The following is a 57,671-nucleotide window of genomic DNA, read 5'->3' on the forward strand; positions in this document are numbered from 1 at the left end:
GGCTTATCAGTTTATTCACGCGGCTAAGCCATTTGATCTCGTGGTTAAGGATTTGTCGGCGTTGAATGAAGATCAACAACAGAGGCGTCTCGCGGCTTACCAGCAGTCTGTGTTTGAAGAAGAGTTTGACCTAAGTTCTGATCTTATGCTTCGCGCTCGTCTTGTGAGACTGTCAGAGAGCCGCTCAGTGTTATTGGTCGTCATGCATCATATCGCCAGTGATGGATGGTCCGCCGGCGTGTTCATCAATCAAATTTCTGAGATCTACAATCTGGGCCGGGAAGGTAAGTGTTTCCCTGAGGGTACGATGGCCGTCCAGTATGGTGATTTTGCGCTTTGGCAGCGTAAAAAACTCAATGATGGTGTGTTGTCACAACAGGCAGACTATTGGTGTCGCCAATTGGCCGATGCGCCGACCGTGCACAGTTTACCTTTGGATAAGCCGCGCCCTGCCAAGCAAGTCCACCATGGCGATGTCGTTCATCATTCAATCAACGATACATTGACCGATGACTTTATGCACCTGTGTCAGCAACAAAATGCCACCTTGTTTATGGGGCTTAATGCTGCGTTATCCTTATTGATTAGCCGTTACAGCGGGGACAATGACGTCGTGATTGGTTCACCGGTTGCCAACCGAGAGCAGCCGGAGTTGGCTGAGTTGATTGGCTTCTTTGTGAACAACTTGGTGATGCGGACAACCATCGAACCGCAACATGGTTTTACGACGTTGCTAGCACAAACCCGAACCCACGCATTAGAGGCATACGCGAATCAAAGCCTCTCCTTCGAGCAATTGGTTGAGGAACTGAAACCCACTCGAGATTTGAGCCATCATCCAATATTTCAGATCATGTTGGTGTTACAGAATACGCCTCAAGGTGAGATCAATTTCAATGGGCTTCGCAGTCACAATATGACTATTGACACCCAAACTACGTCATTTGATCTGACACTGAATGTTGAACAGACCAAGAGTGGTATGACTTTGAGCTGGGAATTTAATACCAGCTTGTTTAAGCGCCACACCATTGTGAACATGGCGAAGCATTTTGAACATTTGCTGATGGCGATTTTGCAACAGCCAACCAGACCGGTTCAAACGCTGAACTTTATCGATGAGCAAGAACAGGCATTGATTATTGAGCAAGGCCAAGGCTTGTTAACGGACGCACATACACAGGTGGCTGGGTTGTGTGTGCATCAGATGATTGAAGCACGAGCGGCACAAACACCCGATGCGACAGCGCTGTATTTTGAAGGGACGACTCTGAGTTACCACGCACTGAACTGCCGTGCTAACCAAGTGGCTCACTATCTGATTGAAAGGGGGTTAACGGCAGATGGCCTCGTGGGGATCTGCTGTGATCGTTCCCTCGATTTAGTGGTGGTGATGTTAGGTGTGTTGAAAGCCGGCGGTGCGTATCTTCCACTTGATCCAAGTTATCCACAAGAGCGGTTGGATTATATGGTTGAGGACAGCCAGTTGAGTCTGATTCTGGTTCAGTCACAGTGGCAAGATAAATTCCCTTCTCATTCTGGTGCGATTGATGTGACGTCACTGATGCAGCAATCTGTGGGCTATCAGTCAGACAATATTCCACTCGACCAGATTGGTCTGACGTCTGAGCATCTGGCTTATGTCATTTATACCTCTGGTTCTACGGGGAAACCTAAAGGGGTCATGTTAGCGCATAATGGCCTAGTGGATCTTGCGATATCACAACAGCAGCTTTATCGCCTTGATGCCAGCAGTCGCGTGCTGCAGTTCGCGTCGTTTAGCTTTGACGGTGCGGTATTCGAATGGTCTGGCGCTTTGTGTGCAGGTGCAACATTGGTGTTGATCCCGCAAGATGTTGTCCATTCAGCGGAACGTTTGACGGAGACGGTCAACCAGCGAGCCATCACTCATGTTACGTTGCCACCAGCGATTTTACCGGCTCTGGATGCAAAGGCGTGGCATGGAGTACAACATTTGGTGCTCGCTGGTGATGACTGCCCATTACCGCTGGCCAAACAGTGGGCCGCTGGACGATGCTTATACAATGGCTATGGTCCATCGGAATCAACTGTGTGTGCGACGCTTGGGCGCATAGAACCCGATTGCCAGCAACTTCATATGGGTAATGCGATACCGGGCAAAACCGTTTACGTACTTGATGCGCAGCAGCAACTGGTTCCCACAGGGGTCACTGGAGAGCTGTATATCGGGGGGACGGGAACAGCAAGAGGCTACCTATTTAGGGAAGCGCTCACGGCTGAACGATTTATTGCCAGCCCATTTAAGGCGGATGAAATTTTGTACCGCTCTGGTGACAAGGTGAAATGGAATACCGATGGCCATTTAGAGTTTCAAGGTCGTGTAGACCATCAGGTTAAGCTCAGAGGTTTTAGAGTTGAACTAGGTGAAGTGACGTCGGTGATCCTTAGCCAGTCGTTCGTCCAAGATGCTTTTGTCATGGTTAGAGAAGATCAGTCCAACGAGAAGCGGCTGGTTGCCTACTGGTGTGCTGCTCACGATCAGTCACGGGCAGACTCGATCGATTCTGACGATTTGAGAGAAGCGATCAAACACCAGTTACCCGGTTATATGTTGCCGTCGGCTCTGGTTAAATTGGACAAGATGCCCCTCAGCGCCAATGGAAAAATTGAACGTCAACGTCTTCCTGAGCCCAGTTATTCCCTGACAGGGACGGTTTTCCAAGCGGCAGATAATGAGGTAGAAATGGCCTTATGCTCTGTGTGGAGAGCTGTATTGGGACTGGAAGAGGTCGGGGTCACTGACAACTTCTTTAGTTTGGGTGGAGATTCTATCTTATCGATGCAGGTGGTCTCACAACTCAGAGCCGCAGGGTATCAGTTGACGACCCGTCAGTTGTTTGAGTATCAAACCATTAAACAACTCGCCCCACAGGTCAGTGAGGTTGAGAACCCGATAGAGCAAGCTGCTGTGTCAGGCTCGCAGGCGTTTTTACCTATTCAGCACTACTTCTTCTGTGGTGACGATACTCAGCAACATCATTTTAATCAGGCTCAGTGGTTTACTTTGTCTGAAGGGTTAGGTGCGGCATTCTTGGCGGAATTATTTGCGCAGCTTTACCAACGTCATGATGTGATGAGAATGAGTTTTGGCCAAAATCAATCGGGTACGTGGTCTGCACAGTATTTGCCTGTGCAAACTCAGAACGCTGACATGGCATTCGATAAGTCACTTTGGGTAGAAGACTGCCGTGCTATCGGAGCGCATGATCTCAGCGCGCATATCGCTCAAGTAGCCAATCAGGCACAAGCCAGCTTGTCACTCGATCAAACTGGGTCGGGCAGTCTTTGTCGCTGGGTTTGGTGCCAGTTGCCAGAGGGCCAGCCAGATCAGTTGTTGTGGGTCATGCACCACTTGATTGTTGATGGTGTATCGTGGCGAATCCTTGTGCAAGACTGGCAAACAGCGGTTGAGCAACACGCCAATGGAAGCGCGATATCTTTGCCAAATAAAACGCATAGTTATCAGCAATGGGGACAATGGCTGGAAGCCTATGGCCAGTCAGAGGTATTGCTAGGCGAGAAAGCCTATTGGTTATCTGTCGTCAATGATCAAGTTGATTCTTGGGCTGCGGCGGTGGGAACGGGGGCAAGAGAAACGCTCACGCTTCGCTTTGATGCCTTGCGCACTCAGCAATTACTGTCTGACTCTAGCCAGTGTTATCACACCCAGATTAACGAGTTGCTGTTGTGTGCGTTGCTGGACAGCTATTGTCAGGTGTCAGGCCAAGATAAGCTCCGTGTTGATCTTGAAGGTCATGGTCGTGAAGTGGATGTGGTGTCTGTGGTGAAAGGTTTGCCGAAGGCTATCGACTTAAGCCAAACCGTCGGTTGGTTCACTAACTTATATCCGGTGGTGTTGCACAGTGACACACTTTCGGATATCGGAGACTTGATCAAAAGCGTCAAAGAGCAGTACCGATCGATTCCGAATAAAGGGATGGGCTTTGGCGTGTTGCGTTACCTGATAGAAGACAAGGATATCGCGGCCACGCAGCATTCCTCTGATTTGCTGTTTAATTATCTTGGTCAATTCAGTGGTGATGACGAACAGACGGCCTTTAGTCAGCTTGGTGATGAAGTCAGCCCGTTACGACAGCGTACCCATGGCATCGAAGTCACTGGGTTGGTGGTCGATGGTGTGCTTGAATTTACCTTTAACTATGACACGCAGCGATTCCCTCAGACGCCGGATCTTTTGGCAACCTATCAAGCCTGCCTTGAAAAGGTGATTGAGCATTGCGTGACACAGGATGGTGGACATACGCCATCTGACTTCCCATTGGCCAGTCTGTCGTTGGACGAGGTGACGGAGCTTGATACTCGTTACCCGACATTGGTTGACGTTTATCCAAGTACGCCAATGCAACAAGGCATGTTACTTCATAGTGAAATGGCGGATGGCAAAGGCGTGTACATGTGCCAAATGCAAATGGTGTTTGAAAAACTCGACAGTGCACGTTTTAAGGCCGCTTGGGAGCAAGTTGTCGCACGCCACGATATTTTTCGAACTGGGTTTACACAAAGTGCGTCGGGTGAGCTGTTGCAGGTTGTGGTTGAAGAGGCTGATTTGCTATGGCAGGAACTCGACTGGAGGCAAAAGGGTCAAGACGAGCGTTCTGATGCATTGGCGCCACTCCTCATAGAACAGCGTCTGGCGCCATTGGCGATAGAGGCTGCGCCTTTAATGCGTTGTGTGGTGATTCTTGAGTCCGACCAACGCAGTCGTTTTGTGTGGACAAATCATCACGCATTACTTGATGGTTGGTGTCTACCGCTTGTGTTTGATGAAGTCATGAACCTGTACTTGGGTCACGCCTCACTGCCAGCTGTTAAGCCCTATCGCGATTATGTTGGTTGGTTGCAAAACCAGTCACAGCAGCAAGCTAAGGTGTACTGGCAAACGTATTTACGTGATGTGAATGCAGCAACGTCGCTCAGTTTCTGCCAAACAGTGAGTGAGAATGCATCACACGACAGTGAGCACTCGTTGCATCGTCCTCTGGATGAGGCAATGAGTGAGAAACTCACTCAATTTTCGCAGAATAACCGAGTGACGTTGAATACCGTTATTCAAGGCGCATGGGCGTTGTTGTTAGGTCAATACAGCGGTGACGAGCATGTGGTCTTTGGGTCAACGCGTTCAGGACGAAACATACCGCTTGAGGGCGTGGAGCAAATGATTGGGCTCTTCATCAATACTCTGCCTGTGTGTGTTGAGGTGGCGAAAGGCGAGGTGGCCCTCTCTACTTGGTTACAAGGATTGCATGCTTCTCAGCAGGATCACGACAGCTATGCGCACAGTTCATTAACAGACATTCAAGCATGGAGTGACATTCCTCAGGGAGAAGCGTTGTTTAATACGTTGGTTGTGGTTGAAAACTACCCTGTGGATCAGAACGTAAGCCAAGACAGTCAAGTTGCAATGCCGCGGTTGATTGAGTCCCATGGTGAGGAACAAACCAACTTCCCGCTGACTTTAGTGGTTATTCCTGACCAAACCATCGAGATCAAGTGGCTATTCCAGTCTAAGTTTGTCGATCAGGATACGATGGAACGTATCGCCAATGATTTCGAGCGTTTACTGACCAGAATGTTGGAGGATTCTAAGCAGGCTATTCGTCATCTTACTCACCTGACTGAGCAAGAATCACAGACCACATTGGTCCAATGGAATCAAACCAGAACGGAGTATCCACGTGAACTTGGACTTGCTCAGTGGTTTGAAGAGAATGTGGCTCAGACGCCGGCGGCATTGGCATTGGTCCATGGTCAGGAACAAATGAGTTATGAGGACCTAAACCAGAGGGCCAACCGTCTGGCGCATTATTTGCGCTTGCAGGGTTTGTGTGAGGGGCAATGTGTTGGGGTTTGTTTAGATTCCGGGATGGAGATGATCGTCGCATTGCTGGCGATCATCAAAGCGTCTGGCGTATACGTTCCGCTTGATCCGCATTCACCGCAGTCTAGGCTTCGCCATGTGTTGGAGGATACGGCGACGGCTATGGTTCTCACCACCCACAAGTTGGCGTCACAGTTACCGGATAGTGGCCATCAAACGGTGGTTATTGACAGTGCGATACTGCAGCAAGCCTTGTCTCAACAGCGCAGCGATAATCTGCCTGTTCCCTCTATCGACCCAGACCAATCGCTGGCGTATGTGATGTACACATCGGGTTCCACTGGGCAGCCGAAGGGGGTCAAGGTCACACAGCGCGGCGTGATTCGACTGGTGAAAAACAACACAGCACTGCCTCTGTCTCAACATACGGTGATGTTGCAGTGCGCTGCGGTGACGTTTGATGCCGCCACGCTAGAAATATGGGGGCCTTTACTCAACGGCGGGCAAGTGGTGCTCTACCCAGACGCTTTGGTGGATGCTCAGACCTTAGGTAAGGTGATTGATCGCTATTCAGTCAACAGTATGTGGTTGACTTCGGGCCTATTTGACCAGTTTGTGGCGGTTAATGAGCAGGCTCTGCCTAGCTTGGCTCATGTAATGACAGGCGGGGATATCGTTAATCCTCAGTCAGTACATACCTTCTATCAGCAGCAGCCCAAGGTCACGGTCATTAATGGTTACGGCCCCACGGAAAATACGACGTTTACCACGTGTTTTAGTGTGCCGAGAAACTGGCCCGCCGATAAACCGTTGCCGATAGGGCAGCCAATATCGAATACGTCGGTGTATGTTCTGGACCGTCATATGAGCCCAGTGCCCATTGGCCATGTTGGAGAGCTATACACCGGAGGGGAAGGGTTGGCCTTAGGTTACCTGAATCAGGAAGTGATGACACAAGAGCGGTTTGTTTCCTCTCCATTTACGGACTCGACGGAGGATTCTCAGCGTCTGTATCGCACCGGAGATTTGGTTCGCTGGCAGCAAGACGGGACGTTACTGTTCGTCGGACGAGCCGATGAGCAGGTAAAAGTTCGAGGGTATCGGATTGAACTGGGTGAGATTGAATCGCAATTGTTGCGTGATGAGAGGGTCAATAACGCACTTGTTATGGCAAAAAGCCGTGATCTTGGTGGCATCAGTGACAAACAGCTGATCGCTTATGTGGTCACACCATCCCCGAGCATTGAGTTGCAACAGCAATTGTTTGGTGTGATGAAACAGTCGCTACCTGATTATATGCAGCCTGATCATATCGAGTTGTTGACGGCATTCCCTCTGACGGCGAACGGTAAAGTCGACCGACGTGCGCTTCCTGAGCCAGCTCGACGACAAACGCACACCTTAGTGTCTCCGGAAACCGAAACTGAAATTGCGCTCAGTCAGGTTTGGCAGTCATTGTTGCAGTTAACAGAGCCGGTGAGTACCGATGTGAGCTTCTTGGCTTCAGGCGGTAATTCCCTGCTGATGATGCGCCTTAACGCGATGATCTCAAATCAATTTGAGGTTCAATTAGCGATTGATGTGCTGTTCAGTCACCCAACCATTGCTCAGATGGCTGCTCAGATTGACAAAGAAAAAGACTTGGTCGAAGCCCAGTTACTAGAGGACATCCTCAGTCAAGTTGAAGATCTCGATATGGACAATCTGGACCTATCCCTGCTGGGGTTGGAGGATGACGACATCGAAGGCTTAGAGAACATACTCGATAGTGAACCTCAAGATTAACCTTTTTTCCTGATGATTTAGGAATCAAAAGAGAAGGCTCTGCATCAGCAGAGCCCATTCTCCATAAACAAACAATGGAATGAGAAAAACCTATGGCCAATTCAATCAAGAATAAACTCGATAACTTGTCGCCAGAAAAGCGCGCTTTGGTCGAGAAATTGTTGGCACAAAAGAAACAAAAACAGGCGAGCTCTCGTGGCGCGGTGATCACGGCGAACAAAACCATAAGAACACAAGCCCCACTCTCATTTGCTCAGCAGCGTCTTTGGCTGCTTGATCAATTGGAAGGGGGCAGTCCGCATTACAATATACCAACGGCATTGCACATCAAAGGTGGCCTGTCTGTCGATGCTTTAAAACAAGCGTTTTATGATATTGTTGCCCGCCACAGTGTTTTACGTACTGTTTTCGTTGGACAAAAAGAGACGGCAACGCAGCAAGTAAAGCCCTTACCTGTCGATTTGTGCTTTGAGATTAAGCCTATCTCGGAGCAATCGGACGCCCGCTATGTTGTCAGTGATAAGCAAAGCATCGACCAAGTGATCGCGAACCTGCAACCTCAGGTGGATCAGTGTGCCCAGTACTGTTTTGATCTGGCTAGAGATACCCTGATCCGTGGGCATTTATGGGTGATTAACCCAGAACATTCAGTCCTGCTTATTGTTGTTCATCATATCGCCGCGGACGGTTGGTCGATGGGAGTGCTGACCGAAGAACTCAACCACTGTTACCAGCAACATATTGGCCAACTTTCGCAGCCGTTACCCCCTCTTGCGCTTCAATATGTGGATTATGCGACTTGGCAGCGCGATGCTCTGAGTGGCGAGCATTTGGCCCGTCAGCTCGATCATTGGCACGATCATCTCCACGGTCTACCTGCGCTACATTCTCTCCCCCTTGACCGACCGCGTCCGGCGATGCCTTCTTATCAGGGCCAACATATTCAAACGTGTATTGGCGCTGCTGTGACTCAAGCTTTTAAAGCACGCTGCGCTGAGAATGAGGCAACCTTGTTTATGGGTGTGTACGGCGTGCTCAGCACCTTGATCGCCCGATACAGTGGCGAAAGTGACATAGTGATTGGGACAACCGCCGCCAATCGTGATCAGGTTGAGGTGGCTGGGTTAGTGGGCTTTTTTGTCAACATGTTGGTGCTGCGTCAGTCTATCTCGGATGACATGAGTTTTGCCGACTTGCTTTGTGAAAGTAAGCGAGTTGCCTTACAAGCATTTGCGCATCAGCAGACACCTTTTGAGCACATTGTAGAGAAGCTCAATCCGAGTCGCGATTTGAGTTACCATCCTTTGTTTCAAATCATGTTGGCAGTGCAAAATAACCAGCAAGCGGAGCTGTCGATGGATGGTTTGACCTTCTCTGATGTCAACGTGACGGCAAATCAGGCCAAATTCGATTTGTCGCTTAATGTGGAAGAGCAACAGGGTGAGTTGATTCTGGATTGGGAATTCAGTACCGATTTGTTTGATGCGACAACGATTCAACGTATGGCGGATAGCTTTGGTTATTTAATTGAAGCCATGGCGCAATCACTTGATCAGGCCGTGTATTCGACGCCGATGCTCAGCACTGAAGAACAACAGCGAGCGCTGGCATCGGGCAATCAGACGCAGCAGAGCTACCCATCGGACAAGAGTGTCGCGTCCTTGTTTGAAGATCAGGTCGTCGCGACACCCGATGCGCCTGCTGTGACGTTTGGCGATCGCACTCTTAGCTATCGTGAGCTAAACCAGCGTGCTAACTATCTTGCTGCGCAGCTGCAACAACAAGGTGTCGCTGAAGACGCTCTGGTTGGTGTTTATCTTGAACGATCGTTATCGATGTTGGTGGCCTTGCTGGCTGTGCTCAAATCTGGTGGTGCGTATGTTCCTTTGGACCCGACCTATCCTGCCGATAGGATTGAAGGCATGTTGCGTCATAGTCAACCTCAGGTGGTGGTGACAACCCAGCAAAGGCGATCTGACTTGCCGGAAAGCACACCCTGTGTGTTGATTGCTGATGAAGTCGACAACGCTGTATTAGCGGCGGGGCAAGAAAACCCGAAAAGACGTCATGCGAGTAGCCATGATCTTGCCTACGTGATTTATACCTCTGGCTCTACTGGAGAACCTAAGGGGATTGCGGTAGAAAATCGCTCAGTGGTGAACTTCTTGTCATCGATGGCGCGAGAGCCGGGGATTGCATCACACGATCGTTTGCTGGCGGTGACGTCAATTTCATTCGATATCCATGTATTGGAACTGTATTTACCCTTGCTGAGTGGCGCGCATCTTGTCTTGGCGTCATCGGCAGATTCGACCAACCCCGCTGGGTTAGCGGAACTGCTCGACAAACACAGAATCACGATTATGCAGGCCACGCCTTCGACATGGCAGATGTTACTCAGTGAACATTGGCAGGCTGACTCCGAACTGCGAATGATCTGTGGGGGAGAGGCGATGCCAAATGATCTCAAAACTCGCTTGTTGTCCTCTGATCAGCATCAACTTTGGAACGTGTATGGGCCCACTGAAACAACGGTTTGGTCATCGGCCAAAGCGCTCACTCACGAAGGCCCGATTACGTTGGGTAACCCCATCGCCAATACCCAATTCTATGTGCTTAATGCCCACGGCCAGTTGGTGCCAGATGGTGTGCCAGGTGAATTGTTTATCGCCGGTGAAGGCTTGGCTCGTGGTTATTTGTACCGTGAGGATTTGACGGCATTGGCGTTTGTGGCCAATCCATTTGCTCCCGGTGAGCGGATGTATCGCACTGGGGATCGTGTTCGTCGTGGTCGAAATGGAGAGTTGGAGTATCTAGGGAGACTGGACCATCAGGTCAAAATTCGAGGGTTTAGGGTCGAATTGGGCGCGGTCGATGCTGCGCTACAAACCCATTCTTCAGTAAGGCAAGTGTTGAGTTTAGTTAGGCAATCAGGCGAAGATGCTCAGCTGATCAGTTACGTCATTGCCAATGAGTCCTCCGAGGTCTCTTTGCCCTCAAACTCAGCGTTGTCAGCGACACTGTATACTCATGTTAAGGCACGGCTTCCTCATTATATGGTCCCCTCTTTCATTGTTGTGATGGCGTCTTTTCCCCTCACACCGAATGGGAAAATTGATCGAAAAGCCCTTCCACAACCGGATTCTGAGGTCAGCCAGAGTCATTATCAGGCCCCTAAAACGCCGACGGAAAAGACCCTGACGGGATTATGGTCGTCCGTACTGAACGTCGCTGAAGCGTCGATTAGTCGTCACGCTCACTTCTTCGAAATAGGCGGGCAATCCTTAAAAGCCATTCAACTATTGAGCTTGATTCGTGAGTCGTTGGGCGCTGAAGTCTCGATGAAAGATATCTTTGCCACGCCAGATTTATCCGCACTCGCCGGTTTAGTGGACGACCAACTTGCACAGGGTCGCGTCACGAGCGATGCCCTCGATTTACCATCACAACGTGTCAACCGAGCGAAGCCTCTACCCTTGACACACATGCAACAAAGGTTGTGGTTCATCGACCAACTTGAAGGGGGGAGTTGTCATTACAATATGCCATTGGCGTTTGAATGGCGTGGGGCAATCAGTGACCGCATCATGTCCAAGACATTGGCTGCCTTGGTTAACCGTCATGAGATACTTCGCACCTGCTACAGCATGGTTGAGGGTGGACAAGCCGTACAACAGGTTCAATCCGAGGTAGAGCGTTTCCCCATCGAGGTGTTGGATCTCAGTCAGCAATCTGAGTCTGAGCAAGCCCACTCTCTGAGGCAAGCTCGTGATAATCAGTCTGAGAAGCCGTTTGATCTTGGCCAAGATCTGATGCTGCGTGCACAAGTGATAACGCTCACCCAGACACACCATGTGATGCTACTCACTCTTCACCATATCGCCGCGGATGGTTGGTCACTTGATATTCTGATGAATGAATTCTCTTCCTTGTATTGTGCTTTTGAACAAGGAAAGGCCAACCCACTAGCACCATTGAAGCGACAATATGGAGATTATGCCGACTGGCAGCACCATCATAGGGATGCGCAATTGCAGCAGCGCCATCTTAAGTATTGGCAAGATGAGCTTGAGGGGTTGCCCGTTGTTCATGGTCTGCCACTCGACTACCCTCGTCCTAAAAGTCAACGTTATTCGGGCGGGGTTATTGAGTCCGCAATACCCAGCCATCAAGTGCGGGCACTTAAAGCGCTTTGCCAGCGCGCATCGGTGACACCGTTTATGGCGGTGCACGCACTGCTCGCAACCTTGATTGCACGATTCAGCGGCGCTCATGATATTGCCATTGGTACACCGGTGGCAAACCGAGAAAGTCCAGATGTGGCCAATACCATTGGTTTTTTCGCCAATACCTTGGTATTGCGTTGCGACCTGAGTGAATCGCCCCATTTCCTTGCCTTGTTGGCTCAGTGTAAAGACCGAGCTTTGGGCGCTTATGAGCACCAACAGGTCCCCTTTGAACAGTTGGTTGATTTGTTGCAGCCAGAACGGAGTTTGGCTCATTCACCGCTATTCCAAATCATGTTGACGTTAGCTGAAGACCGCTCGCGAGACGGCGACAATACCTTGCCATTTGAAGCGATGGACAGCGATCAGAACCGCCGTTCTGCCAAGTTCGATCTAACATTGCACGTGGTGCATGAAGGAGAGGTGATGACGTTAGGCTGGGAATACGCAAGTGCTATTTTTACGCCCGCGTCTATTGAGCACCTTAATCAAAGTTTCTTGCAATTGTTGTCGCAAATCGTTGCGAACCCTGAACGCAGTGTGATGAGCTTGCCTCTGGTCACCACCGAGATGGAACAGCGGCTAGTGAGAGAATTTAATCAAACACAGCAGGTGTTTTCGGACACGGATTGTTTGCACGAGCTAATAGAGAAGCAGGTTGCCAAAACGCCAAATGCCCCCGCGGTGCACTTTGAAGGCACCACACTGAGCTATGATGGGCTCAATCGACGAGCGAATGTGTTGGCGAGAAAGCTGGTCGAATCTGGAGTGGGTCGTGACAGTTTAGTTGGCCTATGCAGTTACCGTTCTCTTGATATGGTCGTGGCTTTGTTGGCGACGCTTAAAGCGGGGGCGGCCTATGTGCCCTTAGACCCTGATTACCCGTCGGCTCGGCTGGAGGTGATGATCGCCGATGCTGCTCCTCAAATCGTTCTGACGACCACGGAGCTTGCAGAGCAATTACCCCAACAACAAGGTCTCTTGTGTTTAGATACCTTTGATTATGCGGTCAATGCTGTCGGGCAAGATAACAACCTCTCGGTGGAAGGTTTAAACAGTCGTCAGTTGGCTTATGTGATCTACACCTCCGGGTCGACGGGCCAACCGAAAGGGGTGATGAATGAGCATCAAGCGGCGGTCAATCGAATTGAATGGATGCAACAAGCGTTCTGTTTGTCCCACGAGGATAAAGTGTTGCAGAAAACGCCATTCAGTTTTGATGTTTCTGTGTGGGAGTTTTTCTGGCCATTAATGGTTGGGGCTCAATTGGTGGTGGCCAAGCCTGAAGGCCACAAAGATGTTGATTACCTGCTCGACACGATTGAGCTTAATGGGATTACCACGATGCATTTTGTGCCGCCGATGCTGGCGGTATTTATACAAGATGGGCGATACCAAACGCGCACTTCAAGTCTCAAGCATGTGTTTGCCAGTGGCGAAGCACTGCCCGCAAATTTGGTGCATCAGTGGACCGCCACACACTCAGCTGGCTTGCACAACCTTTATGGTCCAACGGAAGCGGCTATCGATGTGTCTTGGCATGCTTGTCTGGCTCATCGTGAATATCAGTCGGTGCCTATCGGCAAGCCGATTAATAACATTCAGCTGTATATTCTTAATGATGAACGTCAAATTGCGCCTCTTGGGGTGGCAGGTGAGCTTTATATTGGGGGAACTGGCGTAGCGCGTGGCTACCTGAACCGCCCCGAATTGACTAAGGAAAGATTTATTCCAGATCCGTTCAGCGATCAACCTGAGCATCGTCTGTATAAAACCGGTGATCTAGCTCGTTGGTTGGAAAACGGTGAGGTTGAGTATCTAGGTCGATTAGATCACCAGATAAAAATTCGTGGCTTTAGAGTGGAGTTAGGTGAAATTGATGCTCAGCTTCTCGCGCAAAAGGAGATTGCTGAATCGATCACCATCGATGTTGATGGGCAGACCCGTTTGGACCGCCAGTTGGTCAGTTACTTGGTTCTCAATGAACCTGTGCCTGAAACTGCGGTGACTGGTCTAAAACACAAGGTTATGTCGTCAATTGGGGCCGTATTACCATCACACATGCTGCCCTCTGCCCTCGTGATTCTAGAGGCGTTACCGCTGACCGCGAATGGCAAAGTGAATCGTCGCGCTTTGCCCGCGCCCATGCTGTCTCAACGCAAGGAAGCGTATCAGGCGCCGTCGTCAGAAATTGAAAAAGCCTTGGTTCCCTTGTGGAGCAATGTATTGTCACTGGAGGAAGAGTGCATCGGTAGAGCGTCGAATTTCTTTGATATCGGTGGTCAGTCCTTAAAAGCGATTCAATTGGTCAGTCTGATTCGCCAATCGTTTGAAGTGGCGTTAACGATAAAAGATTTGTTCAATGCACCGACACTGTCGGCACTGGCTTTGAGTATTGAAGACGCGGAAACGACCGGAGATGCGGTTGTGAAAGCGACGCAACGTAGTGGATTGCTGCCCTTGTCTCATACACAGCAGCGATTATGGTTTATCGACAAAATGGAAGGCAGGAGTGCTCATTACAACCTCTCTTTAAGCTTGAGTGCAAAGGAGCGTATCGATCTCAATGCGATGACCTTTGCTTTGATGGCAGTGGTTGAACGGCACGAAATTTTGCGTACTCGTTTTGTTCAACACGAAGGTAAAGGTTGGCAAACCATCGACCCAATGCCAGCAACTTGGGATATCACGGCCACGGATGTCAGTGGCGAAGATCAGGCAACTCGGCGTAAGCGAATCGCTTGGGTGGCCGATCAAGAAGCGAACCAACCCTTCGATCTTGAAAACGATAAGATGATGCGAGCGCATGTAATACATGTGTCTGATCAGGAAAGCTTGATGGTATTCACGTTCCATCATATCGTGGTCGATGGTTGGTCTTTGGACATTTTTAGCCAAGAGCTGACGTCCGCCTATCAGGCGCGGTTATTAGGTCAACCACACGCGTTGCTTCCTCTCGAGATCCAATATGGTGATTATGCTATTTGGCAGACGCAGTGGCTGCAAGGTCCCTTTTTGACGCGGAAAATTGCTTACTGGAAGCGGCAGTTGGCGGGGCTCCCTCAGGTTCATTCGTTGCCCCTAGACAGACCGCGTCCGCTTGTCCAATCTTACCGCGGAGGCTTAGTTTCAGCTCAATTGTCGGAACCTGCATCACAGAGATTGAAATCGCTATGCCGTGAGCATAATGCAACGCTGTTTATGGGATTGCATGCAGCTCTGTCCGTCTTGTTGAGTCGGTGGAGTGGTGAGGAAGATATTGTGATTGGAACGCCAGTCGCCAATCGTGATCAGGCCGAAATCGCCAATGTCATCGGTTTTTTCGCTAATACCTTGATCTTACGTTGCGATTTGAGTGAAGCACCAAGCTTTAAGCAGCTGCTTGAGCAATGTAAAACCGCGGCGCTGGATGCTTATCAACATCAGCAAGTCCCGTTTGAACAACTGGTTGATGTGTTGCAGCCAGAGCGCAGCTTAAGCCACCATCCTTTGTTTCAGGTGATGTTGTCTATGGCTGGTCAGACGGCACTGGCTGAGTCGGATCACACGCCTCAATTTTCGAGCGTTGATCTGAGTAACCATCAGCAAAGAACGGCCAAATTTGACTTAACGCTTCATGCCGCAGAAGAAAACGGTAAGGTTATTTTGGGTTGGGAGTTTTGCCAAGATCTCTTTGATACTACGACTATAGAGCGCATGTCTCAGGCCTTTGTTCTCTTGGTTGAAGGCATGCTTGAAGCGCCCGATAAGCCAGTGATGAGTGTGCCGATGTTGAACCAAGACCAACGGCAACGTTTGCTGATCGACTACAACCAGACAGAGCAAGAATGTGCGAGCCCCGCCAACTTTCTCTCTATGTTTGAAGCCCAAGCACGGTTAACCCCTGACCGGCCTGCGGTGACGTGCGGTGAACAGTCTCTGTCATACTCCGAACTGAATAAAAAAGCCACGATGCTCGCTTATGGCTTGCGTCAGCATGGTGTCAAAGATCAATGCTTGGTGGGCATTTACCTATCGCGTTCGGTGGATATGTTGGTGGCTATGCTGGCTATCGGCAAATCAGGAGGGGCATATGTTCCGCTTGACCCGAATTACCCCAGTGAACGAATTGGGCATGTTTTGGAGGATGCTCAGCCCCATCTGGTGCTGACCCGTTCTGCGCTTCAGGATCAACTGCCCGATGAGAATAAAGTACGGTGCCTTGAAGCGTTATTGGCCTCGGGTCCAGCGCAAGGTGTTCTTGAACCTCGTAAAGAGGATGAATTGGCCTACGTCATTTATACCTCTGGCTCGACCGGAAAACCCAAGGGCATTGCTATTGAGCATGGGGCACTCGTCAACTTTTTGCTCTCCATGCAAAAGCAACCGGGTTTGCAGGCTCAAGATGCGTTGTTGGCGGTGACGTCGATGTCGTTTGATATTCATACTTTGGAGTTGTTTCTGCCACTGATCACCGGTGCTCATATTGTGATGGCAGATTCTGATCAAGTCAGAGACCCTTACGCGCTCGCGCGCTTGCTTGACCAGCATAAGATATCAGCCATGCAAGCCACGCCAGCGACATGGCAGATGTTACTCAACATCGGCTGGCAGCCTCCACTAAGTCTCACGATGATGTGTGGCGGTGAAGCGATGAGTGCGTCTCTCAAACAGGGATTGATTGTCACCGACCAACATAATTTGTGGGATATGTATGGCCCGACAGAAACGAGCGTGTGGTCAGCGGTGCGCAAAGTGATGCGTACGGATGAGGCCGCGGTCATTGGTGGTCCTATCGATAATACGCAATTTTATGTGCTGAATGCCATGATGGAGCCCGTTGCTGAAGGCGTGCCCGGTGAACTTTATATCGGTGGTAAAGGCTTAGCTCGACACTACCTCAATCGACCTGATTTGACTGAGGGAGCCTTTGTGGCCAATCCATTTGGTGAGCCGCACACTCGTCTTTACAAAACAGGTGATCAGGTGCGCTGGCTTGGACCCAATGCACTGGCTTACATGGGGCGTCTCGATAATCAGGTCAAGATTCGTGGTTTTCGTATTGAGTTAGGTGATATCGAAACCGCGTTGTTGCAAGATGCTCGGGTCAGCGAAGCGGTGACCTGCGTTCACTCTCATGGTGTCACTCACTCGCCATCACTTGTGAGTTATGTGGTGTTGTCTTGTGCGGGAACAAAAGAGGATCGAGCAAAGGTTATCGCCCAAATGCATCAGGATCTTCAATCACGCTTGCCCGCTTATATGCTTCCTTGTGCGATTGAAGTCTTATCTGATTTGCCATTAACCCCTAATGGCAAGGTCGATCGTAAAGCCCTGCCTGAACCGAGTTGGGCTTTGACGAGCGAAGACTTTGTCGAGCCAGAAAGTGACACAGAACGGCAATTGGCTGAGATTTGGCAAGGATTATTAGGTCACCGTACCTCGATCAGTCGCGAGGCGAACTTTTTCGATGTTGGCGGACAGTCTCTACTGATAGTCAGCCTAGTGAATCAGGTCGAACAGCTCATGAAGGTGAAGCTAGCGGTGAAAGATGTTTTTGCTGCGCCAACACTGGCCCAGCAGGCTCAAAGAATCGAAGCATTGGCGCACTCGACGCTCAATAGCCAAGAAAGGATAGGCCGGGTGACCTTTAGCGAAGGGGCGCAGCGCGCTTTGTACTGTTTCCCCGGACTGGGGGGAATGTCGATAGGATTTTCAGCGTTGGCGCAGGCACTGACGGGCGAGGTTAATGTGATTGCGTACGATGCTCCAGGCATGTGGGATAGCCGAGATGAGGCCGATGATTTTGACGCTATGGTGACAGGCTACGTTGAAGACATCCAAACGGATGTTGTTAAAGGCCCCCTCTGGCTGATGGGACACTCATTTGGTGGCCGAGTGGCTTATGAGGTTGCAAGGCAATTGGAAGCGTTAGGGTGGGATGTGCGCTTGTTCCTTTTGGATGTTATTTTGACCAATGAAGCGCTACCCGCTGATGAGACGCCTCACACGGAACAAGAGATGAAATCGACCTTTGTGGCAGGTTTATGCGATTGGCTGGGTATACCAGTCCCGGAAATGCCTGATAGTGAGGCGTTTGATTTGGCACAAGCCACCCATGACGTGACTCAAAAGTTACAGGCGATGGGGCTCGGTTCTGCTCAAGGGCTGTCATTAGAGCAGGTCTGGTCTGTGTACCAACGTCAGTCATCAATGAACACAGGTTACTGCCCTCGAGGAAAGTTCAATGGGCCTGTTTCGTTGTTGTATTGTGATGAGCTGCGGCCTTTCCTAGATCGTGTTCATGCGCAGTATCAAGCTTGGTGTTCGCACACGATTACAGCGCAATCGGTCTCTGGGGAGCATAACTCGATGCTGAAACGCCCTCATGTCAATGACATAGCGTCAGCGGTGCTCAAGCAAATTAATGAGTAAGACAAATCGTCATTTTAACCCCCGTGCGGTCCTGACTTTCAGTCAGGGCCAACGTTTTTGAAAAGAGAATCGTCACTATGTCTCATGAAACACAAGCTTTGCATATCGACAACGGCAATGGACCCTATCTCGGGACCAGCGCCTATTTTATGATGCTGGGCGCCACACTCATCTCGTTGCTTGGCACTCTGATGACCGACTTCGCTTTGGGGCAATGGGTGTATAAGCAGACGCAATCGGCAACGGCGTATGGCGTGATAGGGTTTGCCGCACTTGCTCCGCAGCTCTTGTTTTCTCCATTTATCGGCACATTACTGGACCGCTATCCAAGAGGCACACTCATGGTTCTCGGACATGTCGGTGCAGGGGTGTGTACCCTGTCTTTGGTGATGTTGTACGCCAATGAACTGTTAAATTTTTGGTGCATTCTGATGTTTGTGGGGATCGGATCGGTCTTTAACGGCTTTATAAGCCAAAGCTTCATTGTCTTGGTGCCCGTGTTAATCGAGGAAAAAAAACTATTAAAGTTTCAGGGCTTCACTCAAGGTGGTATGGGGTTGGTCGAATTGGTGGTTCCGGCGCTCGCGGCGTTTTTTCTGGTTGCTGTCGGGCTGAAGGGGGTGTTTATTGCCGATATCATCAGTTTTGTCTCTGCAATCACTGTGCTGTTATTCATCGTCAAAAAGATTAATCATTCTGATGGGCGTTCGGTGCCCTCTGGTGAAACGTTAGCCAGTCTCCAACAACAATTGAAATCGGGGCTGCGGTACTTGTTCAATCACCACCAACTACGAAATCTACTGCTGTTTATGGGCGCGATTAATTTTGCTGTTGGGATTGTCCATGTTTTGCTGACACCTTTGGTGTTGAGCTTCTCGACTGTGGTTGAATTGGGGACGGTGCTAACCGCCGCGGGCGTTGGCACGCTGTCTGGCAGCATTGCGCTGTTGCTACTGAAAGACAGCGAGGAAAAAACCTCTTTGCTCTGTGGTCTGTTGTTAATGATGGGATTACTGCTGCTGAGTGCCGCGTTTATCTTTGTTGAACCTCGCCTGACGGTTTGGATCTTAGCTGGCACAGTGCTACTCCTCACCATGCTGTTTGTGATGGCAGAAAGCGTCAATCAGGTGATTTGGCAGACTTCAGTACCCAAATCTCTTCAGGGGAGAGTGATCAGTATTCAAACGCTCATCTCACAAATTTCTTTGCCTTTGGCCTTCTTACTTGCGGGGCCTTTGGCGGACTATGTGTTTGAGCCTTTATTTGCTGTAGATGGACCCGTTGCGGATAGCTTGGGCCAAGTTATTGGTGTGGGTCCCGGTCGAGGTATCGTGTTTTTTTATGGCGTGTGTGGTTTGGCCATTATCGCCAGTGTGGGGTTGTTTTATAACACCGTTAAACGCCAATAGTTGAATTTTGAATAAATAGAATCATAGGGAAAAGTATGCAAGCCTTCGAAAAGCTGGAATCAGAAGTCAGAAGTTACATTCGGTCATTTCCGACCGTGTTTGATAAAGCGGAAAATGCGATCATTTGGGACGATCAGGGAAGGGCGTTCATTGACTTTTTCGCCGGAGCAGGGACGTTGAATTATGGGCATAACCCCAAAGCGGTGGTGGAGGCCATCATTCGCTATTTGAGCCACGGCGGTATCATGCACAGTTTGGATAAAGCGACGGTGGCTAAGCAGCAGTTCATCGAGACGCTCGATCGCGTCATACTCAAACCGCGTCAATTGGAATACAAGATTCAATTTACTGGCCCGACGGGCACCAATGCTGTTGAGGCCGCGATTAAACTCGCACGGCGGGTGACCGGGCGTAAGAATGTCGTCGCCTTCACCAGAGGTTACCACGGGCTTACCGCTGGGGCGTTGGCGTTAACCGCCAATGATTATTACCATCAGTCTGTCTATGGTGGGAGAAGTAATGTGTATCATGCCCCTTTCGATGGGTATTTTGGTCAAGATATTGATACGGCAGCCAACCTAAGTACCTTAATAGAAGACAGCAGCAGTGGTGTTGCCATGCCTGCCGCGATTATTTTGGAAACGGTTCAGGGCGAAGGGGGCATTTATCCCGCCTCCAAAGCGTGGTTACAATCGATACAAGCGCTGTGCAATAAGCATGATATTCTATTGATTGTTGACGATATTCAGGTAGGCAACGGTCGCACAGGGGACTTTTTCAGTTTTGAGTTTGCGGGTATCGTACCTGATATTGTGTGTTTATCGAAATCGATTGGTGGTGGGTTACCATTGGCGCTTAATTTGATCAAACCTGAGTGGGACAAATGGTTACCTGGTGAACACACCGGTACATTTAGAGGCAATAATCTCGCCTTTATTGCGGCAACAGAGCTGTTAAACTTTTGGAAAACAAACGACTTGGTGAAAGAAATCGACCAGAAAAGCCACATTATCCACAATAAACTGCTGGAATGGCAACAACGCTATCCGGCTTTTGCTATCGATATTCGCGGTAGAGGAATGGTGTGGGGGATTGAGATTCCGGAGCAAGGCATCGCGACTCAGCTGTCTCGCCAACTGTTCGATAACGGGCTGTTAGTCGAAACCTGTGGCGCGAAAAGCAACGTCTTAAAGATCTTACCACCTTTGACAATAGAAATAGAGACATTGGTCCGTGGACTCGATAAAATCGAGCATGTGCTAACACAAACTTACTCGTGATGACAGCGAGATAGCAGGCCACACCCGAGATAGGAAGTGAAGCATCATTTCCTATCTTGTTCGTCTAGAAATGTGAGTATATCTAGGCGTGCTGACGGGGATTTCACTATCAGATGGTATCAATATGCATAACGACACTTTTCTTCAGGCGTTCGGCCCTGATCTTTCTATTACGCCCGCTCATGCCATCAGTTCGCGTGCCCGATTTGATGTCACCAACTTCCACTCTGATTCTTTTTCTGACTACGGTATTGTTCAGCCACAGGCACTATTAAACGCGGTCGATAAACGTCGGTCTGAGTATTTGGCTGGGAGATACGTCGCCAATGATGCACTCAAAGAATTGACTGATGAAAGTTATTCGATTCCAACAGGCGCCGATCGCGCGCCTATTTGGCCAGCAGGGATAACGGGCTCGATCACACACAATGAGGATCAAGCGATCGCGGTGGTGGCTTACTCAAGAGATCATTCGATGATAGGGGTTGACCTCGAATCTCTGATGAGTGCACCGTTGGCTCAAGAACTGGCGCCACACATTATTGATCACCATGAAGCCAAGCTGATTAAACGTCTTAACCTAGATTTTTCACATGGCCTGAGCGTGGTCTTTTCTGCAAAAGAGAGTCTTTACAAAGCACTTTATCCCCATGTTAGGACCTTTTTTGGTTTTGAAGATGCGCGGGTAGAACAGATCGATGTGTCATCAGGGCAGTTTCAAATTACTTTACTGCGTGACCTGAATACTAACTTTGCAAAGGGCTGGCAAGCAAGTGGGCGTTTTTTGACCAACGACAACACGGTAGTGACCCTGATTGCGGATGGATTGTAAATAACGGTAGTGATAAATGGGGCCACTTCGCACTGTCCCGAGTAATACCCCTTTTGACTTATGTGAAATGGCTGCTGTGTCAATCTTGGATCGGGTTTAATGCCTAGTTAAACAGTGAGTCGCAATGAATAACGGCGAGAGGCTGAGGGCGTAAACGAGAAAGATGGTAAGGATTTTCGGGTGAACCTCTTCATCAATGAGGAGGCTAGTCACGTCAGGTTGAGCGTAGTTTTATTTGCTCGTTTTGATCATGGGTATCGTATATATCCTCCCACTTGTCCGACATAAAATCGTGCTTAATGTTTGTTTTTTCGACCGAAGTTCTTCTCAAAGAGAAGTTCGGTCTTATCAATGAGACATCATTATTTGGTGCAACATCAAACTTATTGGTCTCGCCGTTAATAAATGAATATATAAACAATAAGAACTTTAGATAAAGGCCAAAGTACGCCGTCTTCTTTTTGTTGGTTCCACTCACGATTTTTGTTTTTAAAGTAAAAGCTCGATTGATTTTTTGGATAAAGATCAACAATCTACGTGCGCCCAGAGTGGAAGTGTCACTCTGACGAAAAGAATGTAACACTAATAACGTAGAGCTTTATAATGAAAAAAATTATCACCTTGTTGTCTATTTCGGTACCTTTGAGTGCTGCGGCGAACAATGCCCAAATCAATGAATTCATGGATGCGTTTCATGAGAACCCTCAGAAAGTCATGGATACATTGCCCGAGAAAGAAGGAGACGCCTACCAAAGCATGAGCGCTGACGATGTCGAGCGTTTCAGAGAGCAGATGCGTGAAACGGTTATGGATCGTGCAGAACCTGTTATCCAACCTCGTTTTTCCGCTAACCTCAGCAATGACAATCCAGCAAGATTGGTCGATGTCGGTAATGCGCTGATCCGAAACCTAACTGAACTTGACAGAACGGCGCCAGACGCTAAGCGATTGGATGTTCAGCCTTGGTCGGATACTTACTGGCCACTTTATTCGGGTGCCGCGGGTTGGCGTTACTCGGATCGTGAACTGTACGCCTCAGATTGGCAAGAATACTATGATTTCTCACATACGATTAAACCACTAGAAAACTACACCAATGAGCAGCGCCACCTGTTATCACCGGCTGAAAAATACGACCTTTTGGTCGGAGACCAAAACTTTACCTTGACCAAGCGTTCGTGGGATTCTGGTAAAGGCTATTATGAATCTCAGGGTAAAGTTGAACGTTGGATGGGGCTTTGTCATGGCTGGGCGGCGGCGGCTTACATGTTACCGCGTCCTGAAAAGTCAGTTGTTGTTCCAGATGCAAACGGCGATATGCTCAAATTCTACCCGTCTGACATCAAAGCGCTCGGTACTTTATTGTGGGCAGAAGCCCCATTCAATACTCGCTTTATCGGTGGACGTTGTAATATTAAAGACCCTGCAAAAGACGATAATGGACGTATTATTGACTCCGATTGTGTGGATACGAACCCTGGAACTTGGCACCTTTCTGTGCTTAACCAGATCGGTATCACTGGCCGCAGTATGATCATGGATGCAACTTATGATTATCAGGTTTGGAACCAACCTGTTGTGGGTTATCAAGTGAAATACTTTAACCCTGAGACAAATCGTTCTTCTGACAACCCAGCAGAGGTGACGATCGCGATGGCAGACTACAAGAAAGATAAGTTTGGCCAGTATCGTTCTTCACGGGCAACGTCGGTTGTTGGTGTAAGAATGGTTGTTGATTACATGGTAGAAACAAACCCAACCCATCGTGAGTATGATAAGCCTCGATTAGATGGTGTTTCACGCGTCACGTACTATTACGACCTTGAGTTGGATGCACAAAGTAACGTCATTGGTGGTGAGTGGTATCAAAACCGTCACCCAGACTTCTTGTGGACACCAACACCACAAGCCGTGGCGAAATCTTACTACGATGGCAATGGCCAATGGGATGTGACTCAACCGGTACCACAAAGCTGGCAGAATACTGCACCAAAAGCTTCACGTTATACTCAGCCGTTGACATCAGTTGTGACTCACTTGTTTGACGCCGCGTCAGGTGATGCCAAACCAGAAGAGCAATGGAAGACGATCGTCACTCAGGAAAATCAATGTTTGGATGTTGAGAATTCCTCAGGTATTCCTGGTTCAAGAGTCTACGGTTGGAGTTGTCATGGGGGTGAGAATCAGAACTGGCAACTCACTACGCAAGGCCAATTGATCAGTCAGTCGGCACCGGGACTATGTTTGGACCAAAATGGCGCGAATATCAGAATGGAAACTTGCAGCCAGAGTTCTAGTCAACAATGGCGCTTAGAAAATGGGCAGTTCAAAAATGCCCTAGACAATGCCTTAAAGTGGAACAATAACAGCTGGCTTGTTGAAGCTGATGTTAATGGCAGTCAGTGGGTTTGGAAATAACGAGCGTATAAAGTGTTCTTATAACCAAAGATAAAGAGAGCCCGTTTAACGGGCTCTCTTTTTTATTTTTTAAAAACAAGCCCCTTCATAATTCCAATACCAGTAGTTATTGTACGGGTCTGTTCCCCAGTTATCTTGTGTCGCGGTGAAGCGGTTACCATAGTACTGGACCTGTGTTCCCTGAGGGTAATAGTAGTAGGATGACCATTCTTCTAGGTTCGCACAGGTGTCCTGCGGTTGAGGGGCTGGCTCTTCAAGGTAAGCACTGACACCCACATAGCCATTCGATGAGCCATTGGCACCAGTGACTAAGACGTAGAGATCGGTCCCGCCAACGCCGCTGAATCCGCAGTATTCGTTATTGTCAGGGTTGGTCGAAGAACAATCGTGATCGCTTTCAGACGCTGGACGACCTACTGCAACATACATGTCTAAGTTGCCGTAACCATTATAGGTTTGCACCCAAACGTCGCCTGCAGGGGCATTCCTGAGAACAAAATGCTGGGCATTATGACCCAATGGATCGACTTGACTGGGGATATTGATCGCCAGTGACTGGGTGTCTGGGCTTGGTTGGGGATCCGGTTGAGGGGTGGGTTGAGTCGTACCGCACGCGCTGACCTGAACACCCACTTGGGCAAAGGCATTGGTGACGGCTGTGGTAGGATAACCCAACTTCTGCGCGGCCTTGCACACTCCGTCGGCACCGTGTTGGAAGTCGGAGTTCGGTTGCCAGTAAAGTTGGTTGGCGGTCGCATAAGCGATAAAGGCTTTTTTTATGCTCCAGTCTGTACTGGTGGCCAGATGGTAAAACGCTTTGTTAAAAATACCTGAGCTATGGTGAACATCGATCCCGTTGTAGTATTGATTGATATGGTCGATAGATAACCCATCTTTACTGGGCTGGGTGAAGTAGCGCATGGCATCGGAATATTTCATCACGTGCTCACCCATTTTCCAATTAAATTGGCCGTGAACAAATTCACTGAGTGCTGCGGCAGCCACATCAGAAAAAGATTCATTCATGCCACCAGACATCCCTCGGTATTCGAGTCCGGAGTTTTGTTCGGTGAAGCCATGGCTGACTTCGTGCGCAATAACATCCCATGTTGCGAGAGGGTACATGGACTGATTACCATCACCAAACGTCATTTGACGACCGTCCCAAAATGCATTGCCATAGTTTGAGCCATAGTGAACGCGCATCGTGAGTTTTTGCTGGATAGGGCGGGTGTTAAGCCATTCCATATACATGTCAAAAACTCGCTGGCCGAAGTAATGGGCATCATTCATTGGTGCATAGGCGCCATTGACCGAGCGTTCGCTGTTGACGTTACAATCAAATTGATGAACTTGCCCGCCGTATTGCTGATTTTTCATATCTAATGTGATGACATCTGGGCTATCCATCTGACAATACTGGTTGACTTCGAAGCCACCGTATTGCGTGCTTGAACCAAAATAGTAACGTCCGCTTTTCTGGTTGCCGCCTGGGCCTTCGGCTTCGATAAAGGCAAGGCCTTCCCAACGTTCAAGTACCTCACCAGATTTTGCATCGACCAAGGTGATTGGTCGTGAGGGCGCCATGCCAACTCTTTGAATAAAATCAACCTTATACACTAAATGAGCGATTTGCTGAGCGTCTTGCCAAATCATTAATTCGGCGTTGGGGTCGCGTACAGCGGAGGCCGCAAATCCTTGGTTTTGCGTTGTCGCAAGGTTGATGGCCTGCTGGGCATTCAGCATGGGCAGTGTCGATCCAATATCGGATTCGATATCAGTCAGTATGTGTCCATCGATGGAGCGGGCAATGCCTTTACTCGAGACATTGGCAACAAGAGACTGGCCATAAACGGGTAGCCCATAATGGAGTTGCTGTTTTCGCAACAAAGTATGCTGTCCTGTGACCACCCGGTTTGCGTCTTGATAAGACAAAGGCGCTAATGACGTGGCAAAGGACGGGGATGCCGACGCATTGAGGACCTGTGAGAGGTCGACTTGGGAATGGTCGACGACGGTGGCTGCCTGTGAGGCGAGCGCAACAGGGAATAATAGAAGTAAATTAAGGTTTCTCATACATCACCTTGATCGTTATATGACGATTTGTTTCCGCTAAAAAGTGCTGCTTAGAGTAATGACATTGGGCTGTTCATGTGTAATGCAACGTGTTGTATATTTGTCTTTGCTGCAAAACATTAAAAAATAAAACAAATTTATGAGATATCGAGCGAGAAAATAGGATTATTCACTTAATAGTGTGGGTTGATTGGTCGTGCAATGATAGTCATAGCCTCGGGGTAAAACGACTTGTCAATCCGTACGGACATCCATGAATAATATACCGCCCAGTTTTAAAGTCTGGCTTGCCATCAAAGCCAAAATCGTCTGGATGAATCCGACAAAGTCATACAATCGATCTCTGCTAAGTGATTGTCATATCGGTTAAGGTGGTCGGAACTTTATGTATAACTGGTAGTCCCATGGCTACAAAATAATGAAAAACTAGGAAGAGAAAATGGCTAAAACTTGGTTGTTGTCGGTCAGTGGTATTGCGCTACTTGCTGGAGGTATATATTTTTATCTGGACTCCGCTGGCCAGCCAGAAGTTTTGCCTACTCTGGCGATAGGATACGGGACGATTGAAAAGCAAGCGGTGGCCGTCGGTAAAATCATGCCTGAGCATTCTGTGTCAATTAAGTCCCAGATAGATGGCATTGTGGGTGAGATTTATGCGGAAGTGGGTGACAACGTCAAGCAAGGCCAGCCATTGATTAAAGTGAGGCCGAACCCTACGCCACAGGCATTGACTCAGGCCACCACAGAATTGATGAGCAGTGAAGCTGATTTGGAGTCGGCCAAGCAGAAGCTAGCCAACCTTGAGAGCTTGATTCAACAGAATATCATTCCCAAAAATTACGATGATTATGTCACGGCTCGCTCGCAGGTGAAGTCAATGCGTGCCAATGTCATGCAAAAGAAACAAAACCTTGAATTGATTCAGAGCGGCGAGGCATCGATCGGACAGTCTCGTTTGACCTCCACTATCTATGCGCCGATCACGGGTACGATTCTCAATCGTAAGGTGGAAGTTGGCGAACCGATTATTTCGACAGAGTCTAGTCAGGCAGCGACGGAAATGATGTCCGTCGCCGATATGAAAAGCCTGATCTTCAAAGGCAGTGTGAGCGAACATGATGCGGCACAGTTGACTCCGGGTATGTCAGTGACATTGACGGTTGCACCATTTCCAGAATTGGATATTCGGGGTAAATTGACCAAGGTCGCGATTCAATCAGAAAACTTAAATTCCCCCGAGGCGACAAGCACAGCCAAGAGTTTTGATAATGGCTTTGAAGTGGAAGTTGGACACCTTGACATTCCAACCGAGGTTCAGTTGCGCTCAGGTTTTTCCTCAACAGCGCAAATAGTGCTAAAAAAATCAGAGGATGTTTTAACCGTGCCTGAGCGCGCGCTGAATTTTGAAGGTGATACGCCGAATGTCCTTATTCCAGATGATTCACAGCAGGGATTCCACAAGCAGAAAGTCAAACTGGGTTTGTCTGATGGCATCAATGTTGAAGTGCTAGAGGGGGTTGTCTTGGACGAGAAAGTGGTTGATAACAGCATGGTAGGGGCGAATCATGGTTAAGCCAAATATGAGTCGATTGGGGTCTCTAACCCTATTGGCGTGCCTGAGTCTCCCTGCTTATGCCATATCGATTGAACAGGCTTGGCTCCAAGCAAAACAAACCGATCCGACTTACGCACAGGCAAAAATAGGGTCGGATTTGGGCGATATCGGTGTGACTTCGACTCGCAGCGGTCTGTTACCCTCATTAAGTGCGGAAGCGACGTCTACTTGGTATCAAGACTCGGATAACACCAATAGCTATGGGGCGACCTTGTCTCAAACGCTTTGGGACAGCAGTCTGTGGTCAGATTTGGACGAAGCTCAGGCCAATGCGTTGAAATCTCGGCTAGAGTTGCTTCAGGCGAGTAATACCTTGGCAGGCCAACTGCTGGCGGCGTATCTCGATGTTGCCAGTGCGCAAGCGGATCTTGAGTTGGCGCAAAATAAGTTGGAAGAGAGTAACAAACTGCTCGAAATTATTGAAAAACGTTATCAAGCGGGCAAAGTGAAGTCGATAGATGTTGAGGACATCCGCGCCACTCAAGTCTCGGAAAGAGCGGGTATCTTAGAGAATAAATCTGTCCTCGAAACGAAGCGAGCAGAGCTGGCAGCGCTGATTAACCAGTGGCCCGAAACGATTGATAAGGTTCGAACGGAAAGCCGCGTGCGTCCACCAATGCAAGTTGAATCTCAACAAGCGTGGTTGGCACTGGCGAAAAGCAGCAGCCCCGAACTTTTGGTCGCCGCACAAAACGTCAAAGCTTTTGAGTTTGCCAAACAAAGTGCGCAAGGGGGCTATTACCCAACCGTGAAAGGGCAGTTGGGTTACGTCGATTCCTCTTCTTCCTCCTCGAATGGCCAGTTTAACGCTGGATTGTCACTCTCGGTACCGATTGATCTCAATGGGGCAACACGGGCAAAAGTTGAACAAGCTTCCCTGAATACGTTGAGCGCCAAACAAGCCCTGCGCAAAGTTGAAATTGACATCCGTAAACGGGTCGTCTCTCAGTTTACTCAAGTAGATATTAATTGGGATCAGGTACTGATCGCGGACCAACTGGTGACCTCTCGCACTAAAGTTCTGTCGAGTAAAGAGACGCTTTACAGTTCAGGCCTACTCGAAGCCTCTGAGGTAATCGACGCCCACAATCGCTTGTTTGAGGCGAAAAACAATCAACAGTCGAGCTTGTATAACTACTGGCGACAGAGAATCGCTTTGTTGCAGACCGCAGGCAAGTTGGATGATGAAGCGATCACACTGATCTCAAGGGCATTTCATTCATGATGAGTATTCTGCAGCAGACAGTGCAGACGCTATTGGCCCATCGGATGAAAAGCCTGTTAGCGATGATAGCTATTGCATGGGGCGTGATTTCGGTGGTGGTTCTAATGGCCCTCGGAGAAGGTTTTTATCGTCACCAAAGTCAATCGTTTTCTTTTCTGACAGAGCAAATCCAGTATGCTTTTCCTTCTTACACCAGTAAACCATGGAAAGGGTTGGCGTCGCGTAGAGAGATCCGGATAACGCAGCAACAAGTTGAATTGTTGCGACAATCTGATTTTGTAGAGAGTGTGGCGGTCAACTATGCCAAATGGGATGCCAGTGTGACGAATAGCAAAGGACAAAGCCTCAGCCGCTTTGTCGCTGGGATCGACGCGGCTTACTTTGACCTTACTCAACGAAAGTTGTTGGCGGGCTCACGCAACTTATCGCCAAGCGATCTCAGTCATCACTCACGGGTAGCAGTCTTAGGCAATCAAGTTGCGCAAATGGGTAACATTCAGTTGGGTGATAGTGTGAATGTTAATGGTATTCCTTTTCGCGTCATTGGCGTGGTGAGTGATGAAGATGGTGGTCGTTCGTTTGGTGATGCTCGAAAGGTGTTTATTCCTCATTCCACCTTCCGTGATCTTTGGAATAGCAAGCCTTGGTTGATGCTCGTCAAACCTGCGTCAGGTATTGATAGTCCGACATTGCGACAATACATACTGCGCTTTTACGCAAGGCAATTACATTTTGACCCCAACGATACCGAAGCGATTTATCTACCTGACTACAGTGAGGGAGCCAATATCATTAATGGCATTCTGACTGGGATTCAACTTTTTCTTGCGGCCAGCGGTGCAATGACAATGGCGGTCGGGGCATTGGGTGTCGCGAATATCCTGTTTCTTTCCGTCACCGAGAGGACCAGAGAAATTGGCGTGCGGCTTGCCATAGGCGCGAGTCAAAGCTCAATTCTTGCCCAGTTTATTGTGGAAGGTTTGATTTTAGTTTCCGTCGGGACGATGGCAGGTCTATTGTGTGCGTTCGGTCTTGTTGCTTTGCTCGGCAATTTGTCGCTGCCAGATTGGATCGGTTTGCCAACCATCACCCTGAGTGCCATTGGGATGTCAATGTTGGTGATGATGGTTCTGGCGTTATTGGCGTCGTATTTTCCAGCTAAGCGGGCCTCGAATTTGACGCCAGTGATCGCTCTTAGTGCGAGGGCTTGATGATGCGATTACCCATGAGACAGATCGTGCAGGAAATGGCGGCGGAGAAACTCAGGTTGAGCCTGACTATTTTTGCCGTCGCCTGGGCGACGTTATGTATCGCAGGAATGCTAGCGGTTGGAGAGGGCATTCGCCAAGGCGTATTAAAAACCGCCCAAAACGGAAACGGCAACCTGATATACCTAATGGGTGGGATGGCGACGGTGGACTACGCTTCGTTCTACCAAGGTAAGCCCTTGCAACTGAAAAAGTCTGATGCCCAAGTGATTCGAGCCTTGCCTGACGTCGAGAGGGTCGCTCCGACCGCTATCTGGGACGAACGTTTATCTGCGGGCGAACGCAGCACATGGGGGCAACCGTTGGCGGTTCCGCCACAGTTTAAATCCATGACAAATCTGGCTTTGCAGTCTGGTGGTCGATGGTTTAATCCTCTTGATCAAAAAGAGACACGTAAGGTCATTGTGTTGGGCTATCTGCTTGCGGCGAATTTGTTCAACCCTGAGGATAATGACAATTGGTTTGCGTCGGTGACGCTAAACGTCAACCCCGTTGGCAAGCAAGTCAAAATAGGTACAGAAGAATTCACTGTCATCGGTGTTCTGAAAAAGAACAGCGCTGAAATTGAGCAAGGGGAACAGATTAACTACGCCAGTTTTGTTCCTCTGTCTACGTGGCAACGATTTCATCCCACTGGCGATATTGGTGGGATTAATGTGCAGCCAAAAGAGGGGGTTGACCGAGAAGCGCTCGCGGCGACCCTGCGTCAAGTGATCGCGCGTACACATGGTGCAAGTGTCTCAGACCAACAGGTTGTTCAGGTTCAGGATATGTTTCTTCAACAAAAAAGTATGCAGACATTCTTGGTTGGCCTGCAAAGCTTCCTCGGTATTATCGGTTTTGTTACCTTGGCGGTTGCGGGGATCGGAATCGCCAATGTGATGTATGCGACGGTCAAACGCTCGACTCGAGACATTGGTTTGCGATTGGCCGTCGGGGCAACACCCAACGGAATAAGGCTTCACTATTTAGTGCAAGCAATGATGACCATGCTCGCCGGAGGTGGGCTTGGCCTTTTGATCACTTATGTATTGGTTGTGGTATTGAGCGGGATCAGTTTAGAAGGGAATGTCTTTTATGAACAGCTAGGAAGCCCCGTACCTGAATTGTCCTGGCTGGTGGTGGCTATCGTTATTCTTACCTTAATGGTGATTGGGGTGATTTCGGCTTGGCTTCCAGCGAATCGAGCGGCGCAAGTTACCCCAATGGAGGCTTTACAAAGTGAGTAATTTAATCAGTCGCGGAGAAATCGTTATGCCGGATAATTCGTTGGTTCAACTCAGTGATATTTGCAAATATTACTCGGGCGGAGCAGAGGAAGTGAAAGCACTTGATGGGGTCAACTTAGCGATCAACCGCGGAGAATTTCTGTCGATTCTAGGCCCTTCGGGATCGGGTAAATCGACCTTGATGAATATGTTGGGGTGTCTGGATAAGCCGACCAAGGGAGAATACCTGCTTGAAGGGCAGAACGTGGCCAGTTTATCAGCCAATCAACTGGCCTCTATTCGTAATCAAAAGATTGGCTTCGTATTTCAAAGTTTTAACCTTCTTGAATACGCGACGGCTTTGGATAATGTGGCTTTGCCATTGGTGTATTCTGGCGTAAAGGCAAAGCCGCGCCGTGAACGGGCTGCTCAGTTACTGGAACAAGTCGGTCTCGGCAACCGGTTGGATCATAAACCCAATCAGCTTTCCGGTGGTCAGAAACAACGTGTCGCGATCGCCAGAGCCTTGGTCAACGACCCGCAAATTCTCCTTGCCGATGAACCGACGGGGGCTCTAGATTCCAAATCGGGGTCGGAGATTGAAGCGTTATTTAATCACTTAAATGATCAAGGAAGGACCTTGATTATTGTCACACACGATAAGGCGTTGGCCGAACGCACGAAAAGAGTGATCACAATCAAAGACGGGCTCGTGGTGTCCGATAGACAGCCTTCTGCATCATTTAACTCGCTTGACTTGCGCTAGTACTGCCCGATGCCCGATGGCTGTGGCAGCTCGCAGCCTTGAATCGCCATGCCACTTCGATGGTCCATTCCATTCAGGGGGAACAATGTCGTTACCTCTGTAAACAAGGCAGCATTGCTGCTGCCTAAGTGTTGGTTATCTCCAAGCCCCCCATTGACCCGTTTGCCCAGGGACTTCCCCTCTTGTCCACCATTGAGCTGTCCAACGCTTTCCGTCATGGGTGACAACGTCACCTGACTGATAGATCTGGGTGGATGACCAGAGGTTGTCAGGCTGAGGTGGGGGAGTATTCCCTTTGTGTAACGAGAGTTGATAATTGAATGTGGTGTTTGGCGCATAGACCTGATTGGAATAAATATTATGGGTATCGAACATGTAATGATTCATCTCAGCATGCCAAGTGCCAACTACCCAGCGATCCTGACCGAGGCTGTTGAACTGGCCAGCGAGCTCGGTCGACCATATTTTCGCTTCGGTGTTGTTGGCTGTAATGGCTAAAGAAAGATCATGTTGTTCGTTGCCGTGCTGATCAAAAGTGCGCAAACGAAGGGTATCTCCTGCTTCAACCGAGCCAAGATCTTGAGGGACAAAGTAACCAATCGCATAAAGCTCCGTGTTGGGCTCTGTCGGTGTAGTGGGATCGGTGGGTGTACGGCCGTTTTCAGTCAATCGAATATCGCTACAATTGTAGAACCCTTCCCCTGCAGGGTCCCGACGCTGCCAGCGTGTATAAAGGATGGCATCTCCACTGCGACCTGAGGGTATTTTGAGGGTGATTCGGTATTTTTTGTTGTCGTCTACGCTAATGTTGCCAGCGTTTCCGATGAGATCTAAGTCTGACCAAGTCAGTGGTTGTGCTGGGTCGTATTCAGGTCTGCTAAGGTAGAATTGCCAGTACGAGGGATTGTGAGGGGCCGTCGCATTAAAAATCAGCTCAAATTGCCCCTGTTCATCGAGGGATACAGCGGTTTTTTGCCAATGTGGAGAGGGAACGTTTAGCCCCACTTTAGCGGGATCGCCAGCACTGCATAGTTCACCATTGCTAACGACGGTTTGAACCTGTCCCATATCCTGATAATTCGCAACATTTGCCGCGATTTCGTTGCGTTGAACAAACGGGAACGCCCCAGATTGATCAAATGCGGCCTGACAGGCAGGGTTAGGAATTCTATTGTCCCAAAAACCACCGTCCAAATAGCAAATATTTTGTCTTGCATTGGGAAACTCTACCCAACCATGTGCTTGGCTATTCAAGGAAGTTAAGGAGATAAGGCTAGCTATGGCGACCGAACTGACATTTAAACAAGTATTCATAATTTATCCTTATTCGTTGTAACGAGACAGACATATCAACAGCAGTCTGTGAACTGAAACTAGCAAGAAAATTATCAATGAGTTGTCAATGTCTCTTTTGCATTCGGGAAATCAATGTCAAATTACTACTTTGTTTCCAATCATAAGCAAAAGGTTGCTTTTCCATGCTTTTCTTTTCGAGTCACTTCAAAAAAGTGAAGCAAAGCCAGGAGCCGAATGATGACACTAACGTTCTGTCACGACGATTCTGTGTGCTTCCTTGGTTTGTTAAATAAATGTATGCTTTATTTTAAAGCATGAATTAAATGCGTGATAAGCATACAAAGATTGACTTTGTCTAAGGGTACTTTGTCCGCGTCTAGGTTATCTTCGCCACTGTGTTGGCAAGCAGCTACAAGCTTAGTACTGCGATGCGAAAAAAATCTTAAATCAAGGTTGCCCTATGTTTAAAACGTTATCCTTAAAAAATAAACTGGCTCTGTCTGCCAGCATTGCCATTGTTATTGGTGGTCTGCTGGTTGAGTTTTTGTCATTTCAAGCGTCTTTGCAGCGCTTAGACATTGAAGTGACGCAGCGGTTACAGAGTTCAACTGCTTCTTACAATCAATATGTGTCGGATTGGATTGAATCTAAAGAGAGGGCGTTAACGTCTATCGTCTCTGATGCAAACATGAGCTCGATCGTAAATCACCTCAAGCAGGTTAAAAAATCTGGGGGGTTAGATAATGTATTTTTGGCTTTTCCAGACGGTTCTCAGCAAAACGCCAATGGTGTGATACTCCCACCGGGCAATGATGATCCACGCAAATGGGGCTGGTATATCAATGCGATGAAGAACCCTTCCAAGGTTTTCATGGATAACCCAACGGTTGCGGCTGCGACGGGTGCGAATGTGGTCTCACTGGGGAGTGTAATTCATTTGGATGGAGGGCAGGTGGTATTGGGCGCTGATGTTGAGATAACCGACATTGTTTCTGGACTCAATAAGGTGATTCTGCCAGGGGAAGGTTATATGTTTATTGCCAACCAGCAGGGCAATATCTTCACCCACAGTGAGACAAAACTGCTCAATCAATCGGTACAACAACTGGGTTTAAACTTTGGTGATATCCAGCAGGCAATGAGTTCTGGTGCTGATGTTTACACCGAAGTGAATGGTGAATTGAGTGTTGTATTTGCCGCACCGATCGAAGGCACGTCATTGTTGACGGTGACGGTGCTCAATCGCGAGTCACTGGTGGCGCCGTTATACAGTGCAGTATGGGGGCAGATCGTTGCTACGGCGATTGTTGTGATTGTATGTACTTTTTTGTTCAACCTCTTGTGTGGTATGTTATTCCGCCCGTTGACCAATGTGTCTAATGCACTGGAGCAAATCGCGCATGGGAGCGGTGATCTAACGCAGCGTCTTCATATTGATAGTCGTGATGAAGTCGGTCATTTGGCAGAAAATTTCAATACTTTTGTGAGCAGTATGCAGCAATTGATTACTCATATTCGTGAGCAATCCCATCAGTTGTCTGAGCAGTCTGAAATCAGTAATCAACGTTCTGATCGTAATGTCGATGAAATTCACCAACAGAAGCAGGAAATTACCATGGTTGCCACTGCGGTAACGGAAATGGCCTCTGCGACCTCAGAAATTGCGTCACACGCCGAGCAAACGGCGCACTCTGCAAAAGGGTCGGCGAAAAATACCGAAAATGGCCGTATGGTGGTTTTGGAAAACAAAAACTCCATCAATCGATTAGCCAATGAGCTCCAAGAGGCCAGTAATGTGGTGGGCGAATTAAATCGACACTCTCAAGATATCTCCACAGTGTTGGCGACCATCCAAGGGATTGCTGAACAAACCAATCTCCTCGCCTTGAACGCGGCGATTGAGGCGGCGCGTGCGGGTGAACAAGGTCGGGGGTTTGCCGTGGTCGCTGATGAAGTCAGAGTGCTCTCACAAAGAACGCACGATTCGACAGAAGAAATCAAAGCGACCATTGACACGCTTCAGGGGACAACAGCCAATGCGGTTAAGTTAATGGAGAGCAGTTCCTCACTGGCAACCAATTCAGTCTCAGACGCAGATAAAGCCAGTGTTGCACTTGAAGAAATTAATACTGCGGTTCAATCGATCAGTGACATGGCGACTCAAATAGCCACCGCAGCAGAAGAGCAAAGCCATGTTACGAATGAAATCACTCAAAGTATCACCTCGATCAAGGATGTCGCTGATCAATTGGTGAACAGTGCTCAAGATAGCTCTAAAGAGGCAGGAACCGTGAAAAATTTATCAGGAGAATTAATGGCGAAAGTCTCCACGTTCAAGCTCTAACCGTCATTGCTGGTAAGCCGTCACACCTCCGCTTATTCACTTTTTATGCACTGACAAGAAAGACTGTCAATATTTCTTTACCAAAACCCACATAAGCAACTGGTTGATTATGTGGGTTTTGCGCATATGTTTGTTATTGGGACAAAACAAACCGAAAAGGGAATACCAATGAAGACAAACTTATGCAACCTTGGCTTGGCGTTAGCATTATCGGTCACGCCTATGGCGATGGCTGAGACGGTTTTACCTGTTATTGCTGATGAAGTGACATATTCAATATCCGACTCCGACTTGAAAGGCATTTCGAGTCATCATCTTAGCCGGACTATCGAACACCAAGGTGCCGCTTTTATTAAACTTCATTTCAAGCGTTTATCTTTACCAAAAGGCAGCATTTTACGCCTTAAATCGGCGACGACCAATGAAGTGGTTGAATACACGGACAGCCAAATCGATTGGTTTGCTCAGTCCATTTCTAGTGATTCGGTCGTGATTGAAATGATTGCCAACTCAAAGGGTCAGCAGGGGCAGTTTGAACTTGATTACTATATGGCAGGAAAAGACTCGGCTGAACAAGAGCTCGCGACCTTATCGACCTGTGGGGTCAACGAACGAAAAGATGTGGCTTGCTGGGAAGATTCTCATGCCGATAAAGTCGCTTGGACCACCCCGGTGGCGAGACTTCTCATCAATGGGCGTAGCCTTTGTACCGCATGGCGAGTGGGGCCGGATAATCGTATGTTCACAAACAACCACTGTGTTGCCAGTGAATCTGAGTTGAAAAAGACGGAAGTTTGGTTCAACTACCAGCGCAGTACGTGCAACGGATCCATGGCGACCACCGTCAAAGTGATGGGTGATCAGGTGCTTAGCACCGACTACGAACTCGACTATACCTTATTTACCGTCGACGATTTTTCCAAAATTTCATCATTTGGTTATTTAGGACTGGATGACTCTGAGCCTACGTTTGGTGAGGGCATTTATATTCCTCAACATGGCTCGGGTAACCCCAAAGAGTTGGCAATAGAAAGCGACCAAAATGGGTCAGGGTTATGCCAAATCGATATCGCATCGGCGAATGGACGTGGATCTAATACAGACACTGGATACTTTTGTGACACCATCGGTGGTTCGTCGGGCTCGCCCGTGCTCAAGTCTGGCAATAACAAAGCTATCGCCTTACACCATTTTGGGGGGTGTGAGAACCAAGGGGTCAAAATCAGCAGAATTTGGCCAAAGGTTGCTACGCATTTTAATAACATGTTACCCGATGGTGCGGTCGGGCAGCCAGATGATGGCATTACTGAGCTCAGCTTGGGTTCCGCCCTTTCTAATCTGTCGCTATCCAAAGGCGAACAACGGATGTTTGTCCTCCGCGCGGTCAATCGAACGTCTGATGTCACCGTAACGATTGATTCGGGTGCAGGGGACGCCGATCTCTATGTTCGTTCTGGGTTACAGCCGTCAAGGAGTGCGTACGATTGCCGACCTTATCGATCAGGCAATACTGAGTCGTGCGCTGCGGGTAATGCCAATGAAGATCTCTATATCATGATCAACGCCTACAGCAGTTTTTCAGGTGTCACTTTGTCGTTGTCAGCGCAGTGACCTCGACTTAAACTCGGGCGCTTCGGCGCCTATTTATTCTCACTTTATGACTAATGATAAAAGAGTGACAACCTTTAATTACAGCTCGGTGTAAAGTGAAAAATTCTCAAAATGTAAATAACTATCCTAAGTTTTGGTGATTTTATAAAACTCCTTGGAGGAGATTATGAACTACACGAAAACGTGTTTGGCACTGACTCTTACAGCCACCTTTTTCAACGCTTACGCTGAAGATAAAGTGTGGATTTCTATCGGCTCTGATGCAGCCAAAACCGTCGCTAAGTCAGAGGCTCAGGCGGTGTTGCCTCATTCGATAGCCAGCAGTGGCGATGTATGGGTTGGGCAAGTTGACACCAACCAACTGGCCGGACTGTCTCATAACATGCATGAGGAACATCATCGATGTGGTGGCTATATGGTGCATGGGTCTGTTCAGAGTGCGATGGCGGCGAGTGCAATGCCATTAACACTGTCCACTTTTTCCATGCCGGATATCTCGCAACAGGCCACGGTCAATGCTTGGCTGCCACAAGTCAATCCCGCAGAGATCACGGGCACGATTGGTTCTTTGACCAGCTTTAACAACCGTTTCTATACGACGACTTCAGGTGCTCAAGCCTCTGATTGGATTGCAAACCGCTGGCGCGCGCTAACCTCAGGATTGCCTAACGTGAATGTCGAGCAGTTTTCTCACTCGGGCTATAATCAAAAATCAGTGATTCTGACCATTGAGGGGACAGAAAGTCCAGATGAGTGGGTGGTCATGGGGGGGCATTTGGATTCGACCATTGGTGCATGGACGAATGAACAGTCGATCGCGCCTGGTGCGGATGATGATGCTTCAGGTATTGCCAGCGTGACAGAAATTATTCGTGTGTTGGCTGAAAATAATTTTAAGCCCAAACGCTCGATGGCGTTTATGGCATACGCGGCAGAGGAAGTCGGTTTAAGAGGCTCACAGGACATTGCCAACACCTATAAGGCGCAGGGCAAAAATGTTGTGTCAGTATTGCAACTGGATATGACGAACTATAAAGGGTCGAGCGAAGATATTGTCTTCATTAATGACTATGTCGACAGTGGGTTAACGCAATTTTTGACTCAGCTGCTTGATGAGTATTTACCCGCGTTACGTTATACCTATGATCGCTGTGGCTACGCGTGCTCTGATCATGCTTCATGGCACAATGCTGGGTATTCAGCTGCGATGCCGTTTGAAGCCAAGTTCAACAACTCAAACCCCAAAATCCACACGACACGAGATACCTTAGAGAATTCTGATCCGACGGGAGCTCATGCCACCAAATTTACTCAGTTAGGGCTGGCCTATGCGATTGAAATGGGTAATGCAACAGGCACCCCTCCTCAACCTGGGAATGACCTTCAAGATGGCGTGCCGGTGACTGGGTTGTCGGGTGGGACGAGTAGCCAAACGTTGTATCAATTTGAATTAACCACCTCTAAAACACTCGATATTAAAACATCCGATGGAACAGGGGACCTCGATCTCTACGTTAAGTTTGGTAGCGAAGCGAGCAAACAGAATTGGGACTGTCGCCCCTACCGCTATGGAAACAGTGAAACTTGTACGTTTAACAACGCGACACCCGGAACCTATCATATCCTGCTTGATGGATATTCGGCATACCGTGGCGTGACCTTGGAAGCAACGACGCGTTAATTGACAAAAGATGGTTTGTTGACAAACCATCTTTAATCTCTCACTAAACATCTGATTTTGATTGTAAAATCAATTCAAATTAGTGACTTTACTCCAAAAAAATGCCAATTAAAATAATAATTTCATATAATAATGCTTGCGTATATTTGCCGTGTGAAGCTAATGTTATTATGTTGGCTGGGTGTATTCACGGTTTACAGAAAGCGCAAGCTTTCAGATTACGGAGAAATCCGTTGTCGATACTTAAAATAGATAAGTAAACCGGACTTCATCCTTACGTTCTTTTTTTCGCTCGTGCATGCAGTGAGGAGGCGTAATGAATATTGGTTTTAAAACACGTATATATCTCGGTGTCGGTTTGCTAGTGACGATATCACTTATCGTTCTAGGCACGCTCAACATCGTATCAATGAAAGAAAAAATGGTCAGCTCATTGGTGAGTGAAACTCGCAATAAGCTCAACTTTCATGTCACAGAGCTTGAGCAGTTGATGCAGTTTCGTATCAACGCGATCGCTGAAGCCTCAACGCAATTTACCTCTTCTTTGTCTGATGACGGAAATCAAAATTTGGTCTCTTTGCTCGCCAAGAGTACGGGGATTTCCAATGTCATCATGACTTATGATGATGGCCGCAATTATATGTCGCTCCCAAGCAGCAACCGTTTTGATTTCCGTGACCGTGAATGGTACAAAGCGGCCAAAGCAGCAACTGGCGTTGCGCTCACTGGTATTTACGACGACAAAGTCACGGGTGAGAAAGTGATCAGTGTGACTATGCCAGTATTAGAAGGTGGGCAATTTGTCGGTGTTTTGCTTGGTGATATTCAACTGGGAGAAGTCATTAAAACCGTGAGTAGCATGCGCTTTGCTGGTGGTGCCGCCACCTTGACCGACCATGATGCGGTGTTTTTTGCCAGTGATGATCCGAATGATATTGGCCGAACGCCTTCACAAGTGAGTGCTAATTTTGCGGATATGGAGCGAATGTTCTCCGCTCAGCAAAGTGGCCACTTGACCTTCCCTTATCTCGGGATTCAGTTCGATGGATATTTCCAACGAGTCAATCTGACGAATAATATGTATTGGACTCTGATGGTGTTCGTTGATCAGGCAACGGCGCTTCAGTCGGTTGATAAAGCGGAAAAAGAAGCCATTGGGACTGGGTTTATCTTGTTTGTCATTAGTTTTGGCGCGATCTTTGTCATTCTTCATTATGCCTATAAGCCCTTACTGGGGCTAAAATCTGCCGTGCTGGGCTTATCTCAAGGTAATGGTGATCTTACACAGCGTTTGGAGGTCAGTAGTCATGATGATTTAGGCCAAATCAGTCAAGGTTTCAATCAATTTGTTGAAAGCTTGCAACAGATGATGTTACAGATTTCTCAGGCAAGCGAGAGCATTTCGTCGAGTCTGATACAGCTGGGTGAAACGGCAAAAGAAAATGAGTCTCAATTGTTGACCCACTCCAGCGAAACCGAGCAAGTAGTAACGGCTATAACTCAAATGAGTGAAAGTGCGAGAACGGTTGCGGAAAGCGTCCACCAGTCTAATCGAATTACAGAGTCTGCCAGTAAAGAGGCTCAATCTTCGCTGTCAATTGTCAATAATGCGGTCTCTACGGTCAGCACCTTGGTGACAGAAGTGGAAGACATGTCTAGCCGTATTGTCAGTATGAAAAAGGATGCGAATCGAATTAGCGATGTACTGACTGTGATCGGTGAAATATCCGAGCAGACCAATTTATTGGCATTGAACGCGGCCATTGAAGCGGCAAGGGCGGGAGAACAAGGACGAGGGTTTGCTGTCGTTGCCGATGAAGTTCGTGCTCTGGCGGCACGTACTCAGAACAGCACCACCGAAATATCAGACATGCTCGTTCAGTTACTGGATGGCACTGATAATGTCGTCAAAGCGATGGAAACGACGAAAGGGCAGTGCCAGTCGACCGCGGAGAAAACGTCAGATGTATCTGAAAGCCTTGGTGTTATGTCTGTGTCGGTGAAAGAAATTGATGATGTCAGTACACAAATTGCCGCTGCGACAGAAGAGCAGAGTACCGTAGCGGAAGAGCTGAGTCGCAATATGCTCTCGATCAGTGAAATAGTGACGTCTTTAGTGAGCAGCGGCCAGCAAACGGTTGTTGCCACAGAATCTTTGGGAGGAACAAATCAAGAACTAGAAAGGTTGGTCGCGAACTTTAAATTACGTTGATGCTTTTGAGCTTCTAGGAGGTAATGTATGTACTATGCAGCAATACTCGAAAGAGATGGCTTAAAAGCAAATACCCTGTCTTCTCACTACGTTGAGAAATATAACGATGTCGTCAGTCGATTTTTTAGTCGTGACGAGCGCATTTGGCCGCTTTTTTCTTCCCCAGAGTTGAGCATGTTGTCAAGGCGAACCAGCCCATTTTCTCCTCAAGAGAAAGCCTCTCTAGAGCGAGCATTGAGTGAAAGAGTTGATATTCCGGAGCGAATGAGTGAGCCAACGCAGGCCTTTGATCCTTTGGCCCTGTTTGCTGCTCACCAGTGTAAGGATTGGCAAGACCCTCGTTCAGTAGAAAATGTTATTTCGACCCCTTGTGACCCCGCGATTCATGGCGCAATGCTCGCTACGCTGAAAAATCCTAATTTAGTTTACAGTGAATACGCGGGTATGGCGGTTGAATTGGAACGCTTGGTGGTTCGGCAGATTGCCAATCTTGCAGGTTACAATCCGAAAACCGCTGGGGGGATCTTCACCCAAGGAGGAACATTTTGTAATCTGTACGGCTACTTGTTCGGTTTGAGAAAAACGTTTCCTACGTCAAAGCTTGACGGTGTCGCTGGGAAAAAATTTTGCATGATCAACTCCGAGTCTGGTCACTACTCTAATATGACCAATCTTTCTTTGCTCGGCATTGATATCAACAATCAGGTTATACGGGTCAAGATAAATGCCAACAATCAGATCTGCGTTTTGGATTTGGAGCGTCGCCTCAAAGAGTGTTTTCATCAACGAATTTCTGTGCCGACCATTATGTTGACGTGCGGAACAACGGATACCTTTGCCATTGATGACATTGTCAAAGTGAGGCAAATCACGCAGCGTTTGTGTCGTCAATATGGTGTGCGAAGAGCGCCCCATATCCATGTCGATGCAGCGGTGGGATGGAGCCTTATGTTTTTTAATGACTATGATCTTGAACGAAATCCATTGGCGATCAATTCCGCGACACTCAAGAGCGTCGACTACCTTAAAAAAATGATTGCAGGTCTGCAAGCGGCAGACTCTTTCACTGTCGATTTCCAGAAATGGGGCTACTCGCCCTATACGTCGAGTTTGTTGATGGTCAAAGATGGGCGTGATTTTGATGCGTTAAGTCAGGACGCGAGTTATTTCTCTTACTTTGACTCACAGCTAAAACAAGAAACACACCTCCAGTCGACTATCGAATGTTCACGTGGCGCGGTGGGAGTATTCTCTGCATACTCGGCGATGCAGTTCATGGGCAAGGAAGGTTATCAGGTTGTCATGGCGCATGGTTTACAGAATGCGAACTACTTACGGATGCGCATGCAACAAATCCCAACATGTCATGTGGTTGGGGCTGATAACCATGGCCCCGCGGTGGCCATGCGCTTATACCCGCGTGAGTGTGGTTCTGGTTTGCACACGTACCAAAGGGAGCGAGACGTCAAACACAGTGACAAGGAAGTCGACGAATTGATCAAGAATACCGTCTTTCACCGTAATCACTTTCTCAATCGGCGCGGGCGAGGGCTGAACACCAATTGGGTTGAGTCTATTGCGCATACCGAATATGACAGTTTAGGCCACTGCTTAACACTGCCCGGTGAAAAAGCCGTGTTTCTTAATCCGTATACATCAAGAGAGCACATTGATGAGTATTGTCGTTTGTTTCGATGACTGATTGGTTGATGTATTTCTTCACATCATGACCTAATCTTTGGTTTAAGAATCAGTGAATGAATCAGGGTGATACCATTAGCATCGTTAAGCGTATTTGTTTAAGCTTTGTTTTTCTTGGTCATGTTCCGCACACGAGTGCCCAGCAAATGGTCTATCTTTTGGAATTGGATTGGGCAAGTCAACGCGTACTCACTTATGTTCTGTCCGATATTCTCGCGTCTTATGGGATTGACTCAGAGGTCATCACCATCCCCTCTACGCCCCAGTGGATGTATTTGAGTACGGGGAAAGCAGATATTCAAGTGGAAGTTTGGGAAGGGTCAATGGGGCCTCAGTTTGAAGATCTACGTGATAAGAATTTGCTCGAGGAAGGGGCGGTACATTTTGCCACAACGCGTGAGGAGTGGTGGTACCCCAAATATGTTGAGTCTATGTGCCCTGGCTTGCCCGACTGGAAAGCGTTAAAAGCGTGCTCTGCATTGTTTGCTCAACAGGGTGAAGAAGTGGGCACTTTCTATACCGGCCCTTGGGAGAAGCCGGATAATGCCAGAATTCGAGCGCTCGATCTTGATTTTAAAGTCGTCATCTTGGCATCGGGAGAAGCGATCAATCAAAAAATTCATGAATATATCGCGCAAAAAAAGCCCTTACTGATTTTTAACTGGTCACCCAACTGGGTCGAATTTGTCTATCCTGGAAGTTTCGTTGAATTTCCGGATCACACTCAAAAATGCGAGGACGATCCGAGTTGGGGTTACAGCGCTAAATTTCTCTGGGATTGTGGAAACCCCAAAGATGGTTGGTTGAAGGTGGCGATTTCAAAGCAGCTTTTCACAAAATCACCATGCGCTCTTAAAATTGTGCAACATTTCAGATTGACGAATAGCGATATTGCTTTAGCCGCAACCTTGGCCGACATCGATAAGTTGGAGGTTGATGATGCCGCGAGAGAGTGGATAAAAAGAAAAACAGATTATATCCAACATTTGAAAAAAACAGTGATTTGTCAATGAAAGTCAAGGCGTGCGCTTATGGAAACATAGGTTGCTGATGTTATGCATAATGAATCTACGTTGGTCTAGCTTTCATCCTGACGGTGGAACAGGACATATTGATTACGCCCGTTTTGTTTAGCCTGATATAAAGCATCGTCTGCCGCTTTGAAGACAAAATCCCAACGGTTTGTTAGCTCGTCTTCGTTACAAAGTTGGCATCCTATTGATATAGTGACGGCCAATATTTTCTCGCCGATGGTCAGCTGGTGTTGGCTAACACTTGTACGAAGCCGCTCTAATGTTTCTTCAATCGCGTGTCCATTGTCGACGGATATCAAGATTACAAACTCTTCACCTCCCCAGCGCGCAACAATGTCTTCTCCCCGGATGTTGTTTTTTAACAGTGTGGCCGTCGCTTGCAATACTTGGTCGCCGATATCATGCCCGTGTGTGTCATTGAAGTGCTTGAAATGATCGATATCAACCACACCCAGGCCATACAAACGGTTATGAAGGGGAGAAGACGAGCGGTTTAACAACCAGTTCTCTACATAGCGCCGATTAGAGAGACCTGTGAGCAGGTCGGTTGTGTTTTGGTCTTCGAGCTCTCTATTTAGACGTTTCATTTTGAAAAGACGACGCGAGAAGAGGAAGGCAATCAGAACAAATAAACAAACTAGGAGAATATCTCTGGTTCGTTGTGCATTGAGTTTGGTCTGCTGCAATTCGTTGCGAGCTTCAAGCAGTTTGAGTTCACTGCTATTGAGATCGCGTTCCAAAGCATACTTTTCGTTCAGTATTTCATCATCAAAGGCTTGACGATAAAAGCGCTGTTGAACGATAGACTGGCGCTCCATGTATGCTAAGGCCTGTTGATAATTCCCCTGAGTTTCATAGGCGCGAACTAAAGTCTCCAGTGTGTCAATTTGCAAAAGAATATCATCGCTTGCAGATGACGCTAATGTTTTTATCACTTGTTTTGCATAGTCAATACTTGCTTCAAAATTTTTGGCAGCAGCATTGGCTTCGGAATACGCGCTGTAACATCTGGCGAGTGTGAGTCCTGAAATGGAGGTGTGAATGTGAGCCTCGTTAATACAGCGTTTGGCTAATTCAAGCGCTTGTTCTACATACCCTGCATCGCTGTATTGCTTTGACATATTGGATAATATGGTCAATTTTATTTGGTTTGAACCTGTTGCATTGGCTTCTTGCAGCGCTTTTTGCATATATTGTTGCGAAGGTACTTTGTCGTTCATTGCAAAATAAATAGCGCTGGCATTAGAGTACAATATTGCTTCGAATAAATGGTTGTCATACCCCTGAGAATCATAGAGCCCCAGTGCTCGTGATATGTAGTGTTCGGCGCGCGGCCACTCTTTTGATTGCATGTATACGGTGGCGATATTATTTAATGTCATGGTGGTTTGAAAATGGTCGTCCATGGCCTCTAAAACCGCATAAGCCACTTTATAGTAGTGGAGGCTTGCCTTGATATCAGCGCGTTGGATTTTTGCATTACCTAACCACCGATAGGCTCTCCCTAATAGACGCCTGTAACCAATGTCTTTGGCAAGACGTACCACCTCAAGTAATTGTTGCTCTCCCTCCACAATGTGATCGGAGTCGAGTAAGTCAATCGCCTGATTGAGCTTGGCTTCGGCTTCGGCCCATTTAAGTTGGTGAACACTCGCTAATTTAACAAGATTAGGGACGTTTGATGTCTCTAGCCCTGCAAACTCGCGTAGGTTTCTGAGACCAAAATAGTAAAGCGCTTGCTCTGATGGCGTGGCCTCTGTTGGTAGCCTAATACGAGAAACGTCAACCTGGCTCGGTTTACATAAAGAATTGTAATAGAAATTCAGCATCGGCTTGGGCTCGCCACCTAGGTATTGGTACAAGTAGTCATTTTTCGGTGGTATGTGGCATGCGGCATGAGCAAATAACGGGAAGGCTATGGCCAAGAGGGTGAGAAGCGGCTTAAACAAGTGGGGCATGGTTTATCATGTTCAGGGTATAAAAATATATTACTATTCTATCAATAAAAGTACTTGTTCATGATGAACAATAAAATTGAACATTTAGTACTGTCTTCACCCATAACAAATGTGCTTGACCATTCGACATTTCAAGTCAACTTAGAACCGAACGCCTACTAGTAAGGTGACTTATTTCACATAAAGTTGCATTTACGTAATCGAATGCACTTAAATGTTACATTCGTTACATAACGATTACTGGGTATCTGGCAAAATGCTAGAGTAAGACACTGATTATTGGTGTCTTATCAGATTAATCAACACTTCAATCCACAGCCCAAACTATTGTTGATTTAAAACACTAATAATTTTAGATTCGGTAGTGAAAGTTACCAAAATGTTAGCTATATAGTGGAATTATACGACTTTTTGCTACATTTTTATGGCAAATCTATCGGATGATTGATAATGTGTGCAGCAATCTTTGCTGGTATTCAGGCTTTTGTGCTTAATTTTTGTTCTAATCAGATCTAATTCACTGCCTTTTTGAATAAACTACGAAGATGTCATGGATGCAAATTAAAAAAACTGGAGTTTACTTATGTACAAGAACACTATCACTCGTGCGCTATTGGTTAGTGCAGGACTCTCTCTTGCCCTCACGGGCTGTGGTGAAAAACCAGAAGAACAACAAACTAGCCAAACCGATTCTCAATCTCAGTCTACTGAACTGGCGGCGGTGCAAGAGCTTGTACGTGGTAATGGCACAGAAGTGGCCTCTCTTGACCCGCACAAAGTGGAAGGTGTCCCAGAAAGCCATGTCTTACGTGATCTAATGGAAGGATTGGTCATTCAAGATGCTTTGGGTAACACCATTCCTGGTGTTGCTGAGTCTTGGACGACCGATGATAATCAAACCTTTACGTTTACCATTCGCAAAGATGCAAAATGGTCTAATGGTGAGCCTGTCACTGCTCATGATTTTGAGTACAGTTTTAAACGTGTTACCGATCCTATGACGGCTTCCCCTTATGCTTGGTTTGTTGAATATACCAAGATGAAGAACGCCAAAGATATTATTGCTGGCAAGAAAGACGTCAGTGAGTTGGGCGTTAAAGCAATTGATGATCATACATTGGTTCTAGAAACGGAACTTCCTCTGCCACATTTTGTGAAAATGATGGCACACACTACCATGTATCCAGTCAACAAAGCGGTGGTCGAGAAATTCGGTGATGATTGGACCAAGCCTGGCAACTTTGTGGGCAATGGCGCTTATGTGCTCTCTGAATGGGTCGTCAACGAAAAAATTGTCGCGAAGCGCAATGAGTACTACTGGGACAACAAAGATACTACGATTGATAAGGTGACCTATCTACCCATCGAAAACCAAAACGCAGAGATGAACCGTTTTCTCTCTGGCGAAATTCATATGACTTATGAAGTGCCGAATGAACAGTTCCGCCGTCTTGTCAAAGAATACCCACAGAATGTGGTGGTATCACCTAATCTTTGTACTTACTACTATGGATTTAATACCCAGCGAGCGCCATTTGACGACGTTCGCGTGCGTAAAGCATTGTCATACGCGATTGACCGTGATGTTGTGACCAATGCCATTTTAGGCCAAGGGCAACAGCCTGCCTACTCTCTCACACACAGTGGCATTACAGGCTTTGCGCCTGATGCTCCAGAATATGCACTGATGGACCAAACAACGCGCGTTGACAAAGCGATTGAACTTTTGGCCGACGCCGGCTTTGGTAAAGAGAACCCGTTGGACTTCACTTTGTTGTATAACACCAGTGAAAACCATAAAAAGATTGCGGTTGCTGTTCAATCGATGTGGAAAAAGTCTCTGGGTGACTACATTGATGTCAGTTTGGAAAACCAAGAGTGGAAAACGTATTTAGAAAGCTCTAAACAGGGAGATTTTGATGTTCGTCGTGCTGGCTGGTGCGCGGATTACAATGAAGCGTCGACCTTCTTAGCGATAGGGATGACAGAAAACGGCTCAAACGATCAAAAGTACTCGAGCACGATATTTGATAAAGCCATGCAAGATGCAGTGCAAGTCGCCAAAACGGAAGCCGAGCGCAATAACTACTATGCTATTGCCGAAGCTCAACTTGCGAAAGATATGCCACTTGCGCCGATTTATCAGTATGTTCAGCCTCGCTTAATCAGCACTCACCTTGGGGGATATCCTGAGAAGAACCCTGAAGATAATATCTACTCAAAAGATATGTATATCACTAAATAATATTTGAGTTAGAAACCCAGTGCGCTGATAGCCTGTGTTATTGGCGCACTGCTTTTTTTAGATGTGAGATGTTCTATGTTAAAGCTAATTTTCTCTCGAATCCTTGAAGCTATTCCTACCTTACTAGTGCTAATAACCGTTTCTTTCTTTTTGATGCGCTTTGCACCGGGTAACCCTTTTTCTTCAGAGAAGACTCTTCCTCCTGAAGTTATGCAAAATATTAATGAAAAATACGGTTTAGACAAACCGTTATCAGAACAATACCTGACCTACCTTGGGAATATTCTTCAAGGTGATTTTGGGCCGTCATTTAAATACAAAGATTACACCGTGAATGAATTGGTCTCCGAGGCGTTACCTGTTTCTGCAAAAGTCGGATTCTATGCCTTTATATTCACTTTGATTGTCGGCGTTGCCGTCGGTACGCTTGCTGCCCTCAAACAAAATACCTGGCTAGATTACACCATCATGTCGACCTCAATGATTGGGGTAGTTTTACCCTCTTTTGTCTTTTCACCTGTGTTGATTTACATCTTCTCTATTGGTCTGGGCTGGTTCCCAGCAGGGGGCTGGAATGGCGGCGCGATCGAGTACATGGTGCTCCCAATATTAGGCATGTCCTTTCTATATATTGCGACGTTTGCTCGAATCACGCGCGGCTCAATGATAGAAACGCTCAATAGTAACTTTATTCGTACTGCTCGCGCTAAAGGGTTAAGTTATCGCTACATTGTACTTAAACATGCGCTCAAGCCTGCCTTGTTACCTGTTGTTTCGTATATGGGACCGGCTTTTGTTGGGATCATCACGGGGTCGGTTGTTATCGAAACTATTTTTGGTTTACCTGGTATTGGCAAATTGTTTGTCAATGCGGCATTTAACCGTGATTATTCCTTGGTTATGGGTATTACTATTTTGATTGGTTTCCTTTTTATTCTATTCAACGCGGTGGTAGATATTCTACTAGCAATGATTGACCCGAAAATTCGCTACTAACAGGGACGTATGGTTATGTTAACGAAAAAAGAAAACCTAGAAGCGGTCGAGAAATTTGCAGAAAATCTCGAAGTGGAAGGCCGCAGTTTATGGCAGGATGCCCGTATTCGCTTTATGCGCAATAAAGCAGCGATGGTGAGCCTGTGTATCCTATTTGTAATGACCATGGCGGTAATATTTTTGCCCATGGTCGCACAGCATACTTTTGATGATACAGATTGGTATGCCATGCACATCGGACCGAGTGCTGAACATTTATTCGGGACTGACAGCTTAGGCCGCGATCTCTATGTGCGGACGTTAGTGGGCGGGCGAATCTCTCTCATGGTTGGCATACTGGGTGCCTTGGTGGCTGTGGTGATAGGAACACTTTACGGCGCGGCTTCCGGCTTTATTGGTGGTAAAGTTGACCGTATTATGATGCGGATCCTTGAAATTCTCTACGCAGTCCCCTTTATGTTTCTGGTGATTGTTTTGGTCACGTTCTTCGGGCGCAATATCATTCTTATTTTCGTGGCGATTGGCGCGATTGCTTGGCTTGACATGGCTAGGATTGTGCGTGGTCAGACTCTGAGTCTGCGTAGCAAAGAATTTATTGAGGCAGCGCACGTGTGTGGTGTGAGTAAGTGGAAAATTATTACTCGTCATATTGTACCGAATGTATTGGGTATTGTTGCTGTTTACTCTACGTTGCTGATCCCTAGTATGATTTTAACTGAATCTTTCCTCTCATTCCTTGGTCTTGGTGTTCAGGAACCGATGACAAGTTGGGGCGCCCTTTTGCAAGAAGGGTCGCAAACAATGGAAATCGCAATCTGGCAGCTGTCATTTCCTGCCGCATTTATGGTCGTGACTTTGTTCTGCTTTAACTATGTGGGTGATGGTCTGCGCGATGCGCTGGATCCAAAAGACAGATAATGAAAAGCACCAAATTATAAGATCTATAAAAGATTAAGGAAGCAATGATGAGCTTGTTAGATGTCAAAGATCTGCGCGTCGAATTCACCACGCAAGATGGTATCGTCACCGCAGTTAACGATTTAAATTTTTCCCTGAATCAAGGGGAAACTCTGGGTATCGTTGGTGAATCCGGATCAGGAAAATCCCAAACCGTTTTCGCCATTATGGGGTTATTGGCAAAGAACGGAATTATCACAGGTAGTGCTAAGTTTGAAGGCAACGAAATTCTCAACTTGCCAGAAAATGCGCTCAATAAAGTGCGAGCTGAACAGATCGCAATGATATTTCAAGATCCCATGACGTCACTTAACCCTTATATGAAGGTGAGTGACCAGTTAATGGAAGTATTAATGCTTCATAAAGGAATGGGTAAAGCGGAGGCGTTTGAAGAGTCTGTCCGTATGCTTGAAGCGGTCAAAATTCCGGAAGCTCGCAAACGCATTACGATGTACCCGCATGAATTTTCAGGGGGCATGCGGCAACGGGTGATGATCGCCATGGCTCTGTTATGTCGGCCTAAACTGTTGATCGCAGATGAGCCAACAACCGCTTTGGACGTGACGGTTCAAGCACAGATTATGGACCTGCTCAATGAGCTGAAAGATGAATTCAATACTGCAATCATCATGATTACTCACGACTTAGGTGTCGTGGCGGGTTCGTGTGACAAGGTACTGGTGATGTATGCTGGCCGGACGATGGAGTATGGTACGGTTGATGAAATATTCTACAACCCAAGCCACCCCTACGCGGAGGGGCTGTTAAAAGCAATTCCTCGATTAGATGCAGAGGGTGAAATATTGCCGACCATTCCGGGCAACCCGCCGAACTTACTTCGTTTACCCCAAGGCTGTCCTTATCAAGAGCGTTGTCACCGGGTAATGGATCGTTGTAAGCAAGATGCACCTATTTTGACGCCATTTGGTGATGGCCGTCAGCGTGCGTGTTTTTCCAAATGGGAGGCTTGGGCAGAATGAGCGAAAATAGACCGTTATTATTGGATGTAAAAGATCTTAAAGTTCACTTTAGCATTGCGTCAAAATCCGTTTGGCCTTGGAGTAAGCCGTCTAATTTGAAAGCGGTTGATGGCGTCAATGTTCGCCTTTATGAAGGTGAAACACTGGGTGTCGTTGGCGAGTCAGGTTGCGGTAAATCGACGTTTGCACGCGCTATTATTGGGCTGGTGGAAGCGACCGATGGCGATGTTATGTGGCTTGGCCAAGACCTGACTAAAATGCAAGAGGTTCAGCGCCGAGAAACACGGAAAGATATTCAGATGATCTTTCAAGACCCTCTTGCGTCGCTTAATCCACGCATGACGGTAGGGGATATTATTGCTGAACCATTGGAGACATTTTACCCACAACTTGATGCAGAAGAAGTGAAGGACCGCGTCAAAGCCATGATGGCGAAAGTAGGGTTGCTCCCAAATGTCATCAATCGTTACCCTCATGAATTCTCAGGGGGTCAATGTCAGCGTATTGGGATTGCGAGAGCATTGATCCTAAAGCCTAAAATGATCATCTGTGACGAACCTGTATCGGCTCTGGATGTATCGATTCAGGCTCAGGTTGTTAATCTTTTAAAAGAACTGCAAAAAGAGCTCAAACTTTCTTTGGTGTTCATTGCCCACGATTTGTCGGTGGTTAAACATATTTCTGATCGTGTGTTGGTCATGTATTTAGGGAACGCGGTTGAGTTGGCGGAGTCCAAAGCGTTGTTTGCCGACCCCAAACACCCTTACACACGTGCATTGATGTCTGCTGTTCCAATCCCAGATCCAAAGCTTGAACGCAGTAAAAAAATTGTCATGTTGGAAGGCGATTTACCTTCTCCGATGAATCCTCCTTCAGGGTGTGTTTTTCGTACTCGTTGCCCGCAAGCGAATGAGGCATGTGCGAGTACCAAACCGACTATCCAAGGTAATGATGTTCATGCGGTTTCCTGTTTGCATGTCAGTATGTAACGCCTCTTAGCGCCTTAGAGCAAAGCGAAACTTCAAATAATTCGAACAACAAAGCCAACTTCTTCTTCTTCAGATTAAGTTGGCTTTTTTTATACTTGAAAGATGCATTGTTTTTAAGGAGTAGATTATGGGTAAGTTGGTTGAAGGGGTATGGCACGACACTTGGTATGATACCAAGGCAAGCAGTGGGCAGTTTGTTCGAGAAGATGCGGGGTTTCGCCATTGGATTAAAAAACACCCTGACTCTCGGTTCATTCCAGAGTCAGGTCGTTATCATTTGTATGTGTCTTTGGCTTGTCCTTGGGCACACAGAACCCTGATATTTCGCCGGTTAAAAAAGCTAGAGTCCCATATTGATGTCACGGTTGTGTGCCCCGACATGATGAACGAGGGTTGGCAAATGGGCCTGCCTGAGCCGTTATTTGGTCATACACGAATGCATCAAGTTTATACACAGGCAACACCCGATTACTCAGGACGTGTCACTGTGCCGGTTTTATGGGATAAGAAGCACAATACCATTGTGAGTAATGAATCCTCTGAAATCATTCGGATGTTCAATTCAGAATTTGATGATATCTCGAGTAACACCATGGATTATTATCCAGCGGCACTACGTGATGCGATTGATCAGTGGAATGATTATATCTATCCACGAATTAACAATGGTGTCTATCGCTGTGGATTTGCCACCAGTCAAACGGCTTACGAAGAAGCCTATGACTCCCTGTTTGAGGCCTTGGAAACCGTAGACCGCCACTTGAGCTCACAACGGTATCTGGTAGGGGACCAAATAACGGAAGCCGATTGGCGATTATTTACGACTTTGGTACGCTTTGATGCCGTTTATGTTGGTCACTTTAAATGCAATAAAAAACGGATTGCCGACTACCCGAATTTACAGGGTTACTTGAAGGAACTGTATCAGGTTGAAGGTATCGCTCAAACGACGGATTTCTATCATATTAAACGCCATTACTATTTTAGCCACACTGGGATAAACCCGACTCAAATTGTCCCTAAAGGGCCTGAGCTAGATCTCATGTCCCATCACGAGCGTCATGTCCTCGGTTCGTGTGGATAGTACGATTTGATTTCTGCCTTTGGCTTTCGCTTGATAAAGGGCTTTGTCGGTCGTCGCTAGGGTCGCATCAAGATCAATACTTCCCTCGGTGATCACAAACTCACTCAGTCCACCACTAAAACGGACATTGATTGCGTTTTCCTCATGCTTTACGGGTGTTTGTTCAACGTTATGGCGAAGTTCATTGGCGAGAGATAAGGCATTACTGATATTGTTGGCACCCAATATCACGCAAAACTCTTCTCCTCCGACGCGATAGAAATATGCTATGTCGGGGTGTGAAAGAATCGATGTTGTGATCGCTTGTAGGACTTTATCGCCGACGATATGGCCATGAGTATCATTAATGGTTTTGAAATGATCGAGGTCGATATGTAGCAGGAAGTGTTGGTTGAGAAACTCCATTCGATGGAGTAAATCATTGTCTAAACACAGCCTGTTTCTAGCCCCAGTCAATGGATCCGTCAGTGCCGCTAAGTTGAGCTGGGTTTGGACCTTGTCTCTGACGTCTTCATGGACGAAGGCAATCGCCCATATAAGGATGTAAGGAATCGCGAAATTAAACGTAGTATGGGCACTGGAATGGACCAATGGTGGGTACGATAAGAAGATAAATACCACGGCAACAAAAAAAAGCAGTGTGAGGGCCGAGCCGATATAACGATTGAGCAAGATATGGAACACCGGTGGTAAACAAAAGGCCCAAAACACCAGTATTGAATACCCCTTTGCTACCAGAAGACTGTGAATTAATACCGTACTGAGTCCGAAGATAAGCAATACCGAATATACAGGTTTATAGTGACCGCACTGTATTCTACTGAAGATAAACAAGCATAGCAGGGTATAAGCGAAGTCAATGTACCCAAATTTTGGCACGTCCCAGATAAAAAAATTAACGATTGTAAAACCGGCGCCTGTAAGAGACAAAAAAAGGCTAGTTGTTTTTAATACGCTTTTCTCAACCGTGCCCACAGAGGACAATAATTGAAGTGCCATTTTGACTCCGATTTTGGTCTTTTCCTACAGTGTAGCAATAAGTGCGGTCAGAATATGTGGTGATTGGGGTGGAGCTCGACAACTCAGTCGTAGTAAACGTCCCAAAGGTGGTTGAGAGGTGTGATATGAAAGACACGTTAATGAATGAGAGAGAATATAGATTTGTCGCTATGTGAGAAATAAAAAACGTACACACTATGATGCCAGTGTGTACGTCAATAACTCAGTCGACAAATGATGTAAAATAAGCCCTATCGCTGCAGGTCGCCAAAGCGATTTTAGCCGCAGGGCTTAACAAAGGCACCTAATGTCAATGCTGTTCTTGACCCGATTGAATGGCGGTCAACGCAATGGTATAGACGATGTCATCGACTAGAGCACCACGGGATAGATCATTTACCGGCTTACGCATGCCTTGCAACATTGGGCCAATAGAGACGAGGTCGGCACTACGTTGCACCGCCTTGTAGGTCGTATTACCTGTGTTAAGGTCTGGGAAGACGAACACCGTCGCTTTTCCTGCGACGGGTGAATTAGGCGCTTTAGATGCGGCAACGTTTTCCATTATGGCAGCATCGTATTGGAGAGGCCCATCAATCACAAGATCCGGTCGTTTCTTCTGGGCCAGTTTGGTGGCTTCACGCACTTTATCTACATCCGCCCCTTTGCCTGATTCACCTGTAGAGTATGAGATCATGGCAACGCGAGGGTCAATGCCAAATGCGGTTGCAGAGTCGGCAGATTGAATGGCAATTTCCGCCAGTTGCTCCGCAGTCGGGTCGGGATTGATGGCGCAATCACCATAAACCAAAACTTGATCGGGCAGTAGCATGAAAAAGATAGAAGACACAATGGAGGCATCAGGTGCGGTCTTGATGATCTGAAATGGAGGTACAATCGTGTTTGCGGTGGTATGCACTGCGCCCGAAACCAAGCCATCCACTTCGTCATTTTCAAGCATCATAGTGCCCAGAAAAACAGAATCCCTGAGCTTCTCACGGGCAACCACTTCGGTCATGCCTTTGGCGCCGCGTAGCTCAACCAATCGTGCCACGTAATTCTCACGGACTTCGTCTGAATTGATGATAGTGACGCCAGCACCGAGCTCAACACCTTGCTGAGCAGCAACGCGTTTGATTTCTTCAGGGTTCCCCAACAATATACATTCGGCGATACCGCGCTCAGCACAAATGGCCGCTGCTTTTATGGTACGTGGCTCATCGCCTTCAGGTAGAACGATACGCTTACCCGCTTTACGAGCAAATTCAGTCAATTGGTAACGGAAAGCAGGAGGGCTCAATCGACGCGACTTTTGCGTGCCTTCTGTCATGGACTCGATCCAATTGCCGTCAATGTGCCCGGCAACGTGTTCGTTAATAAACTCAATACGTTCTTTATCGTCGGCTGGGACTTCGATACTAAAGCTTTGCAGGTTTAGTGACGTTTGCCACGTATTGCCCTGCGCTTTAAAGATAGGAAGGCCAGAATCAAATGCTGGCTTGCAAAGCCCCGCGATCGAATCTGGGATATCGTAGCCGCCCGTCAGCAATACCGCACCAATATCGACACCATTCATTGCGGCAAGTGCAGCCGCTACAATAACATCGGGACGATCTGCCGATGTCACCAACAAAGAGCCAGGTTTGAAATGCTCAATCATATTGGGTAAAGAGCGAGCGCAGAAGGTGATGCTCTTGATGCGACGTGTGTTGATATCGCCTTCATTGATGATGTCAGCTTTCAGGTGCTTGGCCATATCAATCGCACGAGTGGCAATCAGATCAATACTCCAAGGTACGCAGCCCAAAACACGAATAGGAGAAGTGTTGAAGATTTCCATCACTTTCATTTCATTTTGCTTTGCACTGTCGGCATCATCGAAGATTTCAGACAAATCAGGGCGAGTACGGCCCGCTTCGTCGACGGGTGCGTTGAGCTTATTGATAATCACGCCCGAGATGTTTTTGTTCTTTGTCCCACCGAAGTTTGAGCATGCGACTTCAATACGCTCTTTTAATTGTGCAGGGTTATCAGTACCTGGCGTCGCAACAAGCACAATTTCCGCTCCGAGAGTGGCTGCAATTTCAGCGTTTACTTGGTTGGCAAATGGATGCTTTCGGGTTGGTACTAGGCCTTCAATCAGAGTGACATCAGCATCTTTATTAATTTGATTGTAACGTTCAACAATGGTTTCCAGCAGCTCATCCATGTTGTCGTTACCAATGAGGCTTTCGGTAAGCGACATTGCCAGAGGCTCACCAATCTTCATATCGCTGTTGTAGCCAACAATCGTTGAGGTTAGATCCGGTTGATCAGTACCAGAGCGAGGTTGTGAGATCGGCTTATAGAAAGAAACTTTAACGCCTTTGCGCTCCATCGCGCGAAGAACACCCATGCTTACGCTGGTAAGACCAACACCAGCACTTGCAGGGATAAGCATAATAGTACGAGACATTCTGAGAGTACCTTTAGCGATTGGGGTAAAAGCTTAACTGCTTATTCCTTTCTTTTTGGAATAGGAGTTAAGCCCCAGATTAATGGGAGTAAGATCGGCTGACCCAAGGAAACCCACAACGTCAGCCGATCAAATCAATTAAAGATTGGCAAGACGCGCGGTATCTTCAGCGATGACGAGTTCTTCATTGGTCGAGATAACCATTGCTGGGATGCGGCTGTTTGCCGTTGTGATGGTGCCTTCGCCGCCGAAGCGTGCTTTAAGGTTTGCTTCACCATCAATTTCGATACCGAATACCCCTAGACGGTTCAACACCATTTCACGGATAGGGCCAGAGTTCTCGCCAATGCCACCGGTAAATACGATCGCGTCCAGACGGCCATCTAACGTTGCAGTGTAGCCGGCGACGTACTTTGCTAACCGATGACAAAATACGTCCATTGCTCGAGTCGCTTCTTCTTTTTCGCCGTAGTTGTCCTCAACAAAACGACAATCAGATGTCACTTCGGTGAGGCCAGCCAGACCAGATTCTTTGGTCAGCATGTTGTTGATTTTTTCTACTGAATAACCCAAGGTATCGTGTAAATGGAAGATGATTGCAGGATCGATATCACCGCAACGAGTTCCCATTACCAAGCCTTCAAGTGGCGTGAGCCCCATTGAGGTATCAACAGACTGGCCATTTTTGATGGCACACACAGAAGCGCCGTTGCCGAGGTGGCAGTT

The 57,671-nt window shown here is 47.6% G+C and carries 29 protein-coding genes (2 of these 29 running past the window's edge); 23 read left to right on the forward strand and 6 right to left on the reverse strand.

Annotation, left to right across the window (positions count from 1 at the left end):
• The 6 genes from HLM86_RS02265 to HLM86_RS02290 form a co-directional block, all read left to right on the forward strand.
• Positions 1-7,666: the final stretch of a non-ribosomal peptide synthase/polyketide synthase gene (locus HLM86_RS02265; protein WP_170882055.1), read on the forward strand. It extends 20,246 nt beyond the left edge of the window; only the last 7,666 of its 27,912 coding nucleotides appear in the window; the start codon falls outside the window, past its left edge; it ends in the stop codon at positions 7,664-7,666.
• Positions 7,667-7,758: 92 nt separating this feature from the next.
• Complete coding sequence (locus HLM86_RS02270) at positions 7,759-18,306, forward strand: non-ribosomal peptide synthetase (protein ID WP_170882054.1); 10,548 nt, start codon at positions 7,759-7,761, stop codon at positions 18,304-18,306.
• A gap of 77 nt (positions 18,307-18,383) precedes the next feature.
• Positions 18,384-19,715 carry an MFS transporter gene (locus tag HLM86_RS02275; protein WP_076585066.1) on the forward strand — a complete coding sequence of 444 codons (1,332 nt, stop codon included), beginning with the start codon at positions 18,384-18,386 and terminating at the stop codon, positions 19,713-19,715.
• Between the two features lie 35 nt (positions 19,716-19,750).
• The gene (ectB, locus tag HLM86_RS02280; protein ID WP_170882053.1) at positions 19,751-20,995 is read left to right on the forward strand and encodes a diaminobutyrate--2-oxoglutarate transaminase; all 1,245 of its coding nucleotides are present in this window, start codon (positions 19,751-19,753) and stop codon (positions 20,993-20,995) included.
• 124 nt (positions 20,996-21,119) lie between these two features.
• The gene (locus HLM86_RS02285) at positions 21,120-21,827 is read left to right on the forward strand and encodes a 4'-phosphopantetheinyl transferase family protein (protein ID WP_076585065.1); all 708 of its coding nucleotides are present in this window, start codon (positions 21,120-21,122) and stop codon (positions 21,825-21,827) included.
• A 603-nt stretch (positions 21,828-22,430) separates the two neighbouring features.
• Positions 22,431-24,245 (forward strand): ricin-type beta-trefoil lectin domain protein, encoded by a 1,815-nt coding sequence (locus tag HLM86_RS02290; RefSeq protein WP_076585061.1) that lies wholly within the window; start codon positions 22,431-22,433, stop codon positions 24,243-24,245.
• A gap of 69 nt (positions 24,246-24,314) precedes the next feature.
• On the opposite strand, the gene HLM86_RS02295 is transcribed toward HLM86_RS02290, so the two are convergent.
• The gene (locus HLM86_RS02295; protein WP_170882052.1) at positions 24,315-26,321 is read right to left on the reverse strand and encodes a M4 family metallopeptidase; all 2,007 of its coding nucleotides are present in this window, start codon (positions 26,319-26,321) and stop codon (positions 24,315-24,317) included.
• Between the two features lie 439 nt (positions 26,322-26,760).
• Between HLM86_RS02295 and HLM86_RS02300 the strand changes: the two genes are divergently transcribed.
• The 5 genes from HLM86_RS02300 to HLM86_RS02320 are packed head-to-tail and all read left to right on the forward strand — an operon-like array spanning position 26,761 to position 32,403.
• Positions 26,761-27,894: an efflux RND transporter periplasmic adaptor subunit gene (locus HLM86_RS02300; protein ID WP_170882051.1), complete on the forward strand. Its 1,134-nt coding sequence runs from the start codon at positions 26,761-26,763 to the stop codon at positions 27,892-27,894.
• The gene (locus HLM86_RS02305; RefSeq protein ID WP_170882050.1) at positions 27,887-29,161 is read left to right on the forward strand and encodes a TolC family protein; all 1,275 of its coding nucleotides are present in this window, start codon (positions 27,887-27,889) and stop codon (positions 29,159-29,161) included. The genes HLM86_RS02300 and HLM86_RS02305 overlap by 8 nt, the downstream gene beginning before the upstream one ends.
• Positions 29,158-30,372, forward strand: coding sequence for an ABC transporter permease (locus HLM86_RS02310; protein ID WP_170882049.1), 1,215 nt, complete (start codon positions 29,158-29,160; stop codon positions 30,370-30,372). The genes HLM86_RS02305 and HLM86_RS02310 overlap by 4 nt, the downstream gene beginning before the upstream one ends.
• 2 nt (positions 30,373-30,374) lie before the next feature.
• On the forward strand, positions 30,375-31,658 hold the full coding sequence (locus HLM86_RS02315; protein ID WP_170882048.1) for an ABC transporter permease: 1,284 nt from the start codon (positions 30,375-30,377) through the stop codon (positions 31,656-31,658).
• 25 nt (positions 31,659-31,683) lie between these two features.
• Positions 31,684-32,403: an ABC transporter ATP-binding protein gene (locus tag HLM86_RS02320; RefSeq protein ID WP_170882235.1), complete on the forward strand. Its 720-nt coding sequence runs from the start codon at positions 31,684-31,686 to the stop codon at positions 32,401-32,403.
• 135 nt (positions 32,404-32,538) lie between these two features.
• Here the strand turns inward: HLM86_RS02320 and HLM86_RS02325 are convergent, their stop codons facing one another.
• Positions 32,539-33,717 carry a lytic polysaccharide monooxygenase gene (locus HLM86_RS02325; protein WP_170882047.1) on the reverse strand — a complete coding sequence of 393 codons (1,179 nt, stop codon included), beginning with the start codon at positions 33,715-33,717 and terminating at the stop codon, positions 32,539-32,541.
• A 442-nt stretch (positions 33,718-34,159) separates the two neighbouring features.
• Here HLM86_RS02325 and HLM86_RS02330 point away from each other — a divergent pair, with 442 nt between their 5' ends.
• From HLM86_RS02330 to HLM86_RS02355, 6 genes are all read left to right on the forward strand, one after another.
• Positions 34,160-36,043 (forward strand): methyl-accepting chemotaxis protein, encoded by a 1,884-nt coding sequence (locus HLM86_RS02330; protein ID WP_076585047.1) that lies wholly within the window; start codon positions 34,160-34,162, stop codon positions 36,041-36,043.
• 168 nt (positions 36,044-36,211) lie between these two features.
• Positions 36,212-37,654, forward strand: coding sequence for a serine protease (locus tag HLM86_RS02335; RefSeq protein ID WP_170882046.1), 1,443 nt, complete (start codon positions 36,212-36,214; stop codon positions 37,652-37,654).
• Positions 37,655-37,820: 166 nt separating this feature from the next.
• Positions 37,821-39,335, forward strand: a complete 1,515-nt coding sequence (locus tag HLM86_RS02340) for a M28 family metallopeptidase (protein WP_076585043.1) — start codon at positions 37,821-37,823, stop codon at positions 39,333-39,335.
• A 316-nt stretch (positions 39,336-39,651) separates the two neighbouring features.
• On the forward strand, positions 39,652-41,547 hold the full coding sequence (locus HLM86_RS02345) for a methyl-accepting chemotaxis protein (protein ID WP_076585041.1): 1,896 nt from the start codon (positions 39,652-39,654) through the stop codon (positions 41,545-41,547).
• Positions 41,548-41,574: 27 nt separating this feature from the next.
• Positions 41,575-43,245, forward strand: a complete 1,671-nt coding sequence (locus tag HLM86_RS02350; RefSeq protein WP_170882045.1) for a pyridoxal phosphate-dependent decarboxylase family protein — start codon at positions 41,575-41,577, stop codon at positions 43,243-43,245.
• A gap of 59 nt (positions 43,246-43,304) precedes the next feature.
• A complete protein-coding gene (locus HLM86_RS02355; protein ID WP_083949279.1) occupies positions 43,305-44,261 on the forward strand; it encodes an ABC transporter substrate-binding protein in 957 nt (318 codons plus the stop codon).
• Between the two features lie 65 nt (positions 44,262-44,326).
• Here HLM86_RS02355 and HLM86_RS02360 read toward each other — a convergent pair whose 3' ends face one another.
• Positions 44,327-46,240 carry a tetratricopeptide repeat-containing diguanylate cyclase gene (locus tag HLM86_RS02360; protein WP_254868735.1) on the reverse strand — a complete coding sequence of 638 codons (1,914 nt, stop codon included), beginning with the start codon at positions 46,238-46,240 and terminating at the stop codon, positions 44,327-44,329.
• Positions 46,241-46,823: 583 nt separating this feature from the next.
• On the opposite strand from HLM86_RS02360, the gene HLM86_RS02365 reads away from it, so the two are divergent.
• The 6 genes from HLM86_RS02365 to HLM86_RS02390 all read left to right on the forward strand — a co-directional run bounded on the left by HLM86_RS02365 (position 46,824) and on the right by HLM86_RS02390 (position 53,491).
• Complete coding sequence (locus HLM86_RS02365) at positions 46,824-48,485, forward strand: ABC transporter substrate-binding protein (protein WP_076585035.1); 1,662 nt, start codon at positions 46,824-46,826, stop codon at positions 48,483-48,485.
• Positions 48,486-48,560: 75 nt separating this feature from the next.
• Positions 48,561-49,481, forward strand: coding sequence for an oligopeptide ABC transporter permease OppB (oppB, locus tag HLM86_RS02370; RefSeq protein ID WP_076585033.1), 921 nt, complete (start codon positions 48,561-48,563; stop codon positions 49,479-49,481).
• Positions 49,482-49,496: 15 nt separating this feature from the next.
• Positions 49,497-50,399, forward strand: coding sequence for an oligopeptide ABC transporter permease OppC (gene oppC, locus HLM86_RS02375; protein ID WP_076585031.1), 903 nt, complete (start codon positions 49,497-49,499; stop codon positions 50,397-50,399).
• A gap of 47 nt (positions 50,400-50,446) precedes the next feature.
• Positions 50,447-51,418 (forward strand): ABC transporter ATP-binding protein, encoded by a 972-nt coding sequence (locus HLM86_RS02380; protein ID WP_076585029.1) that lies wholly within the window; start codon positions 50,447-50,449, stop codon positions 51,416-51,418.
• Positions 51,397-52,407 carry a murein tripeptide/oligopeptide ABC transporter ATP binding protein OppF gene (gene oppF, locus HLM86_RS02385; RefSeq protein ID WP_143678108.1) on the forward strand — a complete coding sequence of 337 codons (1,011 nt, stop codon included), beginning with the start codon at positions 51,397-51,399 and terminating at the stop codon, positions 52,405-52,407. Before HLM86_RS02380 ends, oppF begins: the two co-directional genes overlap by 22 nt.
• Before the next feature lie 127 nt (positions 52,408-52,534).
• The gene (locus HLM86_RS02390) at positions 52,535-53,491 is read left to right on the forward strand and encodes a glutathione S-transferase family protein (RefSeq protein WP_170882043.1); all 957 of its coding nucleotides are present in this window, start codon (positions 52,535-52,537) and stop codon (positions 53,489-53,491) included.
• Here HLM86_RS02390 and HLM86_RS02395 read toward each other — a convergent pair.
• The 3 genes from HLM86_RS02395 to HLM86_RS02405 all read right to left on the reverse strand — a co-directional run.
• Complete coding sequence (locus tag HLM86_RS02395) at positions 53,441-54,490, reverse strand: GGDEF domain-containing protein (RefSeq protein ID WP_170882042.1); 1,050 nt, start codon at positions 54,488-54,490, stop codon at positions 53,441-53,443. The two genes, HLM86_RS02390 and HLM86_RS02395, sit on opposite strands and share 51 nt — an antisense overlap.
• 310 nt (positions 54,491-54,800) lie before the next feature.
• A complete protein-coding gene (gene pta / locus HLM86_RS02400; RefSeq protein WP_076585021.1) occupies positions 54,801-56,945 on the reverse strand; it encodes a phosphate acetyltransferase in 2,145 nt (714 codons plus the stop codon).
• Positions 56,946-57,083: 138 nt separating this feature from the next.
• A protein-coding gene (locus tag HLM86_RS02405) for an acetate kinase (RefSeq protein WP_076585019.1) crosses the window boundary here: on the reverse strand, positions 57,084-57,671 show its final stretch. The gene runs 609 nt beyond the window's last position; 588 of the gene's 1,197 nt are visible here — the last part of the coding sequence; the start codon falls outside the window, past its right edge; it ends in the stop codon at positions 57,084-57,086.

The sequence above is a fragment of the Vibrio ostreicida genome (assembly GCF_013074385.2).
Classification (GTDB): Bacteria; Pseudomonadota; Gammaproteobacteria; order Enterobacterales; family Vibrionaceae; genus Vibrio; species Vibrio ostreicida.

Coding starts and splice junctions, on each gene's coding strand:
- HLM86_RS02325 (WP_170882047.1), bottom strand. CDS start 33,717: ATGAATACTTGTTTAAATGTCAGTTCGGTCGCCATAGCTAGCCTTATC.
- HLM86_RS02300 (WP_170882051.1), top strand. CDS start 26,761: ATGGCTAAAACTTGGTTGTTGTCGGTCAGTGGTATTGCGCTACTTGCT.
- pta (WP_076585021.1), bottom strand. CDS start 56,945: ATGTCTCGTACTATTATGCTTATCCCTGCAAGTGCTGGTGTTGGTCTT.
- HLM86_RS02390 (WP_170882043.1), top strand. CDS start 52,535: ATGGGTAAGTTGGTTGAAGGGGTATGGCACGACACTTGGTATGATACC.
- HLM86_RS02315 (WP_170882048.1), top strand. CDS start 30,375: ATGCGATTACCCATGAGACAGATCGTGCAGGAAATGGCGGCGGAGAAA.
- oppC (WP_076585031.1), top strand. CDS start 49,497: ATGTTAACGAAAAAAGAAAACCTAGAAGCGGTCGAGAAATTTGCAGAA.
- HLM86_RS02290 (WP_076585061.1), top strand. CDS start 22,431: ATGAAAAAAATTATCACCTTGTTGTCTATTTCGGTACCTTTGAGTGCT.
- HLM86_RS02270 (WP_170882054.1), top strand. CDS start 7,759: ATGGCCAATTCAATCAAGAATAAACTCGATAACTTGTCGCCAGAAAAG.
- HLM86_RS02335 (WP_170882046.1), top strand. CDS start 36,212: ATGAAGACAAACTTATGCAACCTTGGCTTGGCGTTAGCATTATCGGTC.
- HLM86_RS02380 (WP_076585029.1), top strand. CDS start 50,447: ATGAGCTTGTTAGATGTCAAAGATCTGCGCGTCGAATTCACCACGCAA.
- HLM86_RS02350 (WP_170882045.1), top strand. CDS start 41,575: ATGTACTATGCAGCAATACTCGAAAGAGATGGCTTAAAAGCAAATACC.
- HLM86_RS02355 (WP_083949279.1), top strand. CDS start 43,305: ATGAATCAGGGTGATACCATTAGCATCGTTAAGCGTATTTGTTTAAGC.
- HLM86_RS02305 (WP_170882050.1), top strand. CDS start 27,887: ATGGTTAAGCCAAATATGAGTCGATTGGGGTCTCTAACCCTATTGGCG.
- HLM86_RS02360 (WP_254868735.1), bottom strand. CDS start 46,240: ATGCCCCACTTGTTTAAGCCGCTTCTCACCCTCTTGGCCATAGCCTTC.
- HLM86_RS02285 (WP_076585065.1), top strand. CDS start 21,120: ATGCATAACGACACTTTTCTTCAGGCGTTCGGCCCTGATCTTTCTATT.
- HLM86_RS02395 (WP_170882042.1), bottom strand. CDS start 54,490: ATGGCACTTCAATTATTGTCCTCTGTGGGCACGGTTGAGAAAAGCGTA.
- HLM86_RS02340 (WP_076585043.1), top strand. CDS start 37,821: ATGAACTACACGAAAACGTGTTTGGCACTGACTCTTACAGCCACCTTT.
- HLM86_RS02320 (WP_170882235.1), top strand. CDS start 31,684: ATGCCGGATAATTCGTTGGTTCAACTCAGTGATATTTGCAAATATTAC.
- HLM86_RS02295 (WP_170882052.1), bottom strand. CDS start 26,321: ATGAGAAACCTTAATTTACTTCTATTATTCCCTGTTGCGCTCGCCTCA.
- HLM86_RS02365 (WP_076585035.1), top strand. CDS start 46,824: ATGTACAAGAACACTATCACTCGTGCGCTATTGGTTAGTGCAGGACTC.
- HLM86_RS02330 (WP_076585047.1), top strand. CDS start 34,160: ATGTTTAAAACGTTATCCTTAAAAAATAAACTGGCTCTGTCTGCCAGC.
- HLM86_RS02345 (WP_076585041.1), top strand. CDS start 39,652: ATGAATATTGGTTTTAAAACACGTATATATCTCGGTGTCGGTTTGCTA.
- HLM86_RS02275 (WP_076585066.1), top strand. CDS start 18,384: ATGTCTCATGAAACACAAGCTTTGCATATCGACAACGGCAATGGACCC.
- ectB (WP_170882053.1), top strand. CDS start 19,751: ATGCAAGCCTTCGAAAAGCTGGAATCAGAAGTCAGAAGTTACATTCGG.
- oppF (WP_143678108.1), top strand. CDS start 51,397: ATGGGAGGCTTGGGCAGAATGAGCGAAAATAGACCGTTATTATTGGAT.
- oppB (WP_076585033.1), top strand. CDS start 48,561: ATGTTAAAGCTAATTTTCTCTCGAATCCTTGAAGCTATTCCTACCTTA.
- HLM86_RS02310 (WP_170882049.1), top strand. CDS start 29,158: ATGATGAGTATTCTGCAGCAGACAGTGCAGACGCTATTGGCCCATCGG.